The sequence below is a fragment of the Paraburkholderia atlantica genome, assembly GCF_009362785.1.
Classification (GTDB): Bacteria; Pseudomonadota; Gammaproteobacteria; order Burkholderiales; family Burkholderiaceae; genus Paraburkholderia; species Paraburkholderia atlantica.
The window spans coordinates 1-55,998 of record NZ_WHNQ01000014.1; the positions used below are offsets into that span (position 1 = coordinate 1).

Here is a 55,998-nt window from a genome sequence, read left to right on the forward strand (position 1 = left end):
CCGGTCGGCACGTGGGTGGACGCGGGCCAGGAAATCGCGGACATCGTCGATCCGTTGACGGACCGCGTCGTCACGATCAAAAACACCGTGGCCGGCGTGCTGTACGCGCGGCATCTGGCGCGTTTCGCGACGGCCGGCCTCGAGTTCGCGCGCATCGCCGGCGCAACGCCGTTCCGCAGCGGCGTTGGCGTCAGTTGTCAGTTGCTCAGCAACGAGCCGCTGCGGAACGGCGTTGCGCCGGCGATGCGCGCGAACTCGAGGCCGGCCGTCGCGAAACGCGCCAGATGCCGCGCGTACAGCACGCCGGCCACGGTGTTTTTGATCGTGACGACGCGGTCCGTCAACGGATCGACGATGTCCGCGATTTCCTGGCCCGCGTCCACCCACGTGCCGACCGGGCAGCGATACACGAGCACGCCGCTGATCGGCGCGACGAGCGGCTCGGCGCCCGCGAGCGGCGTGGCCGCGAATTCGAGCGGCGGCAGCGGCGCCGGCTCGCCGTCGACCACGCCGCGCAAGGTCAGATACTCGATGATCGCCTGCGCGTCCTTTTCCGCGTACTCGTGCGACACGTCGCGCTGGCCGCGCAGTTCGATCGTGACCGAGATGCCGCCGTTCGGGATCGGGAAGCGCTCGCCGAAACGGCCGCGCAAATCCGACCAGCAGAAGCTGTGGATCTCGTCGAACGGATTGCCGACCGAGTTCAGCGCGAGCAGCGACGCCTTCGCATCGATGTAGCGCGCGAGCGGCTCGACCTCGGGCCACAGGTCCGGATTCGTATACAGGTGCATCGCGGCTTCCCAGTCGCAATGCAGATCGAGCACCACGTCGGCGTCGTACGAGAGTTTTTGCAGCGCGAGGCGTTGCGAGCCGAGTTCGGTGGTCGGCTGCTGCGCGTCGAGCGCTTCGCGCATCGCCGTGCGGATGGCGGCGCGATTCTCATCGATGTCGCCGGTCAGACGCGACTCGATGATCGGCAGCACGAGTTCCGCGAGGTCGTAGAAGTTGCGGTTGAAGTTCTGCGCGCTGCCGGTTTCGAAGCGCCCGAGCATCTGGCCGAGCAGATGCTGGTTCAGGCCGATCGGATTCGGCACCGGCACGACCACGACTTCGCCGCGCAGCTTGCCCGCGGCTTCGAGCGCGGCCAGCTTGCGGCGCAGCGACCACGACACCAGCATGCCGGGCAGTTCGTCCGCGTGCAGCGACGACTGAATATAGATTTTCTGGCCGCCGCCGGGACCATAGTGGAAACTCGTCAGTTCACGGGCGGTACCAAGCGACGGGGCAATCAACGGATGGGTCTGGGTTTGCATGGTTTTGGCTTCGCGGCCCGTTTGGAGCAGCCGCGCTAGGTAATTGATTGCAAGGGGAAAAATGCGCGCTGGCTGCGCGCGAGGTCCGCGTGCGCGGACTGCGGCCACCTGTCTCCCGGCGACCGCGTGTTGCACGATCTTAGCCGATATGCCGCACCATGTGGCTTCATGTGGCTAGATGTGGAGCCGCAAAACAAAACGGGCTCCGCGTCGCGGAGCCCGTTTCGGACAAGCTGCCGGCGCGCCGTGCGGCGCGCGTGGGCGATTTAGCTGCCGTACACGTCGAAGTCGAAGTACTTCTTCTCGATCTTCTTGTAGGTGCCGTCCTTGATCATGTCGGCGATCGCCTTGTCGACCTTCGCCTTCAGATCGGTGTCTTCCTTGCGCATGCCGATGCCAGCGCCGTTGCCGAGGATCTTCGGATCGTCGAGGTTCTGGCCGACGAACGCGAAGCCTGCACCGCGCGGCGTCTTCAGGAAGCCCTGCTCAGCCTGCACCGCATCTTGCAGCGCTGCGTCGAGACGGCCCGAGATCAGGTCGGCGTAGACCTGGTCCTGGTTCTGATACGGCACGACTTTCGCGCCCTTCGGCTCCCAGTAGGTCTTCGCGTAGGTTTCCTGGATCGTGCCCTGTTCGACGCCAACCGACTTGCCCTTCAGCGATTCAGCGGTCGGCAGGATGCCCGAGCCCTGTTTCGCGACGAGGCGCGTCGGCGTGTTGAACAGCTTCGACGAGAAGGCGACCTGTTCGGCGCGTTGCGGCGTCATCGACATCGACGACAGCACGCCGTCGAACTTCTTCGCCTTCAGTGCCGGGATCATGCCGTCGAAGTCGTTTTCCACCCACACGCACTTCGCACCGACGCGCTTGCAAATTTCGTTGCCGAGGTCGATATCGAAGCCAACGAGCTTGCCGTCCGCGCCTTTCGACTCGAACGGGGGATAGCTGGCATCAACGCCAAAACGGATCGTCGACCAATCTTTAGCGTGTGCGCCAATGGAGACGGTGGCGATCAAGGCAACCGTCAAAGCCGCTAGCAGTTTTTTCACTATTTGTACTCCTCGGTGTAGTTCAATTTCGCCCTCGGCGGTTGTGCCGCCTTGGGACGCCCGGCGCGACTCGCAAACGGGCTTCTGGTCAGGATGCAAGCCGGGGTGGCCTGCAACGCGCGCCAAGCTTATCAGTTCAAAAATATTGGGAAGCTAGTAAAACACCGGATGGCGCAGGAGGAGGCCCTCTAGAGCGACGCTTTCGCCCCAGCCGATGTGACCGGATCGTACACCGTTGGTGGGGTTTGCGTAACGCAGGTGTAATACGCGAGCGGTAATACGGTGGGCCGGCGAGCGTATTCGACTGGTTTTTACGACGGTTTTCTCGCGAGTTCACCGACAACCAGTTTGAAACGCGGGTTTGAAACGTGGACGCATCGTTAAAGCTCGCAGCTGAATTTGCCGTTATTTAACAGCGGTCTCGAGACCATTGGCTTACACGTTATTACCAGCGTCGATATTTTTGCGCGGCCGTTTCGAACCTGTGCAAAAACCAAGGCTTTTGGCGCTATCATCGATGCTCCCTGCGTAGGACGCCGACCGCCCGCGCAGGCGCGGATCGCACCGAAGGAAATCGTCGGACAGCCGTCAGGATTCAAATGCCGCGCGTTTGCGCAAGATCAAAAGGCCTTTCTGCACAACGGTGTTATTCATGCGCACGATGTCGTTCACGGCGAATCAAACAGGCTGTTGCAAACAGACGTTAAAGCGACAAATCGCGAGCGTCGGCGCGCGGGTTCGCGCGGCATTATTGCAGCGCCGTTTTTTTGTTGGCTTTTTGTCGAGAATTACATCGGGATTTACATCGATTGGCGTATCGGGATTTTGGTGCGACGTTTTGCCCCGCGCGTTGCGCGTTCTGACCGGCGCACTGCTGAGCGCGGGTTTCGCCGTGGCCACGCCCGCCGCGGCCGCCGACAAACTGCTGCACGTACTCGCATGGCCCGGCTACGCGGACCCGGATGTCGTGAAGGCGTTCGAAGCGCGCTACGGCGCGAAGGTCGAGGTCACGCTCGTCGATTCCGACGAAGCACTGTGGGCGCAGATGCACAGCAAGGGCGCGCCGCCGTTCGACGTACTCGCCGCCAACACCGCCGAAATCCGCCGCTATACGCAGGCTAATCTGCTCGCGCCGCTCGATCTCGCGAGTCTGCCCAATACGAAGAAGCAGTTGCCGCGTTTCCAGGCGCTCGGCTCGATCGGCGGCCTGACGTCGGCGGGCAAGGTGTACGCGATTCCGTTCACCTATTCGTCGATGGGCCTCATCTACGATCGCAAGCAGATTCCGGTGGCGCCGCATTCGATGCTCGAACTGTGGAACCCGCGCTATCGTGGCAAGGTGCTCGACTTCAATAGCGCGCAGCACAATTTCTCGTTTACCGCGCTCGCGCTCGGCTATCCGCATCCGTTTCAGCTCGACCCCGCGCAGATGCGCACGATCGCGCACAAGCTCGTCGATCTGCGCCGCAATCTGCTGACCTACTACACGCTGCCCGAGGAGGCGACCGCTTTCTTCATCCAGCACAAGGTCGCGCTGATGTTCGGCAACTACGGCACGCAGCAGGTGCAGTTGCTGCGGCGCGCGGGCGCCGACGTCGGCTACGTGATTCCGGACGAAGGCGCGCTCGCGTGGCTCGACTGCTGGTCGATGACGCGCGCGGCGAGCGACCAGCCGCTCGCGCTCGCGTGGATCAACTACATGCTCGAGCCGAGCGTGAGCGCGTTGCTGACACAGCGCCAGGGCCTCGCGAATACGCTGACCGAGCCGGCCGAAGGCAACCCCAACGCGCACATCGTCTGGATCAGTCCGGTCGAGGATATCGACCGCCGTGAGCAGTTGTGGACGCGCATCGTGTCGGGCGACCGTTCGGAGCGCTTCTGATGCTGCATCGCGGCCTGACCTTCAAGCTATCCGTGCTGCTCGCGTGCATCGGCGTGCTGGCGTCGGGCGCGACCGGCTATTACGCGTATCGCGCGAACCGCACGATGCTGGTCAACGAAGCGGAGCACAGCCTGCAGACTTCGACGGAGCTGCTCGGCCAGCGCATTGCCGTATCGATCGACGACGTCGCGGCGGACGCGCTGGTGCTCGCGACGATGCCGTCTTCGGTGAGCGTCGCGCAGACCGACGACGGCATAGGCTCGAACCTCGGCCGCGAGCGGCTCGCGCAGGTGTATTCGAGCTTCATGCTGCACCACCCGGAGTATCTGCAGGTGCGGCTGATCACGCGGCAGCATCACGGGCTCGAGCTGATCCGATTCGATCGCGACAGCGACGGTCTCGTGCGTGTACAGGGCGACGATCTGCAGGAAAAAGCTCAGTTTCCCTACGTATTCGAAACGCTCGCGTTTTCGCCGGGCCGCATCTACACATCGCCGATTTCGGTCAATCACGAATACGGCACGCATGCGGCGCAAGGCAGGCCGACGCTGCGTCTCGGCACGCCGATCGCGGATGCGCGCGGCACGGTGGTCGGCGTCGTCGTCATCGACATCGATCTGGCCGGCATGCTGCGGCGTTTGCAGAGCGATCTGCCGAGCGACTATCAGGTCTATCTGGCGAACGAGTGGGGCGACTTCCTGGTTCATCCTGACGCGTCGAAGACCTTCGGTTTCGACCGCGGCCGGCGCGTGCTGATGCAGGACAGCTTTCCGGTCACGAGGCAGCTGTTCGAGCAGCGGCAGAGCGAAGTGCGCGTCAACGGTCTCGCGAGGCCCGATGAGGCGGAAGGGCGCGTGCTCGCGTTCGTGCGGCGGCCGTTCGGCGGTTCGGAGGGCAATCGCTTCATCGTGCTCGGTCTCGCGAAGCCGCTCGAGGACGTGCTGAGCGGCGCCAATCAGCTCGGCACGCGGATTATCCGCATGGTGCTGGTGTTCAGCGCTTTGTCGCTACTGCTGGCAATTCTGTTCGCGCGGGCGCTGACCAAGCCGCTTCATCTGCTCGCGCATGCGGCGACGCATCTGTTCGCCGAGCACGCGATGCACACGTTGCCGCTCAAACGCACCGACGAAATCGGCGTGCTCGCGCGCTGCTTCGAGCGTTTGCGTCGTGAAATCCACGCGCAGATGGATGCGCTGCACAGCAAGCAAAGCGAGCTCGTGCATCTGGCCTCGCACGACGTGCTGACCGGCTTGCCGAACCGCATGCTGTTCATGCAGAAGCTCGAGAACGCGATCGAGGAGGCAAGGTTCCGCCGCGAAGGCCTAGCGGTGCTGTTCGTCGACCTCGACCGCTTCAAGCAGATCAACGATCAGTTCGGTCACTCCGTTGGCGACAAGGTGCTGGTCGCGGTCGCGCGCCGTCTGAAGGACGTGCTGTATGCCGGGGACGTGGTCGCGCGGCTCGGCGGCGACGAATTCATCGTGCTGATCGAAGGGCGGCGCGCGGCCGAGGTCACGCCCGAAATCGCCGAGCGCATCATGGATGCGCTGAACAAAACGCTGAGCGTCGACGGCAATAGCATGACGGTCGGCGCGAGCATCGGCATCAGCGAGTTCCCGCACGACAGCGGCAATGCCGAGGAACTGCTGCTGAACGCCGATGCCGCGATGTATGCGGCGAAATCGGGTGGCCGTTTCGCGTATCTGCGCTATCAGGATCTGCTTGCCATGCGGCTCTACGAACAGGCCGAGCAGGCCCGGCTTGCCCAGGCGCACGCCGCGCGCGATGCGACCGAGGGGCGCGAGGCGGAGCCCACCGCGTGATGCGGTGTTATCCGCGCCGCTGAGCGTTTTCTATTGCCACGCCGCGATTGCGCCGCGTGCGCCCTTTTTGCTGCAACCTGACAGCCCACTCAGACGATCCGCACCCCGCCGCGATAAGTCGAGCGCGGCACCGGCAGCCTGTCGAGCATCGTCACGCGCACGAGGTCCGCACGCAAGCCCGGCTCGATCGCGCCGCGGTCCGTGAGACCTGCGGTGCGCGCCGGTTCGGCCGAGACCGTTGCCATCGCGCGCGGCAGCGACCAGCCCGCTTTTTCGACGAGATCGAACACCGCGGTCAGCAGGCTCGACGGCACGTAATCCGACGACAGAATATCGAGCAGATCGGCGCGCGCGAGTTCGAGCGCCGACACGTTGCCCGAATGCGAGCCGCCCCTCACGATGTTCGGTGCGCCCATGATGGTCGCGATGCCGTGCTCGCGCGCGGCCTGCGCGGCGATGCGCGTGGTTGGGAATTCAGCCAGCACGATGCCCTCGGCCTTCGCCTGTTCGACGTGCTCGATCAGCGTGTCGTCGTGGCTCGCGACCGGAATGCCGAGGCGCCGGCACCGCGCGACGATCTCGCGGCGATGCTCGTCCGCGTAACGCTCCTGTTCGACCGCGAGTTCGGCGAGCGTGCTCGCGACACGCTCGTCGCTCATCTTGCCGTTGCGCTCCTGGAAGCGGCGCCATTGCTCGCGATCGTGCCATTGGCGCTGCCCCGGCGTATGGTCCATCACCGACGCGAGCCGCAACAGCGGATGCGCGCACAGCGAATCGAATACCTCGAGCACGTCGGCGGTCGCGATCTCGCAGCGCAGATGCAGAAAGTGCTCGGCGCGCAGCAGTCGACGCGTGGACAGCCGCAGCAGCGACTCGGCGCATTGCGTTTGCACGTGGCGGTTACGCAGCCCAACGCTGGAGCGCGAGCCGATCGCGAGCGCGTCGAATACCGTCGTGATGCCGGCGGCGGCCACCTGCGCGTCGTGGATGACGAAGGCCGCGTCGGTATTCCATTCGACGCCGGGACGCGGCACGAGGTGCTTCTCGAGATTATCCGTATGCAGTTCGATCAGACCGGGCAGCAGATAATCGCCGTCCCAGTCTTCGGCGTTGCGCGCCGAACTCGCGCCGCGTTCGACGTCGCGAATCACGCCGTCTTCCACGCGCACGGTGCCAATGAATTCTTCATCTCGCGTCACGATGCGAGCGTTGCTGATCAACATCGACTTGCTCCGTAGTCAGTCGGGACTGGTGTCAATTTAGTGGCGCAGCGGCGGCCGCAGTTCCAGGCGGCGCGTCGCGACCTTGTTGCGAGTCTCTTCGTCGTGAAAGATACCAACGATCGCGGCGCCGCGCTCGCGCGCCTCGACGATCAGATCGGCCACAACGTCGCGGTTTTCGGCATCGAGAGAAGCAGTCGGTTCGTCGAGCAGCAACAGCGGATGTTCGGCGATCAAACCTCGCGCAATGTTCACGCGCTGCTGCTCGCCGCCCGAAAACGTCGCGGGAGCGAGCGACCACAGACGTTCCGGCACGTTGAGCCGCGCGAGCAATTCAGCGGCGCGCGCATTTGCTTCGGGTTCCGCGATGCCGTGCAGCACCAGCGGCTCGGCGACGAGCGCAAGCGTCGGCACGCGCGGAATCACGCGCAAAAACTGGCTCACATAGCCGACTACGCTTCGGCGCAGACGCAGCACGTCCCGCGGTTCGGCGCCCGTGATCGTGACGGGCCGGCCCTGATCGCTGGTGTCGCGAATCGCGATCGAGCCGGTGCTCGCCAGATAGTTGCCGTACAGACAGCGCAGCAGCGTGCTTTTGCCCGCGCCCGACGGCCCGACCAGCACCACGCATTCACCGCGCTCGACTTCGAGCGATACGTTCGCGAGCGCGTCGATCCGCGCACCGCCCTGGCCGTGCAGCGTGAAAGTCTTGCCGATGCCGGTGGCGCGCAGCATCAGCGCCGCGTTGTCGGCGAAAGCGCGCTCGCCGTGACGTGCAGCGCTGCCCGCATCAGTTACTACTGCAGTGGATTGCATTGTGAGCCTCAAACCGGCAGAACCGAGGAAACCAGCGTTTGCGTATAAGGGTGCTGCGGATCGTCGAGCACCTGGTCGGTCAGACCCGCTTCGACGACTTCGCCCGCCTGCATCACCATCAGCCGATGCGCGAGCAGACGCGCGACGCCGATATCGTGCGTGACGATCAGCACCGACAGATGCAGCGTCGAGGTCAGCGTGCGCAGCAGATCGAGCAGACGCGCCTGCACGGACACGTCGAGACCGGCGGTCGGTTCGTCCATGAACACCAGACGCGGACCGGTGACGAGATTGCGCGCAATCTGCAGACGTTGCTGCATACCGCCCGAAAAGGCGGCGGGGAATTCGTCGATGCGCATTGGGTCGAGTTCGACGCGCTCCATCCATTGCGTGGCCGTGCGGCGAATCTCGCCGTAGTGGCGCGCGCCGACCGCCATCAATGGCTCGCCGATATTGGCGCCGGCCGATACGCCGCTGCGCAGGCCGTCGCGCGGATTCTGCTGCACGAAGCCCCATTCGGTGCGCATCAGCAGACGGCGGCGCGGCTCCGACAGCGCGCGCAGATCGAGTGAATCGCCGTGCGACGCGGTGTAGTGCAGCGAGCCGCTATCGGCCTCGGTCTTCAGCGCCAGCGTGTTGAGCAGCGTGGTCTTGCCCGAGCCCGATTCGCCGACGATGCACAGCACTTCGCCCGGATACAGATCGAAGCTCACGTTGCGGCAACCGTTGCGGCCGCCATATTGTTTGGTGAGCGCGCGGGCGCTCAGAAGCGGCGTCATGCGGATTCTCCTTCGCGCGTGGCGTGGGGCAGCGCTGCTTGCGGTTCGATCTCGCCGTCGCCGCGCCGCTCGTGACAGTAGTCGCTATCCGAGCAAACGAACATGCGCGTGCCGGCGTCGTCGACGATCATCTCGTCGAGAAAGCTTTCCTTCGATCCGCACAACGCGCACGCGTGCTGCCACTTCTGCACTTCGAACGGATGATCGTCGAAGTCGAGACTGCGCACCGGCGTATAAGGCGGAATCGCGTGAATGCGGCGCTCGCGGCCCGCGCCGAACAGTTGCAGCGCGGCGTTCATATGCATCTTCGGATTGTCGAACTTCGGGATCGGCGACGGCGACGTCAGATAGCGATGATTGACGATCACCGGATAGTCGTACGTGGTCGCGATGCTGCCGTGATGCACGATGTCCTCGTACAGCTTCACGCTGATCAGCCCGTAATCGGCGAGCGCATGCAGCTTCTTGCATTCGGCGACGCGCGGTTCGAGCCGGAACAGCGGCTCGGGCATCGGCACCTGATAGACGAGGATCTGCTGCTCGGTCAGCGGCGTTTCGGGAATCCGGTGCCGCGTCTGGATGATCGTCGCCTCGCTCGTGTGCCGGGTGGTTGCCACGCCCGTGGTGCGCGCGAAGAAGCGGCGGATATTGACGGCATTGGTGGTTTCGTCGGAGCCCTGATCGATGACCTTCAGCGTGTCCGTCTTGCCGATGATCGCGGCCGTCACCTGGATGCCGCCGGTACCCCAGCCGTACGGCAAAGGCATTTCGCGCGATGCGAACGGCACCTGGTAGCCCGGCACGGCGACTGCCTTCAGCAGCGCGCGGCGCAGCATGCGCTTGGTCTGCTCGTCGAGATACGCGAAGTTGTAGCCGTGTGCGGCGCTGTCGTATGACGTGTTTGCAACGGCGGTGTCGGGCGCGTTCATGCTGCTTGCTCCTTGTCGGTGGCGTTGCCTGATTCATCGATGCTGTGGTGCTGCGCGCGCAAGCGCCGCACCAGTTCCAGCTCCGCCTGGAAGTCGACGTAATGCGGCAGCTTCAGGTGCTGCACGAAGCCCGACGCCTCGACGTTATCGCTATGCGACAGCATGAATTCGATGTCCTGCGTCGGCGACGCGAGCGTCTCGCCGAGTTCTTCTGCCCGCAGTGCGCGATCGACCAGCGCCATCGCCATCGCCTTGCGCTCCGAGTGGCCGAACGCGAGACCATAGCCCTGCGTGAAGGTGGGCGGCACCGCGCTGCTGCCCGCGAACTGGTTGATCATCTGGCATTCGGTAACGTCGATATCGCCGATGTCGACCGCTTCGCCGAGTTCGTCGAGGTCCATTTCGACCGCGATCGTGCCGAAGCGGATCTCGCCCGCGAACGGATGCGAGTGCGCGTAGCCGCGTTGCGTCGCATAGCCCATTGCGAGCAGAAAGCCTTCGTCGCCACGCGCGAGGTTTTGCAGACGCGTCGCGCGGCTCGCCGGAAACGCCAGCGGTTCGCGCGACAGATCGCCGGGTTCCGCGCCATCCGGTGTTGGGCGCTCCTGTTCGATCAGCCCTTCCTTGTCGAGCAGCGACACGACGCGCGGCATCGCTTCCGGCGCGGGCGGTTCTTGCGAAACCGGCGCATGGCCTCGCGTCACGTACTGCCGCGTGTCGTCGCCATCGGCGAGCAACGCGAAATCGAGCAGACGCTGCGTGTAGTCGTAGGTCGCGCCGAGCAGCTGGCCGCCGGGCACGTCCTTGAAGGTTGCCGAGATGCGCCGCTCGACCTGCATCGTTTCGGTATCGATGGCGCGCGTATAGCCGAAGCGCGGCAACGTGGTGCGATACGCGCGCAGCAGGAAGATCGCCTCGACCAGATCGCCGGCCGCCTGCTTGATTGCGAGCGCGGCAAGCTCCTCGTCGTAGACCGAGCCTTCGGTCATCACACGCGCGACCGCGAGCCGCAACTGCTCGCGAATCTGCGCGACGCTCAGTTCGGCGATCTGCTTATCGCCGCGGCGCGCTTTGTCGAGCAGGCGCCACGACGCTTCGATCGCGCGCTCTCCACCTTTGACGGCAACGTACATCAGTTCACCTTCGCTTCAGTTGTGCGCGGCAGGCCGATCACGCGGGGGCCGCACACCAGATAACAGTCGATGCCGCATGGAAACAGCGGCGCGAGCATCGCGCGTTCTTGCCAGAACCGCGCGGGAAGACCGACCGGCGAAATCGTTTGAGTGTCCAGAATGCCGGGGCCGCTCAGCGTGACCGGTGCGCCGCCCGTCAGCGCGTCGACGCGGATCAGCAGCGTGGCCGATTGCTCGGGCGACTCGGCGCTGCCGGGCGCGAAGCTTTCGAGCGACGGCAATGCGTCGGCATCGTGCACATAGACGAAGGCGGCGTCGCCGGGCGCATCGACGAGCGGCGCGCCGGTATGAAAACGCACCGCCGACGCGAGCGCCGTATCAGGCTGCGCGAGCCAGACCGGTGTCGCGTAGTCGCAAAGCGTCAGCAGCGCAGCGAAGGCGGCGGGTTCGACCGGCGTGTTGCGCAACTCGGGCAGCACGTCACGAATCACGCCGATCGTGCCGGGGCGCGACAACGCGTCGAGCAGCATGCGAAACACGGCCTGGGTGTCGTGGACCGGGTCCGCGAAACCCGGCGTCAGCGTGGACAACGCAATCGGTGAATGTTCCATCAGTCGCCTCGCACCATCGTGAAGAATTCGACGCGCGTCGCCGCGGCGTCCTGCTGCTGTTGCTCGCGCCGTGCCTTCTGTTGCGCGGCGAACGGCTCGATCAATTGACGATGCAGGCTGTCGTGATGCTCGGGCATCTGTAGCAACGCATCGGCGAGCGCCGCAAGTTCGGCGCGACGGCGGTCACGTCCCAGATGGCAGGCGACGCCGACGGTGGCCTCGGCTTCGCCGCTGGCATGCAGACGCAGCGTGGCGCGCGTGACCGTCGCTTCGCCGAGATTGAAAGGATCGCCGCTGCCGCCGATGCGCCCCCGCACCATCGCGAGGCCGATTTCAGGGGGGCGAAGCCAGTCATAGGCGGGGATAGATTGATCTTGCAGCGCGCGCTGCAGCGCCGCTTCGAGGTCGGCGCGCGGCGTGCGGGCCAGCACGGCCATCCAGGCGCGCCGCGCCGCCGAAGACACGGCGGGCAACGGCGCAGAGGGCGGAACGGAACTCGGGCTCATCGGATTTCCTGTCGATCCAGCGAGTGGACATTGGAGCATCTATTCATCTAAACGTCTAGACGTTTACAGGCGTAGTTGTCTGGACTGTGGTGCGCGGCGGACGTTTCATATTTCCATCATGGCTTGCGCACTACAATGCACGACATGGCGATCATTTGAACCGAAGGGAATGACAGCACCATGACATCGAACGACAGCGCGCCGCCGGCCACGATGCTCGAACGCGGCGCGGGCGTGGCCGTCTGGAGACAGATCGAACAGATTCTCGCCGCCGAGATCGCGGCGAGCGGATTCGGGGAAGAAGGGCGGCTGCCGAGCGAGGGTGAGCTGGCGAAGCGCTTCGACGTCAACCGTCACACGGTGCGTCGCGCGATGCTCGGCCTCGCAGCGCTCGGCCTCGTCAGCGTCGAGCAGGGGCGCGGCACGTTCGTGCAGCCTGGCGCGATCGACTATTCGATCGGCCGTCGCACGCGTTTCACCGAAAACCTGCGTCAACAACATCACTCGCCCGGCGGCACGATGCTGTCGGGCGCGCGTGTGAAAGCCGAGCCCAGCGTCGCGAAGGCACTGGGTCTGCGCGCGGGCGCGGCAGTCTATCGGATCGAATCGCTGAACGAGTCAGACGGCGTGCCGCTTACGTTCGCGCGCAGCTGGTTTCCGGCCGCGCGTTTTCCGGAGCTGCCGGAGGTCGTGCAACGCCTCGGCGGTACGACGAAGGCGCTGGCCGAATTCGGCGTGGACGATTATCTGCGCAAGTGGAGCCGCATCGGCAGCGTACTGCCCGAGCCTGAGGTCGCGCGGCGGCTCAACATCAACCGTCAGCAGCCGGTGCTATGGGTCGAGAACGTCGACGTCGATCTGCAAGGCGCGCCGGTCAAATACGGCTTCACGCATTTCGCGGCCGACCGCGTGCAACTGCTCGTGGAGCATGACCTGTGAGTGGCCCCGCATGGAGTGACGACGCGCGCTTTGCGCTGTACTACGCGCCGTCGTGTGAATCGGCGTGGTGGCAGGCCGGCTCGACATGGCTCGGCCGCGATGCGCGAAGCGGCGAGCGCTGCGCGCAGCCGCAGCCGCCTGGCCTGACGCGCCCGCTCGCCGCGTTGACCGACTCGCCGCGCCGCTATGGCTGGCATGGCACGCTGATCGCCCCGTTCCGGCTCGGCGCCGGCGTCACACAGCAAGATGTGCTTGCGGGCGCGCGCGCGTGGGCGCTCGCGCAGCAGCCGTTCGCGTTGCCGGTGGAAGCGGCCACGCTGGGCGACTTCGTCGCATTGCGACCGGCCGATGCCGATGGCGAGACGCGCATTTGCGAGCTCGCGTCGAACGCGCTGGAGTCGCTAGACGGGCTGCGCGCGCGACCGTCTGCGGCCGATCTCGAGCGCCGGCTCGCCGCGCCGCTCAGCGAACGGCAGCGTGCGTTGCTGCTGCAATGGGGCTATCCGTACGTGTTCGAAGAGTTCCGTTTTCATATGACGCTGTCCAGTTCGCTCGCCGATGCCGACGAGCGCGCGACGCTGCTCGCATGGTGGCGTGAGCGCACGCCCGCGCTCGGGCCGCTGGCTGTCGATCAGGCCGCGCTGTTCGTCGAGCCGGCGCCAGGCGAGCCGTTCGTGCTGTGGCAGCCACTGCCGTTTAGCGACGGCGCGCAACACGGCGATCGCAGCGACGAGCAGCAAGACGAGGTAAGCAGCCAATGACTGGGCGTTTGATCTATGTGATGGGGCCGTCTGGCGCAGGCAAGGATTCGCTGCTGCAGTTCGCGCGCACACGGCTCGCCGGCGAGCCGGTCGTGTTCGCGCATCGTTACATCACGCGGCCGAGCGGCCATGGCGAAGTGCATGTCGCACTGAGCGTCGAGGAGTTCGCCGCGCGCTCGGTGCTGGGCCTGTTCGCGCTCGAATGGTCGAGCCATTCGCTGCGCTATGGCATCGGCATCGAACTCGATGCGTGGCTGGCGCGCGGCTGCACGGTGGTCGTCAACGGCTCGCGGCAGTACCTGCAGCGTGCGCTCGCGCGCTATCCACGCGCTGAAGTGGTGCACGTGAGCGCCGCGCCGCATATTCTCGAAGCGCGGCTCGGCGCGCGGGCGCGCGAATCGTCGGAGCAGGTCGCGGCACGGCTCGCGCGGCGCGCGCCGTTTGCGTTGCCGGCCGGCGTGCGCTGCACGACGATCGATAACTCCGGCACGCTCGAAGAAGCGGGGCACGCGTTGATCACGGTGCTCAAGGAGCAGGTGAGCGTGTAACGCAGCCACGCGGCCTTACTGCACGCCTCCCATCCGCTCCCGCGTGACCTGCCGCAAACATGCGACGAACTGCTGAACGGCCGGCGTCGGCAGCAGATCGCGTCGCGAGATGATGCTCAGATCGTAGTTCGGCAGCGCGTCTTCGATCTGCGCGACGCAAATGCCGAGCGGCGCGACCCGCTGCGCAAGCGGCCGCGTGAAGCAGCTGATCACGTCGGTCTGCGATACGAGGCCGAGCGTCACCGCAAACGACGACGGCGCGCGCAGCAGCCGCTTCGGCAGCGGCAGACCATGCGTGCTGAACATCGCCATCATCACGCTGTGCGGGAAGTGATCGGCGCCGACCGTGACGATCCACTCGGCGTCGAGCAGCTCGGACAGACGCGTGACGTTCGCGAGCGGATGCCCGGCGCGCATCGTGACGACGAACTGCGTCGAGTACAGCGGCACCTGCACCAGATCGTTATCCAATGCCAGAACGTGATGGATCGCCGCGAGATCGAGTGTGCCGTTGCGCAGACGCGCGAGCGCATCGGGCACCGTCACTTCCTCCAGATGCAGACTCACGAGCGGCATCTTCTCGCGAAAGCTCGATACCGCATGCGGCAGCACCGTCAGCGCGAGCGATGGCATCGTGCCGACGCTGACCTTGCCGGCCAGCTCCCCCTTCACCTGCTCGACGGCCTCGACGGTGCGGCGCATGTCGCCTAGCAACTGCTCGGCTCGCGGCAACAGCGCGAGCCCGCATGCGGTTAGCTCGATGCCGCGCACGCTGCGCACCATCAGCTCCGCATTGAGCGCGCTTTCCAGCTCGCGAATCGTATGCGTGACGGCCGGCTGCGTGACGCCGAGCTCACGCGCGGCGGCGCGCAGACTGCGGTGATGCGCGGCGGCGACGAAAGCCTGCAACTGCTGCGGTTTCATCAGGGTAACCCCGTATATAAGAGCTGTTAATCAGGGTAAAAAAAATAGCATCTTATTCGAACAAAACGGCATGGATATAGTGCGAGGCTACTCACTGGAGCCATGCAAACTATGAACGAGACCCCGCGTTTGACCGAAGTGTCCGATCTGGAACCTGCCGCCGCGAGCCTGCGCGAGATTCGCCATCACATTCACCGCCATCCCGAGCTCGCATACGAGGAAGTGCGGACTGCGGCGCTCGTCGCGGAAAAACTCGAACAGTGGGGCTGGCAGGTCACGCGCGGGGTCGGCAAGACCGGCGTGGTCGGCACGCTGAAAGTGGGCGACGGTAAGCGCAGCATCGGCATTCGCGCGGACATGGACGCGCTGCCGATCCTCGAACAGACGGGCTTACCGTACGCGAGCGGCACCCACGGCAAGATGCACGCGTGTGGCCATGATGGTCACACGACGATCCTGCTCGGTGCCGCGCAACGTCTCGCGGCCACGCGCAATTTCTCGGGCACCGTGCATCTGTATTTCCAGCCGGCCGAAGAAAGCGGCGTCGACAGCGGCGCGCTGAAGATGATCAACGACGGCCTGTTCGAGCGCTTCCCGTGCGACGCCGTGTTCGGCTTGCACAACCATCCGGGCGCGGAGCCCGGCATGCTGCTGTTTCGCAAGGGGCCGTTCATGTCGGCGGGGGACAAGGCGACCATCACGATCGAAGGCGTCGGCGGCCATGCGGCGCGTCCGCATCTGACCGTCGATCCGGTCGTGATCGCCGCGAGCATCGTGATGGCGCTGCAGACGATCGTCGCGCGCAATGTCGATCCGTCGCAGCCGGCGGTGGTGACGGTGGGCTCGATGCATGCGGGCACCGCGAACAACGTGATTTCGAGCAGCGCACGGCTCGAACTGAGCGTGCGCTCGTTCAGCCCGGAAGTGCGTGAGTTGCTGAAGCAGCGCATCACGGAGCTGGCCGAGTCGCAGGCCGCGAGCTATGGCGGCAAGGCGCACGTGGAGTACATCGAAGGGTATCCGGTCGTCATCAACACGGACGCCGAAACGGATTTCGCGGTGCAGGTCGCGCGCGAGCTGGTCGGCGACGACAAGGTGGTCGAGCAGACCGACATCCTGATGGGCAGCGAGGACTTCGCATTCATGCTGCAGAAGCGGCCGGGCACGTTTCTGCGCATTGGCAACGGCGTCGGCGAGGACGGCTGCATGGTGCACAACCCGCACTACGACTTCAACGACCGCAGCCTGCCGATCGGCGCGGCGTTCTGGGCGCGGCTGGTGGAGCGCTATCTCGCGCAGTGAGCGATAAGAGTAAATGCCGCAGCGCGCAGCAAACGCGCGCTCGGTGGCTGATACCCGCACGGCCAGAACCGCGACGCCGGTCGGCCAGGTAGCCGCATGCGTCAGCCGCGCCGCGCGACCATCTCCGAGACCGTCTGCGCGGCTTGCTGCAGCGGCTCCAGAAACGCCTTCACCATCTGTTTGGCGGAATTGCGCTGCGCGTTGCCGCTGATGTTCATCGCTGCAATCACGCGGCCCTGGCGATTGCGAATCGGCGCTGACAGCGAGATCAAACCGCCTTCGAGCTCCTGATCGACGATCGCCCACCCCTGGCGACGCACCTGCTCGATCACCTTCTTCAACTCTTCCTTGTCGGTGATGGTGCGCGGCGTGTGCGCATAGAGCGGCGACGAGTTCAGCGTCGCGTCGAGCGTTTCCTCGTCGAGCGAGGCGAGCAGCACGCGGCCCATCGATGTGCAGTACGCAGGCAGGCGGCTGCCGATCGACAGGTTGATCGTCATGATCTTGTGAGTCGGCACGCGCAGCACGTAGACGATCTCGGTGCGATCGAGCACGGCCGCCGAGCAGCTTTCGTGCACCTGTGCCGACAGGCTCTCCATCACCGGTTCGGCGAGATTCCAGAACGGCATCGAGGTCAGGTACGCGAAGCCGAGGTCGAGAATCTTCGGCGTCAGACGGAACAGGCGACCCTCGGCTTCCACGTAGCCCAGCGTTTGCAGCGTCAGCAGAATCCGGCGTGCGCCGGCGCGCGTGAGGCCGGTCGCCGCGGCGACGTCGGTGAGCGTCTGTTCGGGGCGCGTCGCGTCGAACGCGCGGATAACCGCGAGGCCCCGCGCGAAAGACTGCACGTACGAGTCGCCCGGTTTCTCCGGGGCCGGTTCGACGTTGGCGGGCGCGACGGAAGACGGCGGCAGGGCTTTGCTCATGGACCTTGATCGTGGTTGCAAAAGAGTGCGCGCGGAGGACACGCGACGCGCCTTCGTTTCGATGCGGCGCTGCGTTTTGCGTTACGGCGCAAAGGCGAGACGATAGCTTAAGCCTTCTATTTCGCCAAATAACGCCGATTCGTGCAAAAAACCCAGGGTTTGCGTGGATGCGATTCGCGTCTCAAAATTTGTATGATGACCACATAACATGACCAGTTAGCGGCACCCGATTCCATCGATCCAATCGATCCACCATGTTCGACAAGATTCCCTCGCGCGCTTTGAGTGACACCGTCGCGCAGCAACTGCTGAAGCAGATCGACAAGGGCACCTTCGCGCGCGGCGCCAAGCTGCCGACCGAGGCCGTGCTCGCGCAACAGTTCGGCGTGAGCCGCACCGTGATTCGCGAGGCGCTGTCGCGGCTAAAGAACGAGGGGGTGGTCGAGCCGCGCCAGGGCAGTGGCGTGTTCGTCGCTGGGCACGGCACGATCCGCCCGCTGCGGATCGACTACGCGGAAGCCGTCGAGCCGGGCTCGGTCGTGCAGATCCTCGCGCTGCGCCGCGCGATCGAGGCGGAGGTCGCGTCCGAAGCCGCGATGCGTCGCAGCGATGCCGACATGGCCGCGATCGACGCCGCGCTCGCTCAGATCGAGCGCGCGGTCGCCAATGGCGAAGACGGCGTCGCCGAAGACGTCGCGTTTCATCGCGCGATCGCGGCGGCGACGGGCAATCCGTATTTCCTGAAGACGCTGACGTTCCTCAATCAGTACCTCGAAGCGGGCACGGTCGTCACGCGCCGCAACGAGGCGCTGCGCGAGGACTTCTCGCGGCAGGTGCGCGAGGAGCACGCGGCAATCGCCGCGGCGATTCGCGCCGGCGATCCGATGGCGGCGCGCAATGCCGCGCAGACGCATCTGTACAACGCGGCGCGGCGGCTTGCCGAGGCGGGCATCGCCTGACGCGCAGCAGGCGCGCGGTGATTCCGCCGCGCGCGAACGCACCAATGCAGCACCAATCCATAGAGGTCACGCATGTCGAGAAATGTCGGTGTCATCGGTTTGGGGGCCATGGGGCTCGGCGTCGCGCGCTCGCTGTTGCGAGCAGGCTTCAAGGTGCACGCGTGCGACTTGCGGCGCGACGTGCTGCAGGCGTTCGTCGCTGAAGGCGGTGTCGGCTGTGCGACGCCCGCTGAGCTCGGCGCGCAGTGCGAGGTCGTGATCACGCTGGTCGTCAATGCCGCGCAAACCGAGGCCGTGCTGTTCGGTGAGCACGGCGCGCTCGCGGCGATGAAGCCGGGCGGCGTCGTGATAGCGAGTGCCACGGTCGCGCCGGAGTTCGCAAGCGATCTCGGCAGGCGCGTCGAGGCGGCTGGTCTGCAGATGCTCGATGCGCCGGTATCGGGCGGCGCGGCGCGCGCGGCCTCGGGCGAGATGACGATGATGACGTCCGGTCCCGCAGCCGCCTACGCCGCATGCGAAGACGTGCTCGCCGCGATCGCCGGCAACGTGTATCGGCTCGGCGCCGCGCATGGCGCGGGCTCGAAGGTGAAGATCATCAACCAGTTGCTGGCCGGCGTGCATATCGCGGTGGCCGCCGAGGCAATGGCGCTCGGCCTGCGCGAAGGCGTCGACCCTGACGCGCTGTACGACGTGATCACGCACAGCGCGGGCAATTCATGGATGTTCGAGAACCGCGTGCCGCATATTCTCGCGGGCGATTACACGCCGCTGTCTGCGGTCGATATTTTCGTGAAGGACTTGGGCCTCGTGCTCGATACCGCGCGTCGCACGAAGTTTCCGCTGCCGCTGTCGGCGGCCGCGCATCAGATGTTCATGATGGCGTCGACGGCGGGCCACGGCGGTGAGGACGACTCGGCTGTCGTGAAGATTTTCCCCGGCATCGAATTGCCGGCGAAGCAATAAAGCGAGGGCGTGCTCATGACGGCTCAAACGAAACCCGCACTGCTCGGCTGCATCGCCGACGATTTCACCGGCGCCACCGATCTCGCCAACATGCTGGTGCGCGGCGGCATGCGCACGGTGCAGACGATCGGCGTGCCCACCTCCAACGAAGCGCCGGGCGCCGATGCGCTCGACGCCGACGCACTCGTCGTCGCGCTGAAGTCGCGCACGATCCCCGCCGCCGACGCGGTCGCGCAATCGCTGGCCGCACTCGCCTGGCTGCGCGCGCAAGGCTGCCGGCAATTCTTCTTCAAGTACTGCTCGACCTTCGATTCGACCGATGCGGGCAACATCGGCCCGGTAACCGATGCGTTGCTGAACGCGCTGTCCGCCGAGTTCGCTGAGCGCGCGTCGTTCACGATCGCGTGTCCCGCGTTTCCCGAGAACGGCCGCACGATTTTCCGCGGCCACCTGTTCGTCGGCGATGCGTTGCTCGACGAGTCGGGCATGGAGAACCATCCGCTGACGCCGATGCGCGACGCGAACCTCGTGCGCGTGCTACAGCGGCAAACACAATCGAAGGTCAGGCTCGTGCGTTACGACCAGGTTGCGCAAGGCGACGCGGCCGTGCGCGCCGCATTCGAAGCGCTGCGCGCCGACGGCGTGCGCATCGCGATTGCCGATGCGGTGTCCGACGCCGATCTGCACACACTCGGCGCGGCCTGCGCGGACCTCGCGCTGATCACCGGCGGCTCCGGTGTCGCGCTCGGCTTGCCGGCCAACTTCCGGCGCGCGGGTCTGCTCGGCGAGCAAACTCATGCCGCGCAATTGCCGCGCGTAGAAGGTTTGTCGGCGGTGCTCGCGGGCAGTGCGTCGAAGGCGACCAACGCGCAGGTCGCCGCCTGGTGCGCGACGCGGCCCGCGTTCCGCATCGATCCGCTCGCGGCGGCGCGCGGCGAGGACGTCGTCGCCGAAGCGCTCGAGTTTGCGCAACAGCGCTTCGTGCATGCGGAGCCGGTGCTGATCTACGCGACTGCATCGCCCGACGAAGTGCAGGCGGTGCAGCGCGAACTCGGCGTCAACGAGGCCGGGCATCTGGTCGAGAAGACGTTGGCATCGATTGCGCGCGGCCTGCGCGAGCTAGGCGTGCGCAAGTTCGTCGTCGCGGGCGGGGAGACCTCGGGCGCGGTCGTGCAGGCGCTCGACGTGCATATGCTGCGCATCGGCGCGCAGATCGATCCGGGCGTGCCGGCCACGGTGACGACCGAAGCCGAACCGCTCGCACTCGCGCTGAAATCCGGCAATTTCGGCACCACGGACTTTTTCGACAAGGCGCTGCGCCATCTCGACGGAGCCGCGCAATGAGCGGCGCACCGGCACTCCACAGCTCCGCCGAAGCGCGCGTGCGCGAGGAAATCTGCGCGGTCGGCGCGAGTCTGTATCAGCGCGGCTATACGGTCGGCAGCGCCGGCAACATCAGCGCGCGGCTCGACGATGGCTGGCTGATCACACCGACCGACGCCTGTCTCGGCCGCCTCGATCCGGCCGATATCGCGAAGGTCGACGCAAACGGCCACGCGATGTCGGGCGGCAAGCCGTCGAAAACGCTCGCGCTGCATCGCGCTATCTACGCGCGCAACGGCGAGGCGCGCGGCATCGTCCATACCCATTCGACGCATCTGGTCGCATTGACGCTCGCGGGCGTATGGAGCGAAGCCGACGTGTTGCCGCCGATCACGCCGTACTACGTGATGAAAGTGGGCCACGTACCGCTGATTCGCTATCAACGTCCCGGCGATCCGCAAGTGGCCGCGCAGATCGCACAGCTGGCCGATCGCGTGCGCGCGGTGCTGCTCGAACGTCTGGGGCCGGTGGTGTGGGAGCGCTCCGTCGCGCACGCATCGTATGCGCTCGAAGAACTCGAGGAGACCGCGCGCCTGTGGCTGATGACGAATCCGCGGCCCGCGCCGCTCGACGCGGCCGCGCTCGAAGAACTCCGTGCCGCGTTCGGCGCGCGCTGGTAGCAGCGCGCATTGCTGATCAACGCTACGCATCGTATCGCACTGTCTTAAAGGAGCTGTCGCCATGCCTCGCTTCGCCGCCAATCTGTCGATGATGTACAACGAGCACGCGTTCCTCGACCGCTTCGCCGCCGCCTCGCGCGACGGTTTCAACGCGGTGGAATTCCTGTTTCCCTACGAGTTCCGCGCCGGCGAGCTGAAGTCGCGGCTCGACGCGCACGGTTTGACTCAGGCGCTGTTCAATGCGCCACCGGGCGACTGGAGCGGCGGCGAGCGCGGTCTTGCGTCGCTGCCGGGGCGCGAGGACGAGTTCCGCCGCAGCATCGATACGGCACTCGAGTACGCGCGCGTGCTCGGCAATCGCAAGCTGCATGTGATGGCGGGGTTGATCGCCGGCGATCGAGCGGGCGAAACGCAGCGCAAAACGCAACGCGACGTGTATCTGAACAACCTCGCCTATGCCGCACGAGCCGCACAGGCCGAACAGATCACGGTCGTCATCGAACCGATCAATACGCGCGACATGCCCGGCTATTTCCTCAATCGACAGGACGACGCGCAAGCGATCTGCGCCGAAGTCGGCGCGCCGAATCTGAAGGTGCAGTTCGATTGCTATCACTGCCAGATCGTCGAGGGCGATCTCGCGATGAAGCTCAAGCGCGATATGGCCGGCATTGGTCACATCCAGGTTGCGGGCGTACCCGAACGGCATGAGCCGGACATCGGCGAGCTGAACTATCCGTACCTGTTCGATCTGATCGATGCGCTCGGCTACGACGGCTACATCGGCTGCGAATACCGGCCGCGCGCGGGTACCTCGGCAGGACTTGGATGGCTGAAGCCTTATCTCGATGCGCCGCGCTGACTCTTTCCGACAACCATTGACGGACACGTAACCATGAAAGTACTGATCACCGGCGGCGCCGGTTTTCTCGGCCAGCGTCTCGCGCGCGAACTGCTCTCACGCGGCGTGCTGAAGGATGCGCACGGCGCACCGCAAACGATCACCGGGCTGGTGCTGCTCGACGTCGTGCGCGCCCACGATTTCGGCGATGCGCGCGTGCGCACCGAAGTCGGCGATATCGCGGAACGCAGCGTGCTCGAACGCGTGATCGACGATCAAACCTCGGCGATCTTTCATCTCGCTGCGATCGTCAGCGGCCAGGCCGAGGCGGACTTCGATCTCGGCATGCGCATCAATCTCGATGCGTCGCGGCTGCTGCTCGAAGTCTGCCGACAGCGCGGGCATCAACCGCGCGTCGTGTTCACCAGTTCGGTCGCGGTGTACGGTGGCGATCTGCCCGCGGTCGTGCAGGACGACACCGCGCTGAATCCGCAGTCGTCGTATGGCGCGCAGAAGGCGATCGCGGAACTGCTGCTCAACGATTATTCGCGGCGCGGTTTCGTCGACGGCCGCGTGCTGCGGCTGCCGACCATCAGCGTGCGGCCGGGGCGGCCGAATGCGGCGGCGTCGTCGTTTGCGAGCGGCATCATCCGCGAGCCGCTCAATGGCGAGGAGGCTGTGTGTCCGGTCGCCGGCTCGACGCGGCTGTGGCTGCTGTCGCCGCGCAAGGCGATCGACAGTCTGATCGCCGGTCTCGAACTCGATGGCGCCGCGCTCGACAAGCAGCGCGCGGTGAATCTGCCGGGCCTGTCGGTCAGCGTCGACGAAATGATCGCGGCACTGCGCGAGGTCGCGGGCGAAAAGGTCGCGGGCCGCATCGTGCAGCAGCCGGACGAGCGCATCGAGAAGATCGTCGGCAGTTGGCCCGGCGCGTGGGATACGTCGCGCGCCGAACGGCTCGGGCTCGCCGCCGAGCGCAGTTTCGCGGACGTGATCCGCGGTTACATCGCCGATGAAGGCATCGAAGTTCGCTGAAGATCACCCCCTCCGCGTATTCCCTGGTGTCGCCTGGCACGGCTGCGGCCGTGCTTGACACGCTTTGACGCCCACGCCTATTATCGAGCCTGTTTTGTTCGATATATGACCTTGTGTTCGTATATAGAACATAAGGGCGGGCAAGGAAGGCGCAACAGCCGTAACGGTCGTCACTCCCAAGCCCATCGTTCACGATCCTGCGCTAAGCTGCCTTGACGTATCGGCCGCCACGCCGCTGCCGTTTTGCAGCTTCCCGCGCGCGGCCATTGCCCCCGGCCGATGCCTCGGCGCATCGAACCGGCGTCACCGGTGCAAGGCCAGCCGCGACGCGGCGCAGCGCACGCAGCATCTCAACTGGAGACATCCCATGACCGAAGCATTCCTGTGCGATGCGATTCGCACCCCCATTGGCCGCTATGCGGGTTCGCTGTCGTCGGTGCGTGCCGACGACCTGGGCGCAGTGCCGCTCAAGGCGCTGATGGAGCGCAACAAGAACGTCGACTGGAGCGCGATCGACGACGTGATCTACGGCTGCGCGAACCAGGCCGGTGAAGACAACCGCAACGTCGCGCGCATGTCGCTGCTGCTCGCGGGCTTGCCGAAGGACGTGCCGGGCTCGACGGTCAATCGTCTGTGCGGCTCGGGCATGGATGCGGTCGGCATCGCCGCGCGCGCGATCAAGTCGGGCGAAGCCGCGCTGATGATCGCCGGCGGCGTCGAAAGCATGAGCCGTGCGCCGTTCGTGATGCCCAAGGCGACCAGCGCGTTCACGCGTCAGAACGAGGTCTACGACACGACGATCGGCTGGCGTTTCGTGAACCCGCTGATGAAGAAGCTGTACGGCGTCGACTCGATGCCGGAAACCGGCGAAAACGTCGCGACCGACTACAACATCAGCCGCGCCGATCAGGACGCGTTCGCGCTGCGCAGCCAGCAGAAGGCCGCGCGCGCGCAACGCGACGGCACGCTTGCGCAGGAAATCGTCGGCGTGACGATCGCGCAGAAGAAGGGTGATCCGATCACGGTCACGCAGGACGAACATCCGCGCGAAACGAGCCTCGAAGCGCTCGCGAAGCTGAAGGGCGTCGTGCGTCCGGACGGCACGGTGACGGCCGGCAATGCATCGGGCGTGAACGACGGCGCGGCCGCGTTGCTGCTCGCCAACGAAGAAACCGCGAAGCGCTTCGGCCTGACGCCGCGCGCCCGCGTGCTCGGCGTGGCGACGGCAGGCGTCGAGCCGCGCGTGATGGGTATCGGCCCGGCACCGGCCACGCAGAAACTGCTCGCGCGTCTGGGCATGACGATCGACCAGTTCGACGTGATCGAGCTGAACGAAGCGTTCGCCTCCCAAGGTATCGCCGTGCTGCGCGCGCTCGGCGTCGCCGACGACGATCCCCGCGTGAACCCGAACGGCGGCGCGATCGCGCTCGGCCACCCGCTCGGCATGAGCGGCGCGCGTCTGGTGACCACCGCGACGTATCAACTGCAACGCACGCAGGGCCGCTTCGCGCTGTGCACGATGTGTATCGGCGTCGGCCAGGGCATCGCGATTGCGATCGAGCGCGTGTGATGTGTAAGCGGGTTTAGCGCGAGGTTCGGTTCTCGCGCTGCGCGGGTCTCCGCGCAAGCTGGATAGTAAAAGGCAGAAGGGCCGGCGTGTCATCGAGACACGCCGGCCCTTTGTTTTGCTTGCGCCGTGTTGCGCCGGGCGAAACCGTTATGACGCCGCTTCGACGGTCAGATGCATGACCTCATGCACCGGCGCGAGCCGCGCGCGGATCGTATCGGCCGTGACGCCGCCATGCGTGCGCACGCTGACGATCGCCGCTCGCGCCTCCGGGCCGATCTGCCAGACGTGCAGGTCGGCGATCTCGGCGTCGCCGTGCGAATCGAGGATTTCGCGGATTTCGCCGGCAACGTGCTCATCGGTTTTGTCCAGCAGCACGCCGGCCGTGTCGCGCATCAGCGTCCATGCCCAGCGCGCGATGACGATCGATCCGACGATTCCCATCAGCGGGTCCAGCCAGACCCACCCGAGATAGCGGCCGGCCAGCAGGGCCACGATCGCCAGCACCGAGGTTAGCGCATCGGCGAGCACGTGAACGTAGGCGGAACGCAGGTTGTTGTCGGACCCGTGCGCATGGCCGTGATGGTGGTGATGATGGTCGTGATCGTGAGGCCCATGGTGCGCATGGCCGCCCGATAGCAGCAACGCGCTGACGATGTTCACGACCAGTCCGATCGCCGCAATCACCGCGGCCTGTCCGAACGCGACACCGGTGGGATGAACGAGCCGGACCGCCGATTCGATACCGATGCCAAGCGACACCAGCGCGAGAATCAACGCCGAAGCGAAGCCGGCAAGCTCGCCCACTTTTCCCGTCCCGAAACTGAAAGCGCGGTTGGCCGAGTTGCGTCTCGCGAACGCGTACGCGAGCGCCGCGATGCCGAGTGCGCCGGCGTGCGTCGCCATGTGGAAGCCATCGGCGAGCAGCGCCATCGAGCCGGTCATGTAACCGGCGGCGATCTCGCCGATCATCATGACAACGGTAAGCGCGACGACGGAGTGGGTCCGGCGGGCGTTTTCGTCGTGCGAGCTGCCGAGAAAAGAGTGCTCGTGCTTGCGGATCAGATTGTCAGTCATACGAAACCTACTTCGAATATCGGCGGATCGCTCCGACCAATGCGTCCACTCCCTTCTTGCGCTGGCTGGCCGTCAGGTCCGGATGCGCGACATGCTCGCGCGCGTGCGCCTCGACGATTTCGTCGAGCAGGCCGTTCATTGCGCCGCGGGTCGCGGCCACCAGATGCAGGACCTTTTCGCAATCGGCGTCCGACTCCAGCGAACGCTCGATAGCCTGAACCTGGCCCGCGATGCGGCGAACGCGCTTCAATAAGTCATCCTTGTGTGTGCTCAGATGTGACATAGCTATACCCCCTAGGGGTATGGATGATAGCACGGTACCGAGATCGCGTTTTCGGTGGCTGACGGCGGCCATGCCGATGCAACATCGGCAAATCGTTCGCGCCATACTGTCTGTAGACGCCGAGTTCATAACGCCGGGCACGAATGCTGCGTAGCACGAAGCGATCGCGCGCGACGCGCATTACCGACCGTCGAGCCATCTTGATACCTTGTACGAGGAGAACGCGGATGAAAACAGCGACGAAAGCCACAGCATTGGTCATCGCGGCGGCGGCGGCCTCGCTGGCATGCGCGCAGGACGACATGGCGAGCACCGCCCAGGCGGTGCTCAGCGCGGCGCAGCCGGTGCATATGACGGCGCAGATCGTGGGCATCGATGCGGGCAACCGCTCGCTGACGCTGAAGGGATCGGGCGGCAACGTCGCGATCGTGCTCGTCAGTCAGCAGGTCGCTGGCTTCGATCAACTGAAGATCGGCGATCGCGTCGACGTGCTCTACAAGAATGCGCTGCTCACGAAGGCGGAAAAGGTCAGCGGCGCGGGCAAGGGGATTCGCGAGCGGGCCGACAAGCAGAGCTATGCGCCGGCGTCGGGCGGTTACGAATCGGCGCGACAGACCGAGGTGCTGGCGACCGTGCTGAAGATCGATCACAAACAGCGCCTCGTGACGCTGCGCGGCGCCTATCAGACACAGACGTTTCAGGCGGCGCCCGACGTCGACCTGAGCGACGTGAAGGTCGGCGATACCTTGCATGCGGTGTTCGTGTCGGCCGCTGCGGTGCAGGTGACGCCAGTGGGCCGGTGAGCGGCTGAGATCGCGGCCGGTTCCAGCGGCACAGAATGTTTCGCAAACTATGTCGAGATATGTCGCGGCTCCCGCCGAATGCCTGCAAAGCCTTGCCTGGCGGGCCGGCGTCGCGGTGAAACAGCGCGACATATCTTCCCTGATGATTTCCATGGAGTGTCCTTCTATAGTCCGTTCGTCGCCACACGGCAGTGACGCAAGTGGCCCGAATCCAGCAAGGACATATCGTGAAAAATCGTTCACTCGCAGGTTCCGACAAGGTCTGCGCCAGCATGGCGCGAGGCGCGCTGCGCAAGGCGGTGTTGGGCGCGGCCGCCGCCGTCTTCGCGCTCGGCAGCGCATCGGCGTTCGCCTGGTCGGGTCATGGCACCGCGTACACGTCGCGCGGCGTCTATAACGGCGCGCACTACGGCTCCTGCGGCGGCGGTAGCTGTTCGCATGCGGGCAGCGTGGCTGGCCCCTATGGCGGCTTCGCGAGCAACACCGGCACGGTCACGCGCACGGCGCCCGGCCAGTTCTCGAACTCGGGTACCGCGACGGGCCGCTACGGCAACACCGTGCAGCACTCGGGCGACACCAGTTGCGCGGGCGGTACCTGCTCGCATACCGGCACGATGACCGGCCCCGACGGCAAAACGGCGACGACGTCCGGCGACGTGACGCGCACCGCGCCCGGCCAGTATTCGTCGTCGGGCTCGGTCACCGGGTCGAACGGTAATACGGTCAATCATTCGGCGTCGACCAGTTGCGCGGGTTCGACCTGCGCGCGCTCGGGCACGGTGACGGGTCCGGACAACAACAGCGTCTATCACTCGGGCACCGCGACGCGCGTCGCGCCCGGCGTCGTGACGACGTCGACGAGCGTGACCGGCACGCAGGGCCACACGGTGACGTCGAGCGGTACGGTGGTCACAGGCGGTGTGGTGGTCGCGGGCGGGACCACGACGACCGGTACGACCGTGGTCGTCGCGCCGAAGCCGGTGGTGGTCGCGCCGCCGCCTCCTCCGCCGCCGGTGGTCGTTCCGCCGCCGGTCGTGTACGTGCCGCCGAAGCCCGTCGTGGTGACGCCGCCGCCGGCCTATGTTCCGCCGCCTCCGGTGGTGTACGTGCCTCCGCCCGCCGTCTACGTGGCGCCGCGTCCCGTGTATGTCGCGCCGCGGGCTGCCGTCTGGGTGCCGGGCCATTGGGTCGGGCGCGTGTGGGTGCCGGCGCATTGGGTCTGACGATGGGCGCGGCGATGCGAATCAGAACGTGCGGGGAGTCGTGGCGCTCACATCGCGCCGCGCGGTGCGACGCGATGTGCGAAATGGCAGATTCAGCACCTGTGGAGGAGACGGAGTGCCATTCGCGAGCCGAACGGTCCGCGTGGCGCGCGCTCCGCAAAACGGCCGCACTCGCGACGATCGTCGTGGCGACCTTGCTGGAGATCCACGCAGTCATCGACGCCAGCAACCCCAACGATGACCGTCGCTCGATTCCCACTACCAGCGCGTCTAGAGACTGTTCCGCGCGCTACGCCGCGATGCTCGATCTGGCCGAACTCGCGCGGCGTGACGGCAAATCGTCCGAGGTGGTCGTGCGTGGATTGAGCGAAAAGAACGGCGCGATGAGCGAGTGCCTGCCCGCAGGCCGGGTCAGGCCTGCATCGCAATTACGTTGAATGCGGCCGCGTCAGATCGCATTCCAGAAAAATCGCGCCGGGATCGGATTGAACACGTACCGCCTCGATCTGCTCGGGGAAGCGCGCAGTATGCAGATGGATCATGCGATGGGTCGGGTTATTGAACGTGCAGCGGAAACCGGATCTCGAACGTGGTCCCCACGCCCTCGCGCGACGCAAACTCGATCTGCCCATCGAGCACGCGGCATAGCTCGCGGACGATCGCGAGCCCGAGCCCAGTGCCGGGGGTTTCCTCGCCGGCCGCGCGCTCGAACTCGTCGAACACGCGCTCCGCGTCGGCGGGCGCAATGCCGACACCGGTGTCTGACACGCGAATCGTCCAGTGTTCGGCGCCATGCATCGCGAACCGGAATTCGACTTGCCCTGTCTTCGTGTACTTGATCGCATTGGTCAATAGATTGACCGCGATCTGCTTGAGCTTCAGCCGGTTCGACGTGACAACCGGCAGCGCCGCATCGAACGCGCTGTGCAACGCCAGTCCCTTCGCGTCGATCGACGGCTGCGTGGATGCGACGAGTTCGTCGAAGAGTTCGCGCAAATCGACGTCTTCGAGCACGAGTGTCGCCGAGTCGCCGAGCACGACCGAGTACTCCACCATCTGGTCGACCAGCTGCTTCATGTCGGCGGCCTGACGGTTCGCGAGTGTCAGCGCGGCTTCGGCTTGTGACGGCGCTCGCTCGATCAGTTGCAGCGCCACCGAGAACGCGTTGAGGAAATTGCGCAGATCGTGCACGACGCAGCGCGTGATGTGCATGCGCGAATCATACAGATCGCCGACCAGCCGCTGCTTGCGCGTCAATTCGTAATTCGCGCGTTCGAGCCGGCTCGTGTATTCATCGATCTTGCGATCGCGCTCGCCGACCACTTCCCTGATCGACGCATACGTGACCACGCTGAACGCTTCGGCGATCAGACGCCGCGCGCGGCTCTCGTGACGGCGCGTGCACGTCCGGTCGCGTTCGACGAATTCTTCGAGCGCTTCGACGAGCACCTGCTCAAAGAGGTCGAGTTCGCGCACCAGCTCTTCGATCCGGTAGCCCTGCTGCCAACGGATATTGCCGTGCTTCTTCGCGTCGCGCTCGATCGATGGTTCGGCGCGTTCGAGATCTTCGGCATCGAGCGCCCCGCACAGCTGGTCGAGGATTTCCGGCAGATGGTCGGCCAGCTGTTGATAGGTGAGCTTGTCCGCTTCGACGAGATCGGCGTCGTTGGCGACGGCGTGCATCCATTGCCGCGTCAGACGGCCGCGTTCCGCACGGATGAAGTTGGCCAAATTGCGCAGCGGGCTCACGCGTCGGTCGGTCATGATGGATACCGGAGTGGAGTTTCTACAACATACAAACACGCGAACGGTTCCGAACGCCTCGATTTGGCGCGGGCACCGCGGGCCTGTTTTCGCCGGCAATCGGCCAGGCATCCGATGCGCGCCGGCAACCCGCGTCATTATCCGCGCAATTGCCGCCTGTGGAACACCTCTTGCGAGACTCTGATCAGACAAGAAGCAAGTTTCGTCAGCAAACCATGATGTATTCGATATTGCTGGTGGACGACGAACCGGAAATTCTAGCCGCATGGCGGCTGATTCTGGAAAGCGAAGGGTATGAGGTGAGTTGCGCGAGCAACGGCGCCGAAGCGCTCGCTTGTGTCGTCGCTCACGTTCCCGACCTGATTGTTACGGACTGGATGATGCCGATCATGGACGGCGCGGAGTTGTGCCGCCGTTTGAAATCGATGCCGCTATCGGTCGACGTGCCGATTCTGGTCCACACCGCGGTGCCGCCCCCGGACAGCGATGCGCAGTACTGCAGCGCATGTTTGCTGAAGCCGATCGGCGCGGATCTGTTTCTGACCACGATCGCGCAACTCTGCGCGCCACGGTGCTGATACGGCACGATCACCGTCGTGTGATCGAGTCAACTGCGTGTTGAGTCGGCCTTCAGGAAATCGACGAACGCGCGCAGCGGGGCGGGCACATGGCGATGGCCGGGATAGTACAGAAAAGGCCCTGAAAACCGCTGCCACCACGGTTCGAGAATCGCTTCGAGCGCGCCGTTGTCAAGATGCGGGCGCAGCATGTCTTCGAACAGGTGAATGACGCCGAGACCAGCGACCGCGCCGCTGACCGCGAGGTCGATCGCGGCGCCCGGCCGCACCAGCAGCGGTCCGGTCGGATTCAATTGCAGCAGTTCGCCATCGCGCTCGAAGTACCAGGTCGGCATCGCACCGCTCGCGAACTGGCCGCGCAGGCAGGCATGCGCGAGCAGTTCGCTGGGATGCTGCGGACGGCCGTGCGCGTCGAGATACTCGGGCGACGCGGCGGTCGCGAAGCGCTGCACGCGTGCGCCGATCGGCACCGCGATCATGTCCTGTTCGAGGCGTTCGTCGTAGCGAATACCCGCATCGCAACCGATCGACAGCACATCGACGAAACCATCCTCGACCACCACTTCGACGCGAATATCCGGGTACTGCTTCAGAAAGCGCGCGAGCACGTCGGGCAGCACGATGCGCGCGACGCTCGACGGCACGTTGAGCTTCAGCGTGCCGGTCGGCTTGTCGCGAAAGCCGTTCAGCACGTCGAGCGCCGCTTCCATTTCGCCGAACAGCGGCGTCAGCTTCTCAATCAGACGCAGCCCGGCTTCGGTCGGCGCGACGCTGCGCGTGGTGCGGTTCAACAGGCGCAGCCCGAGTTTCGTTTCCAGGCGCCGCACCGCGACGCTCAGACTCGACGCCGACACACCGCTCACACGCGCCGCGTCGCGAAAGCCGCCGGCGCGGGAGACCGAAACGAAGGCGGCCAGATCATTCAGTTCCATGACGATTGATTGTGCAGAATTTTGAACAACCCGTACACGTTAGACCGGTTTATTCAACAACGCAATTCCGGCGATACTGCCGCTCATCACTTCACAAGGAGATCGTGATGCCGAACTTCAGCTCCATCGACACTTTCGTGCTCGCCGGCCGCGCGGTGCGGCGCATGGGCTATGGCGCGATGCAGCTGGCCGGCCCCGGCGTGTTCGGGCCGCCGAAAGACCGCGACGCGGCGCTCGCGGTGCTGCGCGAGGCGGTCGCGTCGGGCGTCGACCACATCGATACCAGCGATTTTTACGGGCCGCACGTGACCAATCAGGTGATCCGCGAGGCGCTGCACCCGTATCCGCGCGATCTGACGATCGTCACGAAAGTCGGCGCGGTGCGCGACAGCGCTGGTGGCTGGCTACCGGCGCAGGAGCCCGCCGATCTCGAGCGCGCGGTGCACGACAATCTGCGCAACCTCGGGCTCGACGCACTCGACGTGGTCAACCTTCGCGTGATGGGCAACGTGCACGCGCCGAGCGAGGGCTCGATCGAAAAGCAGGTCACGGCGCTCGCCGAGCTGCAGCAGCGCGGGCTCGTGCGTCATGTCGGCCTGAGCAACGTGACGGCCGCGCAGATTGCCGAAGCGCAGCGCATCACGAAGGTCGTGTGTGTGCAGAACCACTACAACCTCGTGCATCGCGACGACGATGCGTTGATCGATGCGCTCGCGGAGCAGGGCATTGCCTACGTGCCGTTTTTTCCGCTGGGCGGCTTCACGCCGATTCAATCGTCGGAGCTGTCGGAGCTTGCGCGCACGCTCGAGGCCACACCGATGCAGGTCGCGCTCGCCTGGCTGTTGCATCGGGCGCCTAACATTCTGCTGATTCCTGGCACGTCTTCGGTGGCTCATCTGCGCGAAAACCTGCAGTCGGCGCAGTTGAAGCTCAGCGACGAGGTGCTCGATCAACTGGATGCGATCGGTGCTGAAAAGGGCTGATTACACCGACGCCGCAATAAACTCCCGCAACCATTGATGCGCGGGATCGCGATGCACGCGCTCGTGCCATAGCATCGCCATCTCGTAGCCCGGCACCTCGACCGGCGGCTCGACCATCCGCAATGTGTCCGAGCCGCGCACGAGACGCGCGGGCAGCATCCCCACGAGATCCGTGCTCGCGAGCACCGACTGCATGAACAGAAAGTGCGGCACCGACAGCACGACCTTGCGCGCCAGCCCCGCCTTTGCGAGCGTCTCGTCGGTGACGCCGAAAAAGCCGCCGCCATCGGGCGACACGATCACGTGTTCGAGCTTGCAGAACTGCGCGAGGGTGGGCCGGCGCTTGAGCTTCGGATGACCCGCGCGGCCGACCAGCACGTAGCGCTCGGCAAACAGCACGCGACGGCGCAAGCCTTCGGGCGCGCCTTCGCTCGTATGAAAGCCGATATCGATATCGCCCTGTTCGGCCTGGCGAGCGAGCCGCGGCGGCACCGCCTCGACGATCGCCAGGCGCGTGCCGGGCGCCACCGCGCGCAAGCCCGCGAGCATCGGCAGGATGATCGTCGACTCCGCGTAGTCCGTTGCGGCGATGCGCCAGGTTTGCGTCGCCGCGGCCGGATCGAACGGGCTGGTTGGCGCAACGGCGCGCTGTAGTGCGTCGAGCGCTTCGCGCAATGGCTCGCGCAGTTCTTGCGCTTTCGCGGTGGGCCGCATGCCACGCGGTCCCGGCAATAGCAGCGGATCGCCGAATACGTCGCGCAGTTTCGCCAGATGCACGCTGACCGACGGCTGCGAGAAGTTCAGCCGTTCGGCAGCGCGGGTCACGTTGTGCTCCTCGAGCAGCACATCGAGCGTGACGAGCAGGTTCAGGTCGAGTCTTCTGAGATTAACCACGGCAATACCTGACATATTGGGAATTCATTTCCAATATACCGCGGCGATGCCTATCGTGACTGTTTTCAGCCACCAAGGTCCCATCATGAACGTTCTTATCATCTATGCGCATCCCGAACCGAAATCGTTGAACGGTTCGCTGAAGGACTTCGCTGTCCGCCATCTGGAACGCGCCGGCCATACGGTGCAGGTGTCCGATCTGTACGCGATGAACTGGAAAGCGTCGCTCGATGCACACGACACCAGCGAGCGTCATAGCGCCGAGCGCTTCTTCGCGTCGCTCGAATCGAAGCATGCGTTCGAAAACGGCTTGCAGAGCGAGGACATCGCGCGCGAGCAGGACAAGCTGAAGTGGGCCGATGCGGTGATCCTGCAGTTTCCGCTCTGGTGGTTCTCGATGCCGGCGATCATGAAGGGCTGGGTGGAGCGCGTCTATGCGTACGGTCTCGCGTATGGCGTCGGCGAGCATTCCGATGCGCGCTGGGGCGAGCGCTACGGCGAGGGCCGTTTCGCGGGCAAGCGCGCGATGCTGGTCGTCACGACGGGCGGCTGGGAGTCGCACTACAGCGCGCGCGGCATCAACGGTCCGATCGACGACGTGCTGTTCCCGATCCAGCACGGCGTGCTGTATTACCCCGGCTTCGAGGTATTGCCGCCGTTCGTCGTCTACCGCACGAGCCGCGTCGACGACGCGAAGTATGCTGAAGTCAGCGCGGCGCTCGGGCGACGGCTCGACACGCTGTGGACGACCGCGCCGATCGCGTTCCGGCCGCAGAATGGAGGTGCGTATGAAATTCCAGCGCTCACATTGCGGGACGATCTGGCGCCGGGGCAGATTGGATTTGCCGTGCACGTCGAAGAAGCGGGCGTAGAGGCCGCAACGCAAGCGGACGAAGCAGCTGAAGCCTGACTGGATCGTATGTTTCGCTGAAATATGGTTGTAAGTCGCCATTGCTAGAGTCGTCGACGGACGTAGGCCGAGGCATGCCGGGACGGTTTTATTCCGGATGCCTGATAAAGGTAAGCAGCCGGAAGCTAGCGGAAACAAGCGGAAGGGCGACCCACCATGAATCCAGTTCGTACGTTCTGGCTCATCTTGATGCTGATCGCATCGCCCGCGTGGGCGTTCCAGTCGCGCGTCGTCACGATCCCGAGCGCGGCGATGCATCGTACGTTCGACGCGACCGTCGTGCTGCCCGATCAGTACGCGCGCGGCAACCAGGCCGCGCGCTTTCCGGTCGTCTATGTGTTGCACGGCTCAGGCGGCGATTACACGGACTGGACCGCGAATTCGCATATCGGCAAGCTCGCCGATCGCTATCAGATGATCCTCGTGATGCCGGACGGCGGCCGCGATAGCTGGTACATCGATAGTCCCGTCGATCCGCGCAGCCGCTATGAAACCTATGTGGGCACCGAAGTGGTGGGCTATATCGACGGCCATTTCCGCACGATCGCGACGAGGCAGGCGCGCGCGATCACGGGCTTGAGCATGGGCGGATTCGGCGCGCTACGCATTGCGCTCGACATGCCCGACGCGTTCGGCGCGGCCGGCAGCATCAGCGGCGCGGTGGACCCGCGCAGCAGCGAGGACGAGCCCGGCATCGAGCGGGTGTTCGGCGACCCGTCCCAACATGCGGACTTCTGGGATAGCCAGGCGATCGTCGCCAACGCGGAGGACTTCGGCCGCGACCATATCGCGCTGACGATCGATTGCGGCGTGAACGACTCGCTCGTGCAGTCGAACCGTCTGCTGCACGAGCGGCTCGTCGAACTCGGCGTACCGCACGATTATGCCGAACGGCCCGGCGGCCATACATGGAAGTACTGGTCGAACGCGGTCAAATATCAGGTGCTGTTCTTTGCCGGCACATTCAGGCAGGCGGCGCGCGAAATGCGTGACGCGCGCGCCGCGGCCTGAGGGGCGGACACCGCTGTCCGCGTCAATCGATGCCGTGAAACACCGCGTCGTCCGGGCCGAGGTAGACGGGCGGGCGCCACGTGGCATCGCGCATCGAATGCTGGACCTGTTTGTCGACGCCGAGCAGTACCGCGAAAATCGCCATCCGCACCGGAATGCCGTTGTCGGTCTGGCGGAAAATCGCGAGCCGTGAATCGTGATTGAGGTCGGTGCTCAGATCGTTCGCGCCGGGGCGGCTGTCGCGCGGCAGCGGGTGCATGATCAGCGTGTCGGCGCCGCACATGCTATCGACGAGCGCCTGGTTGATCTGGAAGTCGGGCGTGTAGCCTTCGAACGACTCGTCGGTGAAGCGCTCCTTCTGGATGCGCGTCGCATACACGACGTCGGCGCCGCGCAGACCGGTGCGCAGGTCGTGCGTCTGTTCGATCACGTGACCGTTGCGTGAAATCTGCTCGATGATATAGCCCGGCATTTCGAGCATCGGCGGCGAAATCAGCGTGAACTTGATGCCGCGATAGAGCGCCAGCAGCTTCACGAGCGAATGCACGGTACGTCCGTACTTGAGATCGCCGACCAGAGCGATATGCGCGCCGTCGACGATCTTGCCCAGGCGCGAGAACTCACGCTGGATCGTGTACAGATCGAGCAGCGCCTGGCTCGGATGCTCGCCGGGACCGTCGCCGCCGTTGATCACCGGCACGTTGGTCGCGCGCGCGAATTCGGCCACCGAGCCTTGCTCCGGGTGGCGGATCACCAGCGCGTCGACATAGCCGCTCATCACGCGGCTCGTGTCGTAGATCGATTCGCCCTTCGCCATCGACGAAAACGTGAAGCCGGTCGTGTCGCACACCGAGCCGCCGAGCCGGCAGAACGCCGCGCCGAAGCTCACGCGGGTGCGCGTGCTCGCCTCGAAGAACAGATTGCCGAGCACCGCGCCTTCGAGCACGCGCGAGATTTTGCGGCGCCGGGCGATCGGCTGCATGATGTCGGCGACGCGAAAGAGCGCCTCGACCGAGTCGCGCGAAAACTGATCGACCGACAGCAACTGCGGCTTGCCCTCGAACAGCATCTGACTTGCAAGCGATTGCGAGTCTACGCTTTGCGTATATCCTTCGCCCGGCTCCGCGTTCGCGACGATCTCCGACACGAAACGCTCGACGATTTCCGGCATCGCCCGCGATTCCTGCGAGTCGTCCGGCAGCAGCCATGTATCCAGCGCCCGGCGCGACACGCCGATGCGGTTAGCGAACGTATCGCGCGTCATGTTCAGGCGACGCATCGCATCGCGTAGGAAGGCTTGTTGCGGAACGCTCATGAGGGCACCTGTCGCAAGTGTGGGGGTCGGCGGGAGTAAGACAGCAAAACGCGTTGATGTACGCGGTGCGTATATTAGTTTCCGGCGCGTAGATGTCAAGCGTTTTCCTGCGCGAGTTGCTTCGTGAGGCGCCGAAGGCCCCGCGGCGCGGGTTTCGCGGTTACACTGCGGTGCATGCACTCCGGCCCTATGTTCCCGCTCCGTTCGTCGACCTTCGCCCGCGCCGCTCTGGCGAGCGCGGCGGTCGCACGCGCGAACGGTGTTTCGCGTAACGTCGGCGCCAAAGCCAAAAAACAGCCGCTCATCTGACCGGAGCGCGCAGTTCCGTCGTCAGATGTGCGACGGAACGACCGGTCGACCGCCCGCCTGCGGCCTTCTCCTGTGTTCTCCCTCGCACCGCTGACCCGCATTCGATACGGTCGTCATCGAGGTAGAAAACATGTCTGATCTCTCGGGTATCTGGATTCCGCTGATCACGCCGTTCGCCGACGGCGCCGTCGATCACGCCGCGTTGCGCGCGCTGGTGCGCCGCTATGCGGACGCCGGCGTGGCCGGGCTCGTCGCGCTCGGCACGGCCGGCGAGCCCGCCACACTCGACGCCGCCGAACAGGACGCCGTGCTCGCGACGATTCTCGACGCCGCACAGGCCCACGCCAACGCCGCGAACGCCACCGACGCGCAGCGACGCCCGCTGCCGGTGCTGGTCGGCGTCTCGGGCAATCACACCGCGAGCATGCGCGCACGGATCGAGCAGCTGAATCCGTTGCCGATTGCCGGCGTGCTGATCGCCGCGCCGTATTACACGCGGCCCGCGCAGGACGGCATCGTCGCGCACTTCAGCGCGCTAGCCGACGCGAGCGCGCATCCGGTCGTGCTTTACGACATTCCGCAGCGCACCGGGGTGCGGCTGGAACTCGACACGCTGCTGACGCTCGCCGCGCATCCGCGAATCCAGGCGATCAAGGATTGCGCCGGTTCGCTCGACACGACGCTCGCGCTGATTCGCGACGGCCGTCTGCAGGTGCTCGCCGGCAACGACATCGAGGTCTTCTCGACGGTGTGCGCGGGTGGCAGTGGGGCGATCGCGGCGTCCGCGCATTGGCGGCCCGAGCGTTTCGTCGCGCTGTACCAAGCGTTGACGGAGGGCCGGCTCGACGAAGGACGGCGCATTTTTCACGCGCTCCTGCCGCAGATCCGGCTCGCTTTCGCGGAACCGAATCCCGCGCCGGTGAAGGCGCTGCTCGCGGCGACGGGGTGGGTGCGCAACGAATTGCGATTGCCGATGACGCGCGCGAGCGAGGCGTTGACCGAACGGCTCGCGGCGTTGGGAGAGACGCCGCTTAGATAGACACTCCGCTCGCGGCGATCATTCTGCTGCGGAGCATGGCGCCGAAGTCTTCGGCGCTGACCGGCTTGCCGAGCAGATAGCCCTGCATTTCGTCGCACATCATCGAGCGCAGCTTGTCGAGCTGCGACTGGGTCTCGACGCCCTCGGCGACCACGTCCATTTCGAGCGAGTGCGCGAGCGCGATGATCGCCGACACGATCGCGCTGCCCGCCGCGCCGTTCGCGTCGAGACCATGGGTGAAGAAGCGGTCGATCTTCAGCTGCTTCACCTGAAAGCGCTGCAGATACGCGAGGCTCGAATAGCCGGTGCCGAAGTCGTCGATCGAGATGTCGAAGCCGCTCGCCTGAAACGCGCGGATCACGTCGACGGTGCGCGCGGCGTCCTGCATCGCGACGCTCTCGGTGATCTCGAACATGATCTGCTCGCACGCGACGCCCTCGGTCCTGACGATTTCGAGGATCGTCTCGACGAGGTCCGGCTGCAGCAATTGACGCGGCGACAGATTGATCGCCACCTTCATCGCCGGCAGGCCCTGTTCGATCCAGCCGCGAATGCGCCGGCAGGTTTCGCGCACGACCCAGTAACCGATCTGCACGATCTGCCCTGAGCGCTCGGCGACCGGGATGAATTCGGCCGGCGTCAGTGCGCCCAGCTCTGGATCGTGAAGGCGGATCAGCGCCTCGGCGCCTGCGAGTGCGTCGCCGCCGCGCTGAAACTTGGGTTGGAACACCAGCGAAAAGCGCTCATTCGCGAACGCGTCGTGCAGCACTTGCTGGATCTGCAGCGTGCGCGTGGCGGCCTCGTTCATGCTGCGCTCGAAGAAGCGGTAGGTGCCGCGGCCCGCGCGCTTCGCTTCGTACATTGCGGCGTCCGCGTGCTGGAGCAGCGTCTCGACGCTGTCGCCATCGCGCGGATAGAGCGCGATCCCGATGCTCGGCATTACCTGCAGCGGTTGTTCGTCGCTCCACGTGCCTTGGCGCATCCGCTCGAGCACGCCGTCGGCGAGCGCGGCGGCGTCGTCGCCGCTCGTGAGATGTTCCGCGAGCACGACGAACTCGTCGCCGCCGAGCCGCGCGACGGTGTCGCTCGAACGCACGCATTGCTGCAGGCGTTGCGCGAAGGCGGACAGCACCGCGTCGCCGGCCGAGTGACCGAGCGAATCGTTGATCGTCTTGAAGCCGTCGAGATCCATGAACAGCACCGCGAACGACGTACGCTGGCGGCGCGCGCCGCTAATCGCGCGTTCGATCCGCTCGGTCAGCGTCGCGCGGTTCGGCAGGCCCGTCAACGCGTCGAGCGTCGCGAGCCGCACGATCTGGCCGTTCAGCTTCGACACCGCGCCGAGCAGGAAAGTGGTGCGCACGTCGAAGCGCGACAGCATCAGCGTGACGATCAGCACCGCGAACGTCAGCAGGATCACCGCGGTGGCCAGCCATTGCGCGTCCATGTCGTTGGCCGCGCCGCAGATCGCACCGGGCGCGAAATCCGCGGCTGCCATGGCCGTGTAGTGCATGCCGCTGATCGCGACGCCCATCACCAGCGCCGCGGCCAGACGCTTGCGCGCGATATGACGCTCGTGTTCGTTGCTGAGCGCGCGCGCCATCCACAGCGCGGCGCTAGACGCACCGATCGCGATCGTGATCGAGGCCGCGAACCACACAGGCTGGTAGTGGATGGCGGGCGCCATGCGCAGCGCCGCCATCCCGGTGTAGTGCATGCCGGCGATACCGATTCCCATCACCACGCCGCCCGCCAGCAGCCGGGCCGGCGTCAGGCGCTGCTGGGTCGTCAGGAAGAGCGCCAGATAGGAAGCGCCGATCGCGAGGGCCAGCGAATAGGCGGTCAACCCGAGGTCATAGCCGAGCGGGATCGGCAGCGAGAACGCGAGCATCGCGACGAAGTGCATCGACCAGATGCCGACGCCGAGCGCGAGCGCGCCGCCGAGCCGCCATGCCTGCCGCCGGCGCGCCGAGGCGAGCAGGAAGATGCGACCCGTCAGATCGAGCGCGGTGTACGACGCGAGCGTCGCGACCGCGAACGAAATCGCCACGAGCCACAGGTTGTAAGAACTATGCATGTTGGGTCCGCCGCGCGAGGAATGCGGCTTGACATCTTATCGGCACTTTTCCAATTTTGTTTAACTAATTTGCGCCTGGCTAACAGGGGCCAAAACGGGCTCGCGGCAGAGGGCGGATACCGCGCTGGACGGCGTGCCGAAGTGCGGACCGCGCTAGGCGGCGGAGCGCGGATCGGACGACGGATCGGCGTCCTGACGGCTGAGTGCGAAACCCTCGTCGAGCCAGCCGGTGACACCGCCCGCCATCAGTTTGACGGGCCGCCCGAGCTGGGCGAGCCGCAGTGCGCCGCGCGCCGCGCCGTTGCAGTGCGGGCCCGCGCAGTAGGTGACGAACAGCGTGTCCGGCGCATAAGCCGCGAGCTTCGACGCGACGATCTTGCCGTGCGGCAAATTCAGCGCGCCTGGTACGTGGCCCTGCGCGAACAGCGCGGGACTGCGCACGTCGAGCAGCACGAAGCCGGGCGCGCCGCTCGCGAGCGCGGCGTGGACGTCGGCGCAATCGGTTTCGAAGCGCAGCGACGCGTGGAAGTGCGCGATCGCGTCGGCGCTGTCGGCGGCGGGGATCGCGGTGACGGCGTTCGCGGCGGTGGTGAGGTTGTCGTGAGTCATGGCAAGGAACGAGAAGTTGATCGGGTGGTCTGGTAGCCGAGTCGATTATGACGAGCGGCTTGTCACCCGGTAAGTGGCGTGATCGTCAAACTTCGGTAACATCGCGCCATGCACAATCATCTCGTCGTCGCTCTGGCCTATGACCGGCTCTGCACCTTCGAATTCGGCTGCGTGACCGAACTGTTCGCACTCGAGCGTCCCGAGCTCGGCGTGCCATGGTATCGCTTCGCGGTCTGCGCGGGCGAGCCCGGTCCGATCCGCGCGGCGGGCGGCATCACGCTGGCCGCGCCGTACACGCTGCGGCTGCTCGCGAGCGCCGACACGATCGTGATTCCGGGTTGGCGCGATGCCGACGAACTGCCGCCGGCCGCGCTGCTGCGCAGGCTTCGCGCAGCCTACGAGCGCGGCGCGCGGCTGTGCTCGATCTGCTCGGGCGTGTTCGTGCTCGCGGCGGCCGGCGTGCTCGACGGCAAGACCGTGACGACCCATTGGCGCTACGCGGACAAGTTGCAGCAGCGCTACCCGCAACTGCGCGTGCAGCCTGACGCGCTGTACGTCGATGAAGGGCAGGTGATCACGTCGGCGGGATCGGCGGCCGGGCTCGACATGCTGCTGCATCTGGTGCGACGCGATCATGGCAGCGCGGTCGCGAATCGGGTCGCGCAACGGCTCGTGGTGCCGCCGCATCGCGAGGGTGGTCAGGCGCAGTTCGTGCCGCGTCCGATGCCGCACGACGAAAGCGGACGTATCGCGAAGCTGATGGACTGGGTGCGCAGCCATGCCGCCGAGCCGCATACGCTGCACTCGCTAGCCGGGCGCGCGGCAATGAGCCCGCGCACGCTGCAACGGCAGTTCCGCGACGCGACCGGCATGGCGCCTTATGAATGGCTCGTCAGGGAGCGTGTCGCACTTGCCCGTGAGTTGCTCGAAGCGGCGACGCCGTTGCCGATGGCGCGCGTCGCCGAGCTGGCGGGGTTCGGGTCGGAGGAGTCGTTGCGGCGGCATTTTCGCCGGATCGCGTTGACGAGTCCGGGGGCGTATCGGCGCAGGTTTGGCGGGGAGGGATGAGCGCGCGCGGACCGCGGCCGCATCGCCCAGCCGACGCCGATCACGGCGCTCGTCGTGACCGCGATCAACGACGTGCTCGACACGCAGGGTTCGCTGCATCCGCACTGAACCCGCATTGAATTCGCGGCACGCGCCGAGGTCACAGCAGCAGGCATGGAGCTCTCGTCGAGCTTGCTCATTCAGGGAACCCGCTATGTCCGACGTCGCAAAGATCATCGCCAGTTTCAACGCCGGGCGCGACCCCGAACGGCTCGCGATGAAATACAAAGCCATGCGCGGCTCGCCGTTCGTGTTTCTGCGCGGCACCTGTCATCTTTTCTACCAGCGTCTGCCGCACGCGAACGTGCTCGACGACGCGCCGCACGTGTGGATCTGCGGCGACATGCATTTCGAAAATTTCGGCAGCTACAAGGGCGACAATCGCCTCGTCTACTTCGACAACAACGACTTCGACGAAGCCTGTCTCGCCCCGGCTCCGTACGAACTCGTGCGTCTGTTGACGAGCGTGCTGGTCGGCGCGGCCGACCTGAAGCTGAGCCGCGCTGAAGCGCTCGCGCTATGCCACACCGCGCTCGATGCCTACGGCGCCGCGCTCGCGTACGGCAAGTCGCGCTGGATCGAAGCGGAGACCGCGACCGGCATGGTCCGCGATCTGTTCGTCGCGCTCGCGAGCCGCACGCGCGCCGCGCATCTGGACCGGCGCACCGTGCTCAAAGGCAAGACGCGCATGCTGAAGGTCGACGGCAAGAAAGCGCTGCCGGTCAGCGATGAAAGACGCGCGGCGGTCGTGCAGTTCATGCGGCAGTTCGCTGCGACGGAGCCGAATCCCGATTTCTACCGCACGCTCGATGTCGCGCGACGCATCGCGGGCACGGGCAGCCTCGGTGTCGATCGCTACGTGATTCTGGTCGAGGGCAAGGGCTCGCCCGATGGCAACTATCTGATCGATCTGAAACAGGCGCTGTCATCGTCGGTCAGTGCGCACGTGACGGCAACGCAGCCGCAGTGGCACACCGAAGCGCAGCGTGTCGTCGAAGTGCAGCGGCGCAATCAGGCGGTCTCGCAGGCCTTTTTGCACGCGGTCGAATTCAACCAGCGCTCGTATGTGCTGCGGAGTCTGCAGCCGTCGGAAGATCGCGTCGCGCTTGCCGACTGGGACGGCAAGCTGCCGCGGCTCGCAGCGGTGATCAACAGCATGGCCGAGTTGAGCGCGTGGGCGCATCTGCGCAGCGGGGGGCGGCAGAAGTCGGCGATCGCGGATGATCTGATTGCGTTTGGCAGTCGGCGCGATTGGCAACTGCCGTTGATCGATCTGGCGACGCAGTGTGAGGCGCAGGTCGCGGCGGATTGGAAGGCTTATTGCGAAGCTTATGACCGAGGGAGTGTCGAGGCGAGCGGCGCGGGCGAGTAAACCATCTTCGTATTGCCGCCCGGCCAGAGCGTCAGCGCCGCGGACGGCGTCGCGGCGATCGGCGGCGCTCGATGACGACCGGCGAGGTTGCGCGAGTCAGGCCCGCTCGCGATTGACGAAGCGGGAAGCGCAACAGGATCACGTGTGCGCGAGCCGTACGGTCCGCGCGTCGAAAGTCGCGTTGTCTCATACGTGGCCCAGCACCTTCCACCAAAGCGGCCCAACCACCAGCCAGGCGACCATGTAAAACAGGCTCATCAAAAAGCCCGCCTTCCACCATTCGCCTTGGGTCACGTAGCCCGCGCCGAACATGACCGGCCCGGAGCCGATTCCATATTGCGTCAGGCAACCGTTCACATTGCTCAGGATGCCGAGCGAGACCGCGGCGACGAAGGGCGGGACGCCGGCGGCGACCATCAGCGCCATCGAAAGTGGAAACAGCGCGCTGATATGCGCGGTGGCGCTGGCAAAAAAGTAGTGAATGTAAACATAGATCGCCGCCACCAGCATATAGACGGCCAGCATCGGAAAGCCCGCGAGATGCGCGCCGAATTCCTTGCCGAACCAGGCCACCATGCCGTACTCGTTGAGCTTGGAGGCCAGCATGATGAGCAGGCCGATCCAGATCATCGTGTCCCAGGCGGACTTCTCGTTCAGCGCATCCTGCCAGGTCAGCACGCCGCTGATGAACAGCAACGAAACGCCGATCGCCGCCGCGAGCGTCGCGCCGATGCCGATATCGTCGCCGAACACCCACAGCACCAGCAAGCCGACGAAGATGCACGCCATGATGATTTCTTTGACCGAGATGGAGCCCATCGTTGCGAGCTCTCGTTGCGCGAGATCGGTCGCATCGGGGGTGCGTCTGACGTGCGGCGGGGCGATCCACAGCATCGCGATCGGAATCACGGCGAGGCACAAAAGACCGGGGATCGACGCCGCCAGCGCCCAGTCGAGCCAGCTGATCGAGACGCCCTGGTCCGCGGCCAGCTTGACCACCAGCGGATTGCCCGCCATCGCCGTGATGAACATGCCCGCCGTGATGATGTTCGCGTGAAAGGCGCAGAGAATCAGATAGAGTCCCACCTTCGCGCGAGATTCCGGATCGTCGGCGTGACTGCCCAGCACTTCGGAAATCGCTCGCGTGATCGGCAGCATCACGCCGCCCGCGCGCGCGGTGATGCTCGGCATCGCCGGGGAGATCACGAGTTCGGTCAACACGAGCCCGTAGCCGAGTCCCGTCGTGCGCTTTCCCAGCGATCGCATGAACAGAAGCGCGATGCGGCGGCCAAGGCCGGTCTTGATCACGCCGCGCGAAATGAAAAACGCCAGCATCACGAGCCAGACGAGGTCGGTGCCGGTGGATCGGGTGACGTCGGCGAACGTCAGGACGCCGACCAGCACACCGATGGTCGAGCCGATGATGGCAACCACCGACATCGGCAGCGGGGCGGTCATGATCCCCGCAATGGTCGCGACGAACACGGCGAACATATGCCACGCCTTCGGCTGCAGGCCGGCGGGCGCGGGCAAAAACCACAGCACGAGGCCGACCGCGATCGGTACCAGATATTTCCAGATGCCCGCCGGCAGTCCGACCGACGGCTTCGGCGTGGCGGGCGGGGAGCTGGTGGGCTGTGAAACCTTGGCAGGTGTGGGAGCCATGATGGACCTCGTGCCGGCGTTGCTGGGTATTTTCGAAGTGCGCGGGAAAGCGTCACCGCTCGTGAAGCACGCTTTCCGTCGCCTCCTTGACGATGCGCGCGCTGCCCAGCAAGGCCTCGCGCTCGATAGGGTCAAGTTCAGGATAGGCGATCAGGCGCGCGCCCGCGCCATTGACGACCATCGGCAGCGACACGCACACGTCCGGTACGCCTTCCACTTCGGGCTCGACGATGCCAACCGTTAGGATCAGATCGGTGTCGTGGACGATGGCCTCGCAGATCCTTCCTATCGCGCTGGCGATGCCGTAATGGGTGGCGCCTTTGCCTTCCTTGATGAGCTTGGCCGCCTCGTGAACGGAGCGCAGGATCAGATCCCTGCTGGCGGGGCCCAGCTCCTTGCCGTTCCTCGTCAGGAAGGTTTCGAGAGGCATGCCGCAGACCGTCGCGGCGGACCACTGGATCACCGCCGATTCGCCATGCTCGCCCAGCACATAGGCGTGAATCGCGGAGGCCACCACGCCGAACCGTTCGGACAGCAGGGAGCGCAGGCGCCCGGTGTCGAGCGAGGTGCCGGTGCTGATGACGCGCTCGCGCTCGCAACGCAGCTGGTCGTAAACGGCGCCGGTCAGCACGTCGCACGGGTTGGTCGCGATCAGATAGATGGCTTCGGGCGCGAGCGGCGCGATGCGCCCGACGATTTCGGTCGCGATGTCCGCATTGGTTTTCGCAAGGTGCAGGCGAGTCTCGCCGGGTTTGACGCCGGCGCCGGCCGTGATCACGACGATGTCGGCGTCGCGCGCGTCTTCGTAGTCCCCCGCGCGGAACCGGCTGTGCCCCCAGAATGCCGCGGCGTGGGCGAGATCCAGAGCCTGTCCTTCAGCGCGCACCCGCGCGACGTCGATGATGACGACTTTCGCGCTCGGAATGGCCAACGCGACGAACAGGGCTGCCGATCCCCCAACCAGCCCCGCGCCGACGATAACGATCTTGGCCTGCCGCATAGCGAACCTCGTTGAGTTCGGGTTTCACCCCCCGAAGCATAGTCGCACGCGCGCGTTTGTCATCAATCAGACCTTAGTCCTACACGGCGGCGCGTTTTTCGCCTGCAGTTCGCCGTGTCGACCGCTTATTCGGACTGCTGGCCGGCACGCGCGGGCCGGGACATTCGCTTGCCGTTTCCTTTGTTGCGGAGTCTCCGAAGAGAAGGCGAGCGCTCGGTGAGCTGCGGCGACATCTGTTGCTCGGCGCGCCCCGCGCCCGCGAACTGCTGCCTGAATTCAACCGGTGTCATGGCCTTGGCGGCTTTGAACTGCCGGTTGAAATTCGCGACGTTCGCAAACCCGGAGCGCGTCGCAATGACGGAAATCGGCGCTTGCGTGTCCGTCAACATCCGGCACGCGTGGCCGATTCGCACGCGCGTCACGTAGCGCCCGACGCTCTCGCCAAGATGCTGCGTGAAATGCCGCGTCAAAGAGCGCTCGGACAGCCCCGACGCCTTGGCAAGCGCGGAAAGCCGCAGCGGATGCGCGAACTGTGTCTCGATCAATGCGAGCGCGCGATTGAGTTGATCCGATTCGTGGCCAGTCGCTGCGCCGGTCCGCGCATCGAATGCGCTGGGGGACGCGAGCGGCGTGGCGGGGAGCGCCGACAGCAGGTCCAGCACATCGAGCGCCGCCTGCAAGCGTTCGCGCGGTTTGTCGGACAGCAGGCGGTCCAGGTGTGCGCGCATGCGCGTGCCGGCACCCGCTTCGAACGCAAGGCCGCAGGCCGCTCTGCGCAACAGGTCGCAGAGTCCGTTGTATTCGGGGCAGACATCGGCGAGTCGCCGCAGCCACGCGCCGTCGAACCAGACGACGATCGCGACCTGCGGGTGCGCCGCGTCGATCGAGCGATTCGAGGCCCACGTGTGCGGCAGATTCGGCGGCACCAGCACCAGATCGTCCGCGCCGTAGGTCGCGACCGAGTCTCCGATGTACCGCTTGCCCTGACTGTTCATCGTCAGCGTCAGTTCGTACTCGGGATGGTGGTGCCATTCGAAAGGGATGCGGGGCAGCCGGCGGTGATAAACCCTGACCGAACAGTCCCGGCCGAAATCCACATGTTCGAAAGCGGCTTTCATGTCCGAAATCGTTAAATCTTTGACCGGATAGTATCACGCGCCCGGCGCTCGTTCGCGTACGCTTCAAGCATCAGAAAACCCATGGAGACGATGCAATGGCCTTGCAAATCGACGACCTGCCGGCAGCCATCCGTCAAGCGAAGCGCGAACTGCGCGCAATGCTGCCGAACTACCGTGAAGTGTTCGCCGACGTCGAAGCGGCGATGACGAAAGAGGCGGAGCGAATCGCCACACTGCGTGATCGCGGCGAGCCGGTGATTCCGGAAATTCAGTTCGCCGACATCGTCGCGAACCGGGTCACCGGCGCACAGATCGCGCTGGTCAAAGCGCGCGGCGCCTGTGTGATCCGCAAGGTGTTCGACAGGTCGCTCGTCGAGCAATGGGATCAGGACATCGCCGACTACGTCGAGCGCAACGACCTCGACGCCAAGCTGCTGAATCGCGCGGAAGACAAGTACTTCGGCCAGCTCGCTTCGAGCAAGCCGCAAATCTACGGCGTGTACTGGTCGAAGCCGCAGGTGCTCGCGCGCCAGTCGAGCGAACTCACGCAGGCCCGTGTGTTCCTGAACCGGCTGTGGCGCACCGAGAGTGAAGGGCGCGTGCATTTCGATCCGAACCATGTGCCGGTGTATGCGGACCGCCTGCGTCGTCGGCCGCCCGGCTCGGAATCGCTCGGATTGTCGGCGCATTGCGACGGTGGTTCGGTAGAGCGCTGGATCGAGCCGAATTTCCGCAAGGTCTATCGCCACGTGTTCTCGGGCCACTGGCGCGACTACGATCCGTTCGATGCCGCGTGGCGAACCGAAGTCGAGGAGATCGCTTCGCCGGCCGTCTGCTCGATGTTCCGCACGTTTCAGGGCTGGACCGCGCTGACGCCGCAAGGCCCCGGCGACGGCACGCTGCAATTGGTGCCCATGGCGAACTCGATGATCTACATCCTGTTGCGCGCGCTGCAGGACGATGTCGCCGAAGACGACTTGTGCGGAGCGATGCCGGGTCGCGCACTGTCGATCAAGTCCGAGTATCACGCGCCGCTGTTTCATGCGCTGTCGTCGATTCCGCTGATGCAGGCGGGCGACACGGTGTTCTGGCATAGCGACGTCATTCACGCGGTCGAAGACGCGCATCGCGGCAATGGCTATAGCAACGTGATGTATATCGCTTCGCTGCCGGCCTGCGCGAAGAACGATGCGTACCTGAAGCGGCAACTGCCGAGCTTTCTCGAAGGCAGGAGCCCGCCGGATTTTCCGGCCGATCATTTCGAAGTCGATTTTGTCGGCCGCGCGACGGCAGACGATCTTACCGAGCTTGGCCGCTCGCAAATGGGCTTTGATTTATGAGCGGAAAGGGCATGGCCGGCTCTGGATCGGGAGCAGAACTTGCTGTCATTTCAGCATGGCAACGACCCAAGGAGGACCGGCCATGGCCACCACACCGAACAAGGACGAAAACCCGATCCGGCCGGATCAGTCCGACGTCGTGCAGACGGATCTGCCCGACATCGGTCCACCGCAGGACCCGGACGCGCCGCCGCTCGATCCCGACATCGACCCCGATCGCGAGGACGACAAGCCGTAGACGAGCGCATCCGCTTGGCCGAAGCGCAGCGCGTGAGCGCGACGTGTCCCTGAGCCGCTACAACTGACTCTCGATAGCGGCTTTGTCGATGACCGACCAGACCTGCTGAATCTTGCCGCCTCCGAACCGATAGAACACGTTCTCGCTGAACTCGACCCGTTTTCCTTGCACGGGAAGCCCAAGAAACATGCCGACTGGCGTGCAGTCGAAATGCAATCGGCTTGCGATATGGGGCGGCTCGCAAACCAGCATCTGAATCTCGAAGCGCAGGTCCGGAATGTCGCGGAAATCTCTTTCCAGCATCTCTCGATAGCCCGACAAACCGATTCGTTGTCCGTTGTGCTTCACGTCTTCGTCAACGAAGTCTCGCAGCTTTGACCAGTCCTGCGCGTTCAGGCAGGCGATATAACCGCGGTAGAGTTTGGGCAGATTGAATTCGCTCATCGCCATCGTCTTCCATGCGTAAGTGGATGAGCCCGATTGTCGACGATCCGGGATTTAGCGTTGAATGGCTGCCGGGGATTTTGTCGGAAGCCGCAACCGTCCGCTGCAATCGAATAGCCTCGATGCACCCCGCATCACCCTCGCGCGGATGCGAGAAACCCTCTCCAGACAAACCCGGATTGCTGCTCCGATTTCGCCGCTGTTATCGTTCACTCGACAGTGTGGAAGCGCTTCCACTTAAGCGTTCACAGTAAGGTCGAACGAAAGCGCATCGAGTTCCGCCACACCCGGTTCAACGACCTCATCGCAGGAGAGAATCCGTGGTAAACAACGCATCCGCAGTCGTCGACGCCGAACATCCAAGCGCTCACGGCGACCCGCATTCCGATCCATTCACACCGCCCGCCGATTCGTCGCTATGGCGCCAGGACTTCCTGCTCGGCGCGGCCACCGCGTCGTATCAGATCGAAGGCGCGGTCAATGAAGACGGCCGCCTGCCGTCGATCTGGGACACGTTCTCGGCCACACCGGGCAAGGTGCTGGCTGGCGATACCGGCGCCGTCGCATGCGATCACTATCATCGCTGGGAACAGGACGTCGATCTGCTCGCGGGCCTCGGCCTCGAAGCGTACCGGCTGTCGACCGCATGGCCGCGCGTGATGGATGAAAACGGCGCGCCGAACCACAAGGGCCTCGACTTCTACAAGCGCCTGCTCGGACGGCTCAAAGAGAAGAACATCACGACTTTCGTCACGCTGTATCACTGGGATTTGCCTCAGCATCTCGAGGATCGCGGCGGCTGGCTCAATCGCGAAACCGCGTACCGTTTCGTCGATTACGCGGATCTGATGAGCCGCGAACTGCACGGCTTCGTCGATGCGTGGGCGACGCTCAACGAGCCGTGGTGTTCGGCGTACCTCGGCTACGGCAACGGCCATCACGCGCCGGGGCTGTCGAACGTGCGTTTCGCCGCGCAGGCCATGCATCATCTGCTGCTCGCGCACGGTCTCGCGATTCCGGTGCTGCGCGCGAACGATCCGCGCTCGCACAAGGGCATCGTCGCGAACGTCGGGCGCGGCACGCCGAATAGCGACAGCGCCGCCGACCGTCGCGCGGCCGAGCTGTTCGAGGTTCAGCACAACGCGTGGATTCTCGATCCGCTGTTCAAGGGCGAGTATCCGCAAGACCTGGTCGAGCTGTGGCCGGGCAGCGAGCCGCTGGTGCTAGAAGGCGACATGCAGACGATCAATACGCCGCTCGACTTCCTCGGCATCAACTATTATTTCCGCACCAACGTCGCGAGTGACGGCGGGCATGGATTCAAAGAAGTGCCGCTCGAAGGTGTCGAGCGTACGCAGATGGGATGGGAGGTTTACCCTGACGGTCTTCGCGATCTGTTGATCGGTTTCAAGGACACCTATGTCAATCTGCCGCCGATCTACATCACCGAGAACGGCATGGCATCGGACGACAAGGTCATCGACGGCCGGGTCGAGGACACGCAGCGCATCTCGTTCCTGAAGCGCCATCTCGCCGCGGTCGATCAGGCGATCAAGGCGGGCGTCGACGTGCGCGGCTATTTCCTGTGGTCGCTGATGGACAACTTCGAGTGGGCTTTCGGCTATGAGCGGCGCTTCGGCATCGTGCACGTCGACTACCAAACGCAGAAGCGCACGATCAAGCGCAGCGCGGAGCTGGTGTCGAAGTTCCTCAAAGATCGCAATGCGCAGGCGCAGTAAACACAATCAAAACGACGCAGCAACGATGTAAAACCGGGTGGAGCTGGATGGTATTTCGACTTGACACACGGGCGCGGAGCCTGGAGGAGACGGAATGAACAGCAACAGAATGGTCTTGCGAGGCGTAGTTGCCGCACTGGCGCTGTATGGCGTCGTCGCGCACGCGGAGCCGCTCAAGGCTAACGTGATTCACTGGTGGACCTCGGGTGGCGAATCGGCGGCGATTCGTCAGTTTGCCGTCGCGTACGACAAGGCCGGCGGCCAATGGGTCGACAACGCGGTCGCCGGCGGGGACCAGGCGCGCGCCACCGCGATCAACCGCATCGTTGGCGGTGATCCACCCACCGCCGCACAGTTCAATACATCGAAGCAGTTTCACGATCTGATCGATCAGGGACTCCTGAATAACGTCGACGACGTCGCCGCGAAAGAAAACTGGAACGGCATTTTTCCGCAATCGATTCTCGACAGTATCCGCGTAAAGGGCCATTTCTACGCGGCGCCGGTCGACATCCATATGCCGGCGTGGTTCTTCTACTCGAAGCCGGTGTTCCAGAAAGCGGGCATCGCTAGCGAGCCCAAAAGCTACGACGAATTCATCGCCGATCTCGGCAAGCTGAAGAGCGCGGGCGTGATTCCGCTGGCGTTCGGCGGCCAGCCGTGGCAGGAGAAGATCACGTTCGACGCGGTGCTCGCCGATGTGGGCGGCCCCGACCTGTATATGAAGGTCTATCGCGATCACGATCAGAACGCGGTGAACTCCGAGGCGTTCAAGAAGGTGCTCGTGTCGTTCAAGAAGCTGCACGATTTCGTCGATCCGGGCTCGCCTGGCCGCAACTGGAACGACGCGACCGCGCTCGTGACTTCGGGCAAGGCCGGCGTTCAGATCATGGGCGACTGGGCGAAGGGCGAGTTCGTCGCGGCGAATCAAACGGCGGGCAAGGACTTCGGCTGCTTCCCGGGCTTCGGTCCGCGTTCGCCGTATCTGGTTGCGGGCGATGTGTTCGTGTTCCCGAAGACCGATAGCGCGTCGGCGATCAAGGCGCAGAATCTGCTCGCCACGGTGATGACATCGCCGTCCGCGCAGGTCGCGTTCAGCGCGAAGAAGGGCTCGATTCCGATCCGCTCTGACGTCGACGAAAGCAGCCTCGACGTCTGCGCCAAGGAGGGCATCGCGATCATGAAGGACAAGTCGCGCCAGTTGCCGAATCCGGAAATGCTGCTGTCGCCCGACACGCAGGGTGCGCTCACTGACGTCGTGACGAACTTCTGGAACAAGAACCAGTCCGTCGACGACGCGCAGAAAGCGTTCGCCAGCGCGCTGAAGGGCTAGGTCTCGCCATGCACGCGCTCAAGCTGCCAGCCGAGGGTTCGAACCCGCAGGGCAAGTCGCAACCCAGGCCGCGAAACAAGCCGCTGAACCGGCGGTTTTCGATCGCGGTCTGGCTGGCCTTGCTGCCGATGCTCCTGACCGTCGTGTTCACGTATCTGGGCACGATGGTCTGGACCGCGCGCGTGTCGCTCAGCAATTCGCGCACGTTTCCGTCGAATGACTTCGCGGGTCTCACGCAGTACGTGCGGCTGTTCCACAACGACCGCTGGCTGATGTCGCTGCAGAACATCGTGATCTATGGCGCGTGCTTCATCATCGCGTGCATGGTGATCGGTCTGCTGCTGGCAATCTTCATCGATCAGCGCGTGGTCGCGGAAGGCGCGTTGCGCACGGTGTTTCTGTATCCGTACGCGATGTCGTTCGTCGCGACCGGGCTCGTGTGGCAGTGGATTCTGAATCCCTCGCTCGGTGCGCAGCAGGTGCTGCGCAATCTCGGCTTCGCGCATGCTCGCTTCGACTGGATCGTCGATCAGGACTGGGTCATCTACACGATCGTGATCGCGACCGTGTGGCAGGCTTCTGGGCTCGTGATGGCGCTGTTGCTCGCGGGCCTGCGCGGCATCGACGAAGAGTTGTGGAAAGCCGCGCGCATCGACGGCATTCCACGCTGGCGCGTGTACGCGAGCATCGTGGTGCCGATGCTCGGACCGTCGATCTCGACCGCGTTCGTGCTGCTGTTCGTGATGGTCGTGAAGCTGTACGACGCGGTCGTCGCGATGACGCAGGGCGGTCCCGGCACCGCGAGCGAAGTGCCGGCCAAATTCATCATGGACTATCTGTTCGGACGCGCGAACATCGGCCTTGCGTCGGCTGCATCGATCGTGCTGCTCACGACGGTGCTCGCGGTTCTCACGCCGTTCTTCTATGCACGCAGCCGTGCGGCGCTGCGCGGGGAGAGAGGATGAACACGCTCGATTCCACGCTCAAAGGCGGCATGCCGCAGCGCGCGCGCACGCGGCCTCGCCGCTCGGTGTTCTCGCCGGCGCGCCTCGGCATCTACGCGTTCCTGCTCACCGCCGCGGTGTTCTTTCTGCTGCCGCTCTACGTGATGCTGGTCACGTCGGTCAAGCCGATGAGCGAGATCCGCCTCGGCAATCTGCTTGGGTTCCCGATGCATTTCACGCTCGACGCGTGGAGCGCCGCGTGGCAGTCGGCCTGTACCGGGCTCGATTGCAACGGCATTCGCGTCGGCTTCTGGAACTCGGTGCGGATCGTCGCGCCAAGCACGGTACTGTCGATCATGGTCGGCGCGGTGAACGGCTACGCGCTGTCGTTCTGGCGGCCGCGCGGCGCGGGTCTGCTGTTCGGCGTGCTGCTGGTCGGCGCGTTCATTCCGGTGCAGGTGATGATCTATCCGCTCGTGCGGGTGCTCGCGAGCGTGCATCTGTTCAGCTCGCTGCCCGGCATCGTGCTGATTCACACGATGTTCGGCATGCCGGTGATGACGCTGCTGTTCCGCAACTACTACGCGTCGATTCCGCAGGAGCTGTTCAAGGCCGCGCGCATCGACGGCGGCAGTTTCTGGCGCATCTTCTTTCAGCTGATGCTGCCGATGTCGACGCCGATCATCGTCGTCGCGCTGATCATGCAGGTCACGAACATCTGGAACGACTACATCCTGGGTCTCGTGTTCGCCGGCACGAAGAATCTGCCGATGACGGTGCAGCTGAACAACATCATCAACACGACGACCGGTGAGCGGCTCTACAACGTCAATATGGCGGCGACCATTCTGACGTCGATGGTTCCGCTCGCGGTTTATTTCATCTCGGGCCGCTGGTTCGTGCGCGGCATTGCGTCGGGCGCCGTCAAGGGGTAAGGCATGACAGACATGGCTAATACGATCGATGCGGCCGCCGTGCCGGGCGCAAGCGCGGGCGCTGCCTCCGACGCCGCGGCGCTCACGCATCCCGCCAATGTGGCGGTCCGCAATCTGACGATTCGGCTCGGCGCGAATACGGTGATCGAGAACCTCGATCTCGACGTGCTCGCCGGCGAGTTCGTCGTGCTGCTGGGACCGTCGGGCTGCGGCAAGTCCACGCTGCTGCATAGCATCGCGGGATTGATCGACGTCAGCGACGGCAGCATCGAGATTGCCGGCGAGGACATGACGTGGGCCGATCCGAAGGATCGCCGCATCGCGCTGGTGTTCCAGTCGTACGCGCTCTATCCGACCATGAGCGTCGAGCGCAACCTGTCGTTCGCGCTGCGCATCAACGGCACGCCGAAGGCGGAAATTGCAAGGCGTGTCGCGCGCGCGTCGGAGATGCTGCAACTGGGGCCGCTGCTCAAGCGCAAGCCGTCGCAGTTGTCGGGCGGACAGCGGCAGCGCGTCGCGATCGGCCGCGCGATCGTGCGCGAAGCCGACGTGTTCCTGTTCGACGAACCGCTGTCGAACCTCGACGCGAAGCTGCGCACCGAGCTGCGCCGTGAGCTGAAGCAACTGCACCACAGCCTCGGCGCGACGATGATCTACGTGACGCACGACCAGGTCGAGGCGATGACGCTCGCGACGCGCATGGCCGTGATGCGCGGCGGCGTGATCCAGCAGTTCGGCACCCCGGCCGAAGTCTATGCGCGGCCGAACAACCTGTTCGTCGCGACCTTCCTCGGCTCGCCGGCGATGAATCTGCTGAAGGGCACGTTGGAGACGCGCGACGGCGCGCTCCACTTCTGCTCCGGGAATGCCCGAATCGACGTGTCGGCATACGAGTTCACGCAGGCGCCCGCGCACGGTGTGCCGTGCGTCCTCGGCGTGCGCGCCGAAGACGTGCATATCACGGCGGGCGCCAGCGAGCGCGCAAAAGTTTCGCTGATCGAGCCGATGGGCAACCACCGCGTGATCTGGCTCGACTATCATGGCGAACAGATCGCGTCGATCGATCAGACAAAAGCGCCGATTGCGGAGGATGACTCCGTGGCGTTCTCGTTCGACGCCGCGCATGTCTCGCTATTCGACGAAGCGAGCGGCGCGCGCTTATAACGCCGCGCAGCGTCACGCGCGAAGCGGCTCGTCGAGACAGGCTTGATGGAGAACCGCGTGGCAACACTCAAGGACGTCGCGCAACTGGCCGGCGTGGGCATGTCGACCGCTTCACGAGCGATTTCCGGCAAGGGACCGATTTCCGCCGATGCCGCGGCGCGCGTGAAGGCGGCGATCGAGGCGCTGAACTTCCGCCCGTCGTCGATCGGCCGGGCAATGGCGACGCAGCAGCTTGGCATCATCGGCATCTTCGTGCCGACCTTCTTTGGTCCCTACTACGGCACGATCCTGAAGCAGACCGACACCGAGCTGCGCGCGGTCGGCCGGCATGTCGTGGTCGCGACCGGTTGCGGCGAGGTGTCGCCGCGCGAGCAGGCGATCGAGGCGGTGCGCTTTCTGATCGGCCGCGATTGCGACGGCGTGGTCGTGATCAGCCACGATCTGCACGACGAAGACCTGATCATGCTGCATGGCATGCATCCGAAGATGGTGTTCCTGAATCGCGCGTTCGAGCAGTTGCCGGAAGCGTCGTTCAGCGCGGATCATCGGCGCGGCGGCGAACTGGCGGCGCGCACGCTGCTCGACCATGGGCATCGCGACATCGCGGTGATTTCCGGGCCCGCTACCGCGTCGGACAACGTGATGCGGATCGACGGCTTTTTCGCCGAACTCGCGCGAGCCGGCATTGCGCGCGACGACGTCCCGCTGATCGAAGCCGACTTTTCGCCGGAAGGCGGCTATGCGGCCGCCCAGAAGCTGCTCGAGATGCAGCGGCGCGTGACCGGTCTGTTCTGCGCGAACGACACGATGGCTGTCGCTGTGCTCGCGCGTTTTCACCAGGCGGGCATTTCGGTTCCCAACGACATTTCCGTGATCAGCTACGACGACGACTACTCGGCCTCATACGCGGCGCCGGGACTCACGTCAGTGCACATTCCGACCGGGGAGCTGACGCAAAACGCG

The 55,998-nt window shown here is 65.1% G+C and carries 54 protein-coding genes and 1 pseudogene (1 of these 55 only partly in view); 32 read left to right on the plus strand and 23 right to left on the minus strand.

The genetic code is table 11. The features are described from left to right. Positions 1-183, plus strand: a pseudogene (locus tag GCT19_RS20265) (succinylglutamate desuccinylase); the annotation flags it as partial. Positions 184-197: 14 nt separating this feature from the next. Here the strand turns inward: GCT19_RS20265 and GCT19_RS20270 are convergent. Both GCT19_RS20270 and GCT19_RS20275 read right to left on the minus strand, forming a co-directional pair. Next, positions 198-1,313 carry a succinylglutamate desuccinylase/aspartoacylase family protein gene (locus GCT19_RS20270; RefSeq protein ID WP_152852931.1) on the minus strand — a complete coding sequence of 372 codons (1,116 nt, stop codon included), beginning with the start codon at positions 1,311-1,313 and terminating at the stop codon, positions 198-200. A 266-nt stretch (positions 1,314-1,579) separates the two neighbouring features. Then, on the minus strand, positions 1,580-2,362 hold the full coding sequence (locus GCT19_RS20275) for an ABC transporter substrate-binding protein (protein WP_013091296.1): 783 nt from the start codon (positions 2,360-2,362) through the stop codon (positions 1,580-1,582). Between the two features lie 838 nt (positions 2,363-3,200). On the opposite strand from GCT19_RS20275, the gene GCT19_RS20280 reads away from it, so the two are divergent. Together GCT19_RS20280 and GCT19_RS20285 are read left to right on the plus strand one after the other, a co-directional pair. After that, the gene (locus GCT19_RS20280) at positions 3,201-4,244 is read left to right on the plus strand and encodes an extracellular solute-binding protein (protein ID WP_018433615.1); all 1,044 of its coding nucleotides are present in this window, start codon (positions 3,201-3,203) and stop codon (positions 4,242-4,244) included. Beyond that, positions 4,244-6,067, plus strand: coding sequence for a GGDEF domain-containing protein (locus GCT19_RS20285; RefSeq protein WP_152852932.1), 1,824 nt, complete (start codon positions 4,244-4,246; stop codon positions 6,065-6,067). The genes GCT19_RS20280 and GCT19_RS20285 overlap by 1 nt, the downstream gene beginning before the upstream one ends. 89 nt (positions 6,068-6,156) lie before the next feature. On the opposite strand, the gene GCT19_RS20290 is transcribed toward GCT19_RS20285, so the two are convergent. Genes GCT19_RS20290 through phnG form a run of 7 tightly spaced genes read right to left on the minus strand, consistent with a single transcriptional unit; the run spans position 6,157 to position 12,061 of the window. Continuing rightward, positions 6,157-7,290, minus strand: a complete 1,134-nt coding sequence (locus tag GCT19_RS20290) for an alpha-D-ribose 1-methylphosphonate 5-triphosphate diphosphatase (RefSeq protein WP_152852933.1) — start codon at positions 7,288-7,290, stop codon at positions 6,157-6,159. Between the two features lie 36 nt (positions 7,291-7,326). Next, on the minus strand, positions 7,327-8,103 hold the full coding sequence (gene phnL, locus GCT19_RS20295; protein ID WP_013091300.1) for a phosphonate C-P lyase system protein PhnL: 777 nt from the start codon (positions 8,101-8,103) through the stop codon (positions 7,327-7,329). Between the two features lie 8 nt (positions 8,104-8,111). After that, the gene (gene phnK, locus GCT19_RS20300; RefSeq protein WP_018433611.1) at positions 8,112-8,882 is read right to left on the minus strand and encodes a phosphonate C-P lyase system protein PhnK; all 771 of its coding nucleotides are present in this window, start codon (positions 8,880-8,882) and stop codon (positions 8,112-8,114) included. Then, entirely contained in the window at positions 8,879-9,811 is a 933-nt protein-coding gene (locus GCT19_RS20305) for an alpha-D-ribose 1-methylphosphonate 5-phosphate C-P-lyase PhnJ (RefSeq protein WP_152852934.1), read from the minus strand. Before GCT19_RS20305 ends, phnK begins: the two co-directional genes overlap by 4 nt. Then, positions 9,808-10,944 (minus strand): carbon-phosphorus lyase complex subunit PhnI, encoded by a 1,137-nt coding sequence (locus GCT19_RS20310; RefSeq protein WP_018433609.1) that lies wholly within the window; start codon positions 10,942-10,944, stop codon positions 9,808-9,810. Before GCT19_RS20310 ends, GCT19_RS20305 begins: the two co-directional genes overlap by 4 nt. Further along, on the minus strand, positions 10,944-11,555 hold the full coding sequence (gene phnH / locus GCT19_RS20315; RefSeq protein WP_152852935.1) for a phosphonate C-P lyase system protein PhnH: 612 nt from the start codon (positions 11,553-11,555) through the stop codon (positions 10,944-10,946). Before phnH ends, GCT19_RS20310 begins: the two co-directional genes overlap by 1 nt. Beyond that, positions 11,555-12,061 (minus strand): phosphonate C-P lyase system protein PhnG, encoded by a 507-nt coding sequence (gene phnG, locus GCT19_RS20320; RefSeq protein ID WP_152852936.1) that lies wholly within the window; start codon positions 12,059-12,061, stop codon positions 11,555-11,557. Before phnG ends, phnH begins: the two co-directional genes overlap by 1 nt. A 180-nt stretch (positions 12,062-12,241) precedes the next feature. Between phnG and phnF the strand changes: the two genes are divergently transcribed. The 3 genes from phnF to phnN are packed head-to-tail and all read left to right on the plus strand — an operon-like array spanning position 12,242 to position 14,309. Next, a complete protein-coding gene (phnF, locus tag GCT19_RS20325; protein ID WP_018433606.1) occupies positions 12,242-13,000 on the plus strand; it encodes a phosphonate metabolism transcriptional regulator PhnF in 759 nt (252 codons plus the stop codon). Beyond that, complete coding sequence (locus GCT19_RS20330; protein ID WP_321576840.1) at positions 12,997-13,761, plus strand: DUF1045 domain-containing protein; 765 nt, start codon at positions 12,997-12,999, stop codon at positions 13,759-13,761. The genes phnF and GCT19_RS20330 overlap by 4 nt, the downstream gene beginning before the upstream one ends. Further along, entirely contained in the window at positions 13,758-14,309 is a 552-nt protein-coding gene (phnN, locus tag GCT19_RS20335) for a phosphonate metabolism protein/1,5-bisphosphokinase (PRPP-forming) PhnN (RefSeq protein WP_018433604.1), read from the plus strand. The genes GCT19_RS20330 and phnN overlap by 4 nt, the downstream gene beginning before the upstream one ends. Before the next feature lie 15 nt (positions 14,310-14,324). Here the strand turns inward: phnN and GCT19_RS20340 are convergent, their stop codons facing one another. Then, positions 14,325-15,233 carry a LysR family transcriptional regulator gene (locus tag GCT19_RS20340; protein WP_018433603.1) on the minus strand — a complete coding sequence of 303 codons (909 nt, stop codon included), beginning with the start codon at positions 15,231-15,233 and terminating at the stop codon, positions 14,325-14,327. Positions 15,234-15,344: 111 nt separating this feature from the next. Here GCT19_RS20340 and GCT19_RS20345 point away from each other — a divergent pair, with 111 nt between their 5' ends. Next, positions 15,345-16,535 carry a M20 aminoacylase family protein gene (locus GCT19_RS20345; RefSeq protein ID WP_152852937.1) on the plus strand — a complete coding sequence of 397 codons (1,191 nt, stop codon included), beginning with the start codon at positions 15,345-15,347 and terminating at the stop codon, positions 16,533-16,535. 101 nt (positions 16,536-16,636) lie between these two features. On the opposite strand, the gene GCT19_RS20350 is transcribed toward GCT19_RS20345, so the two are convergent. Further along, entirely contained in the window at positions 16,637-17,461 is an 825-nt protein-coding gene (locus tag GCT19_RS20350; RefSeq protein ID WP_013091311.1) for an IclR family transcriptional regulator, read from the minus strand. 254 nt (positions 17,462-17,715) lie between these two features. Here GCT19_RS20350 and GCT19_RS20355 point away from each other — a divergent pair, with 254 nt between their 5' ends. From GCT19_RS20355 to pcaF, 7 genes are all read left to right on the plus strand, one after another. Then, positions 17,716-18,420, plus strand: a complete 705-nt coding sequence (locus GCT19_RS20355) for a FadR/GntR family transcriptional regulator (RefSeq protein ID WP_013091312.1) — start codon at positions 17,716-17,718, stop codon at positions 18,418-18,420. 72 nt (positions 18,421-18,492) lie between these two features. Then, positions 18,493-19,383, plus strand: coding sequence for an L-threonate dehydrogenase (ltnD, locus tag GCT19_RS20360; RefSeq protein WP_026228310.1), 891 nt, complete (start codon positions 18,493-18,495; stop codon positions 19,381-19,383). 15 nt (positions 19,384-19,398) lie between these two features. After that, positions 19,399-20,727 carry a 3-oxo-tetronate kinase gene (otnK, locus tag GCT19_RS20365; RefSeq protein ID WP_152852938.1) on the plus strand — a complete coding sequence of 443 codons (1,329 nt, stop codon included), beginning with the start codon at positions 19,399-19,401 and terminating at the stop codon, positions 20,725-20,727. Continuing rightward, positions 20,724-21,386 carry a 3-oxo-tetronate 4-phosphate decarboxylase gene (gene otnC / locus GCT19_RS20370; protein WP_018433598.1) on the plus strand — a complete coding sequence of 221 codons (663 nt, stop codon included), beginning with the start codon at positions 20,724-20,726 and terminating at the stop codon, positions 21,384-21,386. Before otnK ends, otnC begins: the two co-directional genes overlap by 4 nt. Before the next feature lie 61 nt (positions 21,387-21,447). Further along, positions 21,448-22,248 carry a 2-oxo-tetronate isomerase gene (gene otnI, locus GCT19_RS20375; protein WP_152852939.1) on the plus strand — a complete coding sequence of 267 codons (801 nt, stop codon included), beginning with the start codon at positions 21,448-21,450 and terminating at the stop codon, positions 22,246-22,248. Between the two features lie 33 nt (positions 22,249-22,281). Continuing rightward, complete coding sequence (gene denD / locus GCT19_RS20380) at positions 22,282-23,262, plus strand: D-erythronate dehydrogenase (RefSeq protein ID WP_152852940.1); 981 nt, start codon at positions 22,282-22,284, stop codon at positions 23,260-23,262. Positions 23,263-23,629: 367 nt separating this feature from the next. Further along, the gene (gene pcaF / locus GCT19_RS20385) at positions 23,630-24,832 is read left to right on the plus strand and encodes a 3-oxoadipyl-CoA thiolase (protein ID WP_013091318.1); all 1,203 of its coding nucleotides are present in this window, start codon (positions 23,630-23,632) and stop codon (positions 24,830-24,832) included. Positions 24,833-24,979: 147 nt separating this feature from the next. Here pcaF and dmeF read toward each other — a convergent pair whose 3' ends face one another. Continuing rightward, entirely contained in the window at positions 24,980-25,906 is a 927-nt protein-coding gene (gene dmeF, locus GCT19_RS20390) for a CDF family Co(II)/Ni(II) efflux transporter DmeF (RefSeq protein WP_152852941.1), read from the minus strand. A 7-nt stretch (positions 25,907-25,913) separates the two neighbouring features. Then, positions 25,914-26,189 carry a metal/formaldehyde-sensitive transcriptional repressor gene (locus GCT19_RS20395; RefSeq protein ID WP_026228309.1) on the minus strand — a complete coding sequence of 92 codons (276 nt, stop codon included), beginning with the start codon at positions 26,187-26,189 and terminating at the stop codon, positions 25,914-25,916. 227 nt (positions 26,190-26,416) lie between these two features. On the opposite strand from GCT19_RS20395, the gene GCT19_RS20400 reads away from it, so the two are divergent. The 3 genes from GCT19_RS20400 to GCT19_RS20410 all read left to right on the plus strand — a co-directional run bounded on the left by GCT19_RS20400 (position 26,417) and on the right by GCT19_RS20410 (position 28,652). Next, the gene (locus tag GCT19_RS20400) at positions 26,417-26,992 is read left to right on the plus strand and encodes a hypothetical protein (RefSeq protein ID WP_152852942.1); all 576 of its coding nucleotides are present in this window, start codon (positions 26,417-26,419) and stop codon (positions 26,990-26,992) included. A 272-nt stretch (positions 26,993-27,264) separates the two neighbouring features. Continuing rightward, the gene (locus tag GCT19_RS20405; protein ID WP_152853027.1) at positions 27,265-28,215 is read left to right on the plus strand and encodes a hypothetical protein; all 951 of its coding nucleotides are present in this window, start codon (positions 27,265-27,267) and stop codon (positions 28,213-28,215) included. Positions 28,216-28,289: 74 nt separating this feature from the next. Continuing rightward, on the plus strand, positions 28,290-28,652 hold the full coding sequence (locus tag GCT19_RS20410) for a hypothetical protein (protein ID WP_227749296.1): 363 nt from the start codon (positions 28,290-28,292) through the stop codon (positions 28,650-28,652). Positions 28,653-28,770: 118 nt separating this feature from the next. Here the strand turns inward: GCT19_RS20410 and GCT19_RS20415 are convergent, their stop codons facing one another. Beyond that, a complete protein-coding gene (locus tag GCT19_RS20415) occupies positions 28,771-29,979 on the minus strand; it encodes a sensor histidine kinase (protein ID WP_152852943.1) in 1,209 nt (402 codons plus the stop codon). Between the two features lie 215 nt (positions 29,980-30,194). Between GCT19_RS20415 and GCT19_RS20420 the strand changes: the two genes are divergently transcribed. Next, the gene (locus tag GCT19_RS20420) at positions 30,195-30,557 is read left to right on the plus strand and encodes a response regulator (protein WP_013091324.1); all 363 of its coding nucleotides are present in this window, start codon (positions 30,195-30,197) and stop codon (positions 30,555-30,557) included. A 29-nt stretch (positions 30,558-30,586) separates the two neighbouring features. Here the strand turns inward: GCT19_RS20420 and GCT19_RS20425 are convergent, their stop codons facing one another. Continuing rightward, positions 30,587-31,489, minus strand: coding sequence for a LysR family transcriptional regulator (locus GCT19_RS20425; protein WP_152852944.1), 903 nt, complete (start codon positions 31,487-31,489; stop codon positions 30,587-30,589). A 107-nt stretch (positions 31,490-31,596) separates the two neighbouring features. Here GCT19_RS20425 and GCT19_RS20430 point away from each other — a divergent pair, with 107 nt between their 5' ends. Then, positions 31,597-32,472, plus strand: a complete 876-nt coding sequence (locus GCT19_RS20430) for an aldo/keto reductase family oxidoreductase (RefSeq protein ID WP_152852945.1) — start codon at positions 31,597-31,599, stop codon at positions 32,470-32,472. Here the strand turns inward: GCT19_RS20430 and GCT19_RS20435 are convergent, their stop codons facing one another. After that, on the minus strand, positions 32,473-33,381 hold the full coding sequence (locus GCT19_RS20435; RefSeq protein ID WP_152852946.1) for a LysR family transcriptional regulator: 909 nt from the start codon (positions 33,379-33,381) through the stop codon (positions 32,473-32,475). It lies immediately after the preceding gene. Positions 33,382-33,451: 70 nt separating this feature from the next. Between GCT19_RS20435 and GCT19_RS20440 the strand changes: the two genes are divergently transcribed. Further along, entirely contained in the window at positions 33,452-34,276 is an 825-nt protein-coding gene (locus GCT19_RS20440; RefSeq protein ID WP_152852947.1) for an NAD(P)H-dependent oxidoreductase, read from the plus strand. Positions 34,277-34,432: 156 nt separating this feature from the next. Further along, positions 34,433-35,287 carry an alpha/beta hydrolase gene (locus GCT19_RS20445; RefSeq protein WP_152852948.1) on the plus strand — a complete coding sequence of 285 codons (855 nt, stop codon included), beginning with the start codon at positions 34,433-34,435 and terminating at the stop codon, positions 35,285-35,287. A 22-nt stretch (positions 35,288-35,309) separates the two neighbouring features. Here GCT19_RS20445 and GCT19_RS20450 read toward each other — a convergent pair whose 3' ends face one another. After that, positions 35,310-36,602 (minus strand): aspartate carbamoyltransferase, encoded by a 1,293-nt coding sequence (locus tag GCT19_RS20450; protein WP_152852949.1) that lies wholly within the window; start codon positions 36,600-36,602, stop codon positions 35,310-35,312. 439 nt (positions 36,603-37,041) lie between these two features. Here GCT19_RS20450 and dapA point away from each other — a divergent pair, with 439 nt between their 5' ends. After that, complete coding sequence (gene dapA / locus GCT19_RS20455; protein WP_152852950.1) at positions 37,042-37,950, plus strand: 4-hydroxy-tetrahydrodipicolinate synthase; 909 nt, start codon at positions 37,042-37,044, stop codon at positions 37,948-37,950. On the opposite strand, the gene GCT19_RS20460 is transcribed toward dapA, so the two are convergent. Both GCT19_RS20460 and GCT19_RS20465 read right to left on the minus strand, forming a co-directional pair. Next, a complete protein-coding gene (locus GCT19_RS20460; RefSeq protein ID WP_152852951.1) occupies positions 37,943-40,027 on the minus strand; it encodes a putative bifunctional diguanylate cyclase/phosphodiesterase in 2,085 nt (694 codons plus the stop codon). The two genes, dapA and GCT19_RS20460, sit on opposite strands and share 8 nt — an antisense overlap. Positions 40,028-40,180: 153 nt before the next feature. After that, positions 40,181-40,636 (minus strand): rhodanese-like domain-containing protein, encoded by a 456-nt coding sequence (locus GCT19_RS20465; RefSeq protein ID WP_152852952.1) that lies wholly within the window; start codon positions 40,634-40,636, stop codon positions 40,181-40,183. Positions 40,637-40,744: 108 nt separating this feature from the next. Between GCT19_RS20465 and ftrA the strand changes: the two genes are divergently transcribed. Beyond that, positions 40,745-41,704, plus strand: coding sequence for a transcriptional regulator FtrA (ftrA, locus tag GCT19_RS20470; RefSeq protein ID WP_018433577.1), 960 nt, complete (start codon positions 40,745-40,747; stop codon positions 41,702-41,704). 193 nt (positions 41,705-41,897) lie between these two features. Further along, complete coding sequence (locus tag GCT19_RS20475) at positions 41,898-43,115, plus strand: DUF2252 domain-containing protein (RefSeq protein WP_152852953.1); 1,218 nt, start codon at positions 41,898-41,900, stop codon at positions 43,113-43,115. A 186-nt stretch (positions 43,116-43,301) separates the two neighbouring features. Here the strand turns inward: GCT19_RS20475 and GCT19_RS20480 are convergent, their stop codons facing one another. The 3 genes from GCT19_RS20480 to GCT19_RS20490 form a co-directional block, all read right to left on the minus strand. Then, complete coding sequence (locus tag GCT19_RS20480) at positions 43,302-44,780, minus strand: DASS family sodium-coupled anion symporter (RefSeq protein ID WP_152852954.1); 1,479 nt, start codon at positions 44,778-44,780, stop codon at positions 43,302-43,304. A gap of 52 nt (positions 44,781-44,832) precedes the next feature. After that, positions 44,833-45,780, minus strand: coding sequence for a lactate/malate family dehydrogenase (locus tag GCT19_RS20485; RefSeq protein ID WP_013091338.1), 948 nt, complete (start codon positions 45,778-45,780; stop codon positions 44,833-44,835). 125 nt (positions 45,781-45,905) lie between these two features. Further along, positions 45,906-46,898: a helix-turn-helix domain-containing protein gene (locus tag GCT19_RS20490; RefSeq protein WP_152852955.1), complete on the minus strand. Its 993-nt coding sequence runs from the start codon at positions 46,896-46,898 to the stop codon at positions 45,906-45,908. 95 nt (positions 46,899-46,993) lie between these two features. On the opposite strand from GCT19_RS20490, the gene GCT19_RS20495 reads away from it, so the two are divergent. Further along, complete coding sequence (locus GCT19_RS20495; RefSeq protein ID WP_152852956.1) at positions 46,994-48,238, plus strand: DUF1479 domain-containing protein; 1,245 nt, start codon at positions 46,994-46,996, stop codon at positions 48,236-48,238. 82 nt (positions 48,239-48,320) lie between these two features. Then, positions 48,321-48,476, plus strand: a complete 156-nt coding sequence (locus GCT19_RS42835; RefSeq protein WP_176136477.1) for a hypothetical protein — start codon at positions 48,321-48,323, stop codon at positions 48,474-48,476. A gap of 57 nt (positions 48,477-48,533) precedes the next feature. Here the strand turns inward: GCT19_RS42835 and GCT19_RS20500 are convergent, their stop codons facing one another. After that, positions 48,534-48,920, minus strand: coding sequence for an ester cyclase (locus GCT19_RS20500; protein ID WP_026228306.1), 387 nt, complete (start codon positions 48,918-48,920; stop codon positions 48,534-48,536). Between the two features lie 320 nt (positions 48,921-49,240). Here GCT19_RS20500 and GCT19_RS20505 point away from each other — a divergent pair, with 320 nt between their 5' ends. The 6 genes from GCT19_RS20505 to GCT19_RS20530 form a co-directional block, all read left to right on the plus strand. Then, positions 49,241-50,659: a GH1 family beta-glucosidase gene (locus tag GCT19_RS20505; protein WP_321576841.1), complete on the plus strand. Its 1,419-nt coding sequence runs from the start codon at positions 49,241-49,243 to the stop codon at positions 50,657-50,659. Positions 50,660-50,753: 94 nt separating this feature from the next. After that, entirely contained in the window at positions 50,754-51,992 is a 1,239-nt protein-coding gene (locus GCT19_RS20510) for an ABC transporter substrate-binding protein (protein ID WP_152852957.1), read from the plus strand. A gap of 8 nt (positions 51,993-52,000) precedes the next feature. After that, on the plus strand, positions 52,001-52,957 hold the full coding sequence (locus GCT19_RS20515; RefSeq protein ID WP_018433568.1) for a carbohydrate ABC transporter permease: 957 nt from the start codon (positions 52,001-52,003) through the stop codon (positions 52,955-52,957). After that, positions 52,954-53,871 carry a carbohydrate ABC transporter permease gene (locus GCT19_RS20520; RefSeq protein WP_018433567.1) on the plus strand — a complete coding sequence of 306 codons (918 nt, stop codon included), beginning with the start codon at positions 52,954-52,956 and terminating at the stop codon, positions 53,869-53,871. The genes GCT19_RS20515 and GCT19_RS20520 overlap by 4 nt, the downstream gene beginning before the upstream one ends. A gap of 3 nt (positions 53,872-53,874) precedes the next feature. After that, positions 53,875-55,035 (plus strand): ABC transporter ATP-binding protein, encoded by a 1,161-nt coding sequence (locus tag GCT19_RS20525; RefSeq protein ID WP_152852958.1) that lies wholly within the window; start codon positions 53,875-53,877, stop codon positions 55,033-55,035. 45 nt (positions 55,036-55,080) lie between these two features. After that, on the plus strand, positions 55,081-55,998 hold the 5' portion of the coding sequence (locus tag GCT19_RS20530; RefSeq protein ID WP_152852959.1) for a LacI family DNA-binding transcriptional regulator. Its footprint extends 135 nt past the window's final position; 918 of the gene's 1,053 nt are visible here — the first part of the coding sequence; it begins with the start codon at positions 55,081-55,083; its stop codon lies off the right edge, out of view.

Bases quoted from the DNA above. Each gene is read 5' to 3' on its own strand.
- ftrA (WP_018433577.1), top strand. From the start codon at position 40,745: ATGCACAATCATCTCGTCGTCGCTCTGGCCTATGACCGGCTCTGCACC.
- GCT19_RS20460 (WP_152852951.1), bottom strand. From the start codon at position 40,027: ATGCATAGTTCTTACAACCTGTGGCTCGTGGCGATTTCGTTCGCGGTC.
- phnG (WP_152852936.1), bottom strand. From the start codon at position 12,061: ATGAGCCCGAGTTCCGTTCCGCCCTCTGCGCCGTTGCCCGCCGTGTCT.
- otnK (WP_152852938.1), top strand. From the start codon at position 19,399: ATGACGGCTCAAACGAAACCCGCACTGCTCGGCTGCATCGCCGACGAT.
- GCT19_RS20415 (WP_152852943.1), bottom strand. From the start codon at position 29,979: ATGACCGACCGACGCGTGAGCCCGCTGCGCAATTTGGCCAACTTCATC.
- GCT19_RS20395 (WP_026228309.1), bottom strand. From the start codon at position 26,189: ATGTCACATCTGAGCACACACAAGGATGACTTATTGAAGCGCGTTCGC.
- phnN (WP_018433604.1), top strand. From the start codon at position 13,758: ATGACTGGGCGTTTGATCTATGTGATGGGGCCGTCTGGCGCAGGCAAG.
- GCT19_RS20465 (WP_152852952.1), bottom strand. From the start codon at position 40,636: ATGACTCACGACAACCTCACCACCGCCGCGAACGCCGTCACCGCGATC.
- ltnD (WP_026228310.1), top strand. From the start codon at position 18,493: ATGTCGAGAAATGTCGGTGTCATCGGTTTGGGGGCCATGGGGCTCGGC.
- GCT19_RS20525 (WP_152852958.1), top strand. From the start codon at position 53,875: ATGACAGACATGGCTAATACGATCGATGCGGCCGCCGTGCCGGGCGCA.
- GCT19_RS20290 (WP_152852933.1), bottom strand. From the start codon at position 7,290: ATGTTGATCAGCAACGCTCGCATCGTGACGCGAGATGAAGAATTCATT.
- GCT19_RS20430 (WP_152852945.1), top strand. From the start codon at position 31,597: ATGCCGAACTTCAGCTCCATCGACACTTTCGTGCTCGCCGGCCGCGCG.
- GCT19_RS20490 (WP_152852955.1), bottom strand. From the start codon at position 46,898: ATGAAAGCCGCTTTCGAACATGTGGATTTCGGCCGGGACTGTTCGGTC.
- GCT19_RS20345 (WP_152852937.1), top strand. From the start codon at position 15,345: ATGAACGAGACCCCGCGTTTGACCGAAGTGTCCGATCTGGAACCTGCC.
- GCT19_RS20515 (WP_018433568.1), top strand. From the start codon at position 52,001: ATGCACGCGCTCAAGCTGCCAGCCGAGGGTTCGAACCCGCAGGGCAAG.
- GCT19_RS20340 (WP_018433603.1), bottom strand. From the start codon at position 15,233: ATGAAACCGCAGCAGTTGCAGGCTTTCGTCGCCGCCGCGCATCACCGC.
- otnC (WP_018433598.1), top strand. From the start codon at position 20,724: ATGAGCGGCGCACCGGCACTCCACAGCTCCGCCGAAGCGCGCGTGCGC.
- phnK (WP_018433611.1), bottom strand. From the start codon at position 8,882: ATGACGCCGCTTCTGAGCGCCCGCGCGCTCACCAAACAATATGGCGGC.
- GCT19_RS20405 (WP_152853027.1), top strand. From the start codon at position 27,265: ATGGCGCGAGGCGCGCTGCGCAAGGCGGTGTTGGGCGCGGCCGCCGCC.
- GCT19_RS20435 (WP_152852946.1), bottom strand. From the start codon at position 33,381: ATGTCAGGTATTGCCGTGGTTAATCTCAGAAGACTCGACCTGAACCTG.
- phnL (WP_013091300.1), bottom strand. From the start codon at position 8,103: ATGCAATCCACTGCAGTAGTAACTGATGCGGGCAGCGCTGCACGTCAC.
- GCT19_RS20440 (WP_152852947.1), top strand. From the start codon at position 33,452: ATGAACGTTCTTATCATCTATGCGCATCCCGAACCGAAATCGTTGAAC.
- GCT19_RS20350 (WP_013091311.1), bottom strand. From the start codon at position 17,461: ATGAGCAAAGCCCTGCCGCCGTCTTCCGTCGCGCCCGCCAACGTCGAA.
- GCT19_RS20485 (WP_013091338.1), bottom strand. From the start codon at position 45,780: ATGCGGCAGGCCAAGATCGTTATCGTCGGCGCGGGGCTGGTTGGGGGA.
- GCT19_RS42835 (WP_176136477.1), top strand. From the start codon at position 48,321: ATGGCCACCACACCGAACAAGGACGAAAACCCGATCCGGCCGGATCAG.
- GCT19_RS20400 (WP_152852942.1), top strand. From the start codon at position 26,417: ATGAAAACAGCGACGAAAGCCACAGCATTGGTCATCGCGGCGGCGGCG.
- GCT19_RS20270 (WP_152852931.1), bottom strand. From the start codon at position 1,313: ATGCAAACCCAGACCCATCCGTTGATTGCCCCGTCGCTTGGTACCGCC.
- GCT19_RS20410 (WP_227749296.1), top strand. From the start codon at position 28,290: ATGTGCGAAATGGCAGATTCAGCACCTGTGGAGGAGACGGAGTGCCAT.
- GCT19_RS20305 (WP_152852934.1), bottom strand. From the start codon at position 9,811: ATGAACGCGCCCGACACCGCCGTTGCAAACACGTCATACGACAGCGCC.
- denD (WP_152852940.1), top strand. From the start codon at position 22,282: ATGAAAGTACTGATCACCGGCGGCGCCGGTTTTCTCGGCCAGCGTCTC.
- GCT19_RS20450 (WP_152852949.1), bottom strand. From the start codon at position 36,602: ATGAGCGTTCCGCAACAAGCCTTCCTACGCGATGCGATGCGTCGCCTG.
- dapA (WP_152852950.1), top strand. From the start codon at position 37,042: ATGTCTGATCTCTCGGGTATCTGGATTCCGCTGATCACGCCGTTCGCC.
- phnH (WP_152852935.1), bottom strand. From the start codon at position 11,555: ATGGAACATTCACCGATTGCGTTGTCCACGCTGACGCCGGGTTTCGCG.
- GCT19_RS20510 (WP_152852957.1), top strand. From the start codon at position 50,754: ATGAACAGCAACAGAATGGTCTTGCGAGGCGTAGTTGCCGCACTGGCG.
- GCT19_RS20500 (WP_026228306.1), bottom strand. From the start codon at position 48,920: ATGAGCGAATTCAATCTGCCCAAACTCTACCGCGGTTATATCGCCTGC.
- pcaF (WP_013091318.1), top strand. From the start codon at position 23,630: ATGACCGAAGCATTCCTGTGCGATGCGATTCGCACCCCCATTGGCCGC.
- otnI (WP_152852939.1), top strand. From the start codon at position 21,448: ATGCCTCGCTTCGCCGCCAATCTGTCGATGATGTACAACGAGCACGCG.
- GCT19_RS20445 (WP_152852948.1), top strand. From the start codon at position 34,433: ATGAATCCAGTTCGTACGTTCTGGCTCATCTTGATGCTGATCGCATCG.
- GCT19_RS20420 (WP_013091324.1), top strand. From the start codon at position 30,195: ATGATGTATTCGATATTGCTGGTGGACGACGAACCGGAAATTCTAGCC.
- GCT19_RS20475 (WP_152852953.1), top strand. From the start codon at position 41,898: ATGTCCGACGTCGCAAAGATCATCGCCAGTTTCAACGCCGGGCGCGAC.
- GCT19_RS20425 (WP_152852944.1), bottom strand. From the start codon at position 31,489: ATGGAACTGAATGATCTGGCCGCCTTCGTTTCGGTCTCCCGCGCCGGC.
- GCT19_RS20480 (WP_152852954.1), bottom strand. From the start codon at position 44,780: ATGGCTCCCACACCTGCCAAGGTTTCACAGCCCACCAGCTCCCCGCCC.
- GCT19_RS20520 (WP_018433567.1), top strand. From the start codon at position 52,954: ATGAACACGCTCGATTCCACGCTCAAAGGCGGCATGCCGCAGCGCGCG.
- phnF (WP_018433606.1), top strand. From the start codon at position 12,242: ATGACATCGAACGACAGCGCGCCGCCGGCCACGATGCTCGAACGCGGC.
- GCT19_RS20310 (WP_018433609.1), bottom strand. From the start codon at position 10,944: ATGTACGTTGCCGTCAAAGGTGGAGAGCGCGCGATCGAAGCGTCGTGG.
- GCT19_RS20355 (WP_013091312.1), top strand. From the start codon at position 17,716: ATGTTCGACAAGATTCCCTCGCGCGCTTTGAGTGACACCGTCGCGCAG.
- dmeF (WP_152852941.1), bottom strand. From the start codon at position 25,906: ATGACTGACAATCTGATCCGCAAGCACGAGCACTCTTTTCTCGGCAGC.
- GCT19_RS20285 (WP_152852932.1), top strand. From the start codon at position 4,244: ATGCTGCATCGCGGCCTGACCTTCAAGCTATCCGTGCTGCTCGCGTGC.
- GCT19_RS20495 (WP_152852956.1), top strand. From the start codon at position 46,994: ATGGCCTTGCAAATCGACGACCTGCCGGCAGCCATCCGTCAAGCGAAG.